Raw genomic sequence first — 57,671 nt, forward strand, 5'->3', positions numbered from 1 at the left:
CCCACTAAGCCGACCACAACCGCCCGAGCGGCTTGACAGCATCATTGAGACTCCTTTCGGGAAACCGCTGCTCGCGGACGCGAGAACGGTGGTAGGGGAAGGGATTTCGGGTGGATTCAGGCGGCGCGGAAGGCGCCGGCGGGGTCGAGCGCCTCGACGCGCCCGCTGCCGATGTCGTACACCCAGCCGTGCAGCGCGAGAGCGTCCCGCGTCAGCGCCCGCGCCACCGCCGGATGGGTGGCGAGGTTGGCCAGCTGCGCCACCACATTGTGGCGAACCAGCGCCGATATCGCTGCGGCACCGGTGATCTCGGGATCGATGCGGGCCTTCGCGGCGTCGGCGTGGGAGAGCCAGTCGGCCACCGCGGGCATCTCCGAGAGGTCCTGGCCCTGTGCCAGCGCGGTCATCGCGCCGCAGCCGCTGTGCCCGCACACCACTATGTCGGTGACGCCGAGCACGCTCACCGCGTACTCGACGCTGGCCACGACGCCGTTCGCCGCACCCCGCGTGTACGGCGGGACGAGATTGCCGGCAGTGCGGATGACGAAGAGTTCTCCCGCCTCCGCGGAGGTGATGAGTTCCGGCACCACCCGGGCGTCGGAGCAGCCGATGAATAGTGCCCCGGGCCGATGGTCGTCGGCGAGCCGGGCGAACAGTCCGGCCTTGGCCGGAAACACCTCGCGCTGGAACCGCCCGAGACCATCCGTGAGGTTCGGCATGGGAACTCCTCTCCGATCGTTTCGGCCCACTTGGACCGGCGAGTTCCACACTGCCTGAACTGGCACTATAGTGTCCAAGTCGTAGTATCGATCAGATCTATTGCCCTCATCTATAGTTGGCCTGTGACACCAGAACTCCGGCACCTGCGCTACCTGCTGGCCGTGGCCGAGCACGGCAACTTCACCCGGGCCGCCGAGGATCTGCACGTCTCGCAGCCGACGCTGTCGCAGCAGATCCGCCAGCTCGAGCGACTGATCGGGGTACCGCTACTGGACCGCACCGGCCGGTCGGTCCGCCTCACCGACGCCGGGGCCGTCTACGCCGAGCACGCGCGCCGAGCACTGCGGGAACTGACCGCCGCCGACCTCGCCGTCCACGACGTGGAGGACCTCACCCGGGGCCGATTGCGGCTCGCGGTGACCCCGACCTTCACCGCCTACCTGGTCGGCCCGCTCATCGCCGAATTCCGTGCGGTACATCCCGGCATCACCCTGCACGTGCTCGAAACCGCCCAGGACGCCATGGAATCCGCGCTGCTCGCCGATGAGATCGACCTCGGTATCGCCTTCGCCGACGCCCCGATCCCCGGCCTCGACACCACCGCGCTGTTCGAGGAGGACCTGAGTCTGGTGGTGGGCGAACACAATCCGCTGACGGGCGAGCAGCAGCCGCTGCCGATCGCCGAGCTCGCCAACCAGGAACTCGCGCTACTCAGCCGCGACTTCGCCACCCGCGGCCACATCGACGACTACCTCGCCACACACGGCGTGACACCCCGGATCGCCGTGGAGGCCAACGCCATTCCCTCGGTCCTCGAGATCGTGCGCCACACCACCCTGGCCACCGTGCTGCCCCCGGCCATCGCGCACGCCCAGCCGGGACTGGGCACCGTCGTCCTGGACCCGCCGATGCCGACGCGAACCGTCGCCCTGCTCCGCCGCGAGCACGCCTATCGTTCCGCCGCCGCCCGCGCCTTCACGCACCTGTCCGGACAGTGGGTCCGAGCCCATCTCCCGCCCCCGCGAATTCCGGAGCGGAAAACCGAAACCCGACCCTGAGCAGCCGATACCCGTTCCACCCCATGGCGACCGCCCGGTCTGCGGCCGAAGGTATTCCGCACCGATCCGATCGCCAGGGAGCCGCCATGAATCCACCGCAGTATCCACCGCTGATCGAGCTGCCGTCCGGACGTTTCCATCCCGGCGGATTCGGCGCGCGGGCGGCGGCGCGGGTACTCGACGCGATTGTCGTCGCCATTCCGGTCGCCATTCTGGCCGCGTTCATCATCGACGGTTCGGCCGCCGACTCCACCTATTCCACCGACGATTCCGCCTCCGGAATCGCCGCAACTCTCCTCATTCTCGCGCTCGCCGTCGCATTGAGCGGACTCTACGAAATCGCTTTCGTGGCAGCGAGTGGCACCACCCTCGGAAAACGAGTCCTCGGATTGCGAGTAGTCAACGCGGACACTTCTTCTCCACCCCGCGACGGCACCGGCACGGGCCCCGCCTTCACCCGCTGGGCCGCCCTCGTCATCCCAGGTTTGCTGACCGCTGGCCTGTGGACCCTGCTGTGCGCCGGTTCCTGCACCCGCAGCGGCCCCGGCCGCCAGGGCTGGCACGACCGAGCCGCCCTCACCTATGTAATCGCCGAACGATAGCGGCCGCACGGCGTTCTATTGACACCTCATTTGCGCCCACACCCCCCGGCACAGTGCGCAATAATCCCGTGGACACCGAGATTTGTTGTCGTGCAGTCGCGCACGCGCAGGGGGCCGGTGACGGGGGGAATCCGGTGGCGGTCAGCTCAATTCGTCCCACGCACCATCGAGGTGGCGCGTGGTCGATTCATCTGTACAGAAAGTGATAGCGCAAGTGCAGGAATCTCAGTTCGCCAATATCGAACGTCCGCCGGTGTTTCCCGTGTGCCTCGTCGTCGATGTCTCGGGGTCGATGTCCGGGCGGCCGATCGACGCGGTGAATCAGGCCTTGCCCGAGATGCAGCGGGCGATCCTCGACGATCCGTCCACCGGTGAGATCGCGCGGATCGCGGTGGTCACCTTCGACACCAATGCCTATCTGGCACTGCCGCTCTCGGACATGCACGAGACCGCGCTGCCGGTGCTCACCACCGGTGGGCTGACCAATTTCCAGGATGCGTTCCGCAAGGCGCGCGAAGCGATCGAGGGCGGGATTCGCGGGCTGGGCACGGGCACCCGGTTCTATCGGCCGGTGGTGTTCTTCCTCAGCGACGGCGGCAATACCGGGCCGGACTGGCAGCCGGAGTGGTACGAGCTGACCCGCCGGGACAACAAGTACGGCGCGGAGATCGTGAGCTTCGGGATGGGCGACGCGGATCGGCACGCCATCAGCCAGGTGTCGACGGGGCACGCGTTCTACGCCGTCGACACCGATCCGGCGAATGCGGTGCGCGACATCCTCAAAACGGTGGTGAACAGCATCCGCTCCACCTCTCGCTCCTTCAGCTCGGCCACCCCGACCCTGGTGGTCCAACCCACCACCGGCCTGACCCCGCTGCCCATGGACGTGGTCAACTGATGGCGAATGTGGGCAAGCGCCTGTTGAATTGGGGCCGATCGACACCCGCCGAGACCGACCCGCTCGAACCCGGCACCGGATACCCGGCGGATCCGGCGGACTACCCGACCGACCCGGTCCATCCTCTGGCACCCGAGGCCGCCTATCCGGTGTCCCCGGCGTACTCCGAAACGGGTTGGGGCCCTGCTGCTCCCGCGAACGACGCCTACTGGGAACCCCGCGCTCCCGGCTACCCGGCCGCGCCTCTCGCACAGCACGCGCCCGAGCCGCGGCACGCTTCCCCGCCCGCCGACCCCTTCTCCCAGCACGACGAATTGCCCACCACCGCACCGGTGATCGGCGATCGGATCGTGGCGCAGCCCCTGCCGAGCCTGGCCGGACTTCCGCACGCCCTGCCCACCCTGCGCGCCGACGGCGGCCGTCTGGGCGACCGCTGGGTGGCGGCGGCGAGCGTCGCCGGGCTGACCCATCAGGCCGAAGGGTCGACGGCGCAGGACGCCTACTGTTTCATGCTCGCCCACGACGGTTCGGCGCTGATCCTGGCCGTCTGCGACGGCCTGGGCCACTACGGGCGCACTTCGCAGGTCGGCGCCGAACTGCTGGCCCGGCTGTGCTGCGCCAGCGCCGCGCGCATCACCCGCAGCGACGCGATCGCCTACGGCACCGAGGTCCTCGCGCACGCGATCGAGCAGGCGAATGCCGAACTGCTGCACATCCAGCAGACCAACCTGCCCGCCTGGACCCCGTCCGAACTGCACAGCACCTTGCTGCTGTGCCGCCTGCCGCTGACCCCGGACGCCGGACCCGCCCTGTTCGCCCGCGCCGGGGACACCGTCGCGTTCCTGCTGCGAGATGCGGTCTACTCCACCGTCTTTCCCCCGGCGAGCGACGCCGGGCCGACCAATATCGTCACCGGCCCCCTCCCGCATCCCAACCCACGTGAGGTGCTCGAACTGACCGCGGCCGAACTCGACACGGGCGCACTGATTCTCGCCACCGACGGCCTGGCCAACGACATCTTCGATTCCCCCGCCACCCGCGACTGGCTGGCCGAGCGCTGGGCGGTCCCGTGCGGCCCGCACCGCATGCTCGACGCCCTGCGCTACCGACGCCAGACCTCCCACGACGACCGCACCGCGGTGGTGGCCTGGCTGCACCCGCTCACCCGTGAGGTGGATGATGCCCTCGATCACCGGTGAATCCGGTGCGGCCTACACGGTCGAGGACGATCCGGTCAACAGCGACGGCGGGCAGTCGGTGCTCTACCGTTGCCGCGACAGCGCCGAGACCGCCCGCATCTACAAGAAGTACAACAAGCCGCTGACCGATCTGGCCGCCATCGGCTGGGTGACCGACGCGGCCCGCCGCGGCCGCGAGGTGGTGCCCGCCGCCGAGGCCGGCCCGGGTCTGGCCGCGACGGCGGAGAGTTCGGTCAACTGGCCGATCGACGTGATACGCCAGGGCAATACGGCCGTCGGTGTGGTGCTGCCGATGATCCCGGCGGAATTCTTGCTGCCGGGCGGCAAGCCGCGCAGCGCCGAGTACCTGTTCATCGCCGCGACCAATCCGCCCGGTGCCGCGGTGCGGGTCGGCGTGCTCGTGCGGGTGTGCGATCTGTTCGCGGTGCTGCACGATCAGCGGCTCGTGCACGGCGACATCTCGCCGAAGAACCTGGTGTGGAGCGATCACGGCCCGCACGCCTATCTGATCGACTGCGACGGCCTGCGCCCGTTCCGCTCCACCGCCCACCGCGGCGTCGCCACCCCCAACTGGCACGATCCGCGGCTCGCGGCGGGCACGATCGTGGCCCACGACGAGTACAGCGACCGCTACGGTCTGGCCCTGCTCATGTACCGGGGCCTGTTCCGCAACCCCGGACTGCCCGTGGTGACGGCGGGAAACACCATGTCCGCCACCGGAATCCCGGACGGTACCGACCCTCGGCTGCGCGCCCTGTTCGATCGCGTCTTCACCGACGCGACCGCCGCCGACGCCCGGCCCACCCCGCAGGAATGGCGTTCCGCGCTCACCGCGGTGTTCTTCAGCGCCGACGGGACCGCTTACCGCAGAAGAGCTCTCGACATTCTGGACCGGCATGCCGAGCGGGTCGCCCCGACCCGCTCGCACCGCACCGCCGCCGCGACCGGCGCCACCGCCACCGTCACGACCTCACCCAGCACGACCCGCACCGTCCTCGCCGCTACCGTCCGTGCCGGCCAGCGCGTCCCCACGGCCCACACGGTCACCGCGCCAACGCAATCCGGCCCGGTTCGCAACACTCCGATCCCGACCGCGCCGCCACCTCGCAACCTCTCCCCCACCGCCGTAGTGCTCTCCGTGGCGCTGGGGATCGTGGTCCTGATCGTGGTCATGGCCGTCGTCGTCACCGGCTCCCACAACACGGCCGCGACCACTCCCACCAGCACCCGGTACCAGACCTCCACCACCGCAACGACATCCGCCGCCACGAGTGCCGCCGCCACGCAGGCACGAGCCGTATCGAATCTGCTCGACCGCTCCGCCACCAGCCGCGGCGTGGTGGCCCAGGCGGTCCAGGACGTGCTGGCCTGCCGCGATGTCGCCGCGCAGGCGGGCGCCATCGGTTCCGCGGAAACGTCCCGGAAAGCCCAGTACGACTCCGCCTTCGACCTGGACGTCTCCGCGCTGCCCGGCGGCACCGGGTTGAAGAACGATCTGCTCGACGCCCTACGCAACTCGTATCTGGCCGACGGCTCGTACGCCAGTTGGGCGTATTCGGTTCCCAGCTCGTGCCGCTCGGCGCCGCAGACCGCCGACTACGGCACCGCCAACGGCTACTCCGCGCAGGCCACCACCGCCAAACGCGCGTTCGTCGCCGAATGGAACCCGGTCGCCGCCGCCTACGGCCTACCCTCCCGGGTCGAGGGCGATATCTGAATCAGGCTCAGCGTCAGCTGATCACGAAGCCGGGCGGTCAGCGCTGGCTGGCGTCCGGGAGGCGGGCGGGTTGGGGGCCGTCGGGGTAGGTGGCGAGTTCGAAGTGCCACCACTCGTTGTCGTACATGCGGCACAGGCCCCAATGGTCGCCGTTGTCCTCGAGCCATTGCGCGCCCTCGCGGGGACCGACATCGATGGCTTGGCCGGTGACGTGGGTGGATTCGTTCGGGGGCAGCACCCAGCGGCGGGCCGCTTCGGGGCTGCCGTAGGTCTGGATTCCGTCCTCCCACAGGGCTTCCTGCTCCGCCCAGGTGCGGTAGCCGGAGGTGATCCACAGCGAGACCCCGGCGGCGTTCGCCGCGGCGGCGGCCGCGTTGTAGGCCGCCGCCAAACCGGGGTCGAGGCCCTCCGTGGTCCCGGCGATGAACGTGGGCATGCCCCGGTGCGCGAGAGGCGAGGTGGCCTGGCCCGGGGCCGACGAAATGCCCTGGGCCGCAGCGGAAGCCGGTCGCAGCCCGCCCAGGCCGACGACCAGCCCGGCACCGGCCGCCAGGGCGGCGAGGGCGGTGCGGCGCGAGCACCGGCAGCCACCCGCCACCGGTGCTTCCTCCGGGCTGTTCATCCGCATCGATCCGCCTCTCGTACTTCGGAATTCCGACGGGTCACGGAATCAGACGCGTTCCTTGGACCGCTCGCGCACGCGCAGCGCGATCGGCTTGGAGGTCTCGGCGAAGAAGTCGTTGCCCTTGTCGTCGACGACGATGAAGGCAGGGAAGTCCTCGACCTCGATCTTCCAGACGGCTTCCATGCCGAGTTCGGGGTATTCCAGGACCTCGACGGACTTGATGCAGTCCAGCGCGAGACGCGCGGCCGGGCCGCCGATCGAGCCGAGGTAGAAGCCGCCGTGCTCCTTGCACGCCTTGGTGACCTGCGCGGAGCGGTTGCCCTTGGCCAGCATGACGTGCGAGCCGCCCGCGGCCTGGAACTGGTCGACGTAGGAGTCCATGCGACCGGCGGTGGTCGGGCCGAAGGAACCCGAGGCGTAGCCGTCGGGGGTCTTGGCCGGGCCCGCGTAGTAGACGGCCATGTCGCGCATGTACTCCGGCATCGGCTCGCCGGCGTCGAGGCGCTCCTTGATCTTGGCGTGCGCGATGTCACGCGCCACCACCAGCGGACCGGTCAGCGACAGCCGGGTCTTCACCGGGTACTTCGAGAGCTCCTCGCGGATCTCCGCCATCGGCCGGTTCAGGTCGATCTTGACGACGTCACCGCCGAGGATCGAGTCGGTCTGCTCCGGAAGGTAGTGCGCCGGTTCACGTTCCAGCTGCTCGAGGAAGACGCCCTCGGGGGTGATCTTGGCCAGCGCCTGGCGGTCCGCCGAGCAGGACACCGCGATGGCGACCGGCAGCGACGCACCGTGGCGCGGCAGGCGGATCACGCGCACGTCGTGGCAGAAGTACTTGCCGCCGAACTGCGCGCCGATGCCGAAGGACTGGGTCAGCTTGAAGACCTGCTCCTCGAGCTCGAGGTCGCGGAAGCCGTGCGCGGCCATCGAACCCTCGGTCGGCATGTTGTCGAGGTAGTGCGCCGAGGCGTACTTGGCCGTCTTCAAAGCGAATTCGGCCGAGGTGCCGCCGATCACGACCGCCAGGTGGTACGGCGGGCAGGCCGCAGTGCCCAGCGAACGGATCTTCTCGTCCAGGAACTCCAGCATGCGATCCGGATTCAGGATCGCCTTGGTCTCCTGGTACAGGAACGACTTGTTGGCCGAGCCGCCACCCTTGGCCATGTAGAGGAACTTGTAGGACGGCTGCGCGGGATCGCCCGGCTGCGAGTACAACTCGACCTGCGCGGGCAGATTGCTGCCGGTGTTCTTCTCGTCCCACATATTGATGGGCGCGAGCTGCGAGTAGCGCAGGTTCAGCTTGGTGTAGGCGTCGAACACACCACGCGAAATCCATTCCGCGTCATCGGCTCCGGTGAGCACGCCCTCGGACTTCTTGCCCATCACGATGGCGGTACCGGTGTCCTGGCACATGGGCAGGATGCCGCCCGCGGAGATATTGACGTTCTTGAGCAGATCCAGCGCCACGAAGCGGTCGTTACCGCTGGACTCCGGATCGTCGATGATCTTGCGCAGCTGCGCGAGATGCGCGGGCCGCAGGTAGTGGCTGATGTCGTGCATCGCCTCCGCGGTCAGCATCCGCAGCACCTCGGGCTCGACCTGCAGGAAGGTCCGCCCACCCGCCTCGAACGTGCTCACACCCTCGGTGGTGAGCAGCCGATACGGCGTCTCGTCCTTACCGATGGGCAGCAAATCCGAGTACAGAAAATCAGGCGCGGTCACGAATCGCACTCCTCGAGCAGGGCTGGGGCTGGTCAGCCGACGGTTCAAGCAGACCGACTGTACCGACCCACTCGCGCGGCCCGATGAGCGGCAGCCGGATCGCCGCGGCGCCGCCGGCCCTGCCCGGGGAAATTTGCGATTGCATTTGCACACACGGAATTCGTTGTGACGGACACCACCGACTGTCAGACTCGGGTGTGTGGCTTATCCGCAAGAGGGTCGGCGAGGCACGCTCGGTCCGAGGGGACAGCATCAAACCGCAAGTAATCCAAGGGCTTTGCAGGCGATCCTCGGCTCCCGATTACGGAGTCTGCGGCGCGCCCGGGGGCTGACGCAGAGCCAGGCGGCCGGGCGGCTCGGACACCACGCCTCCAAGATCAGTCGGCTCGAGACCGGCTGCGGCGGTTGCCGACAGGAGGATCTGCGGGCGCTGCTCGATCTCTACGAGGTGGCCGATGCCGAACAGGGACGGTACCTGACCTGGGCGCGGCGGGCGGGGCACGCATGGTGGCCCGACGACAGCGAGGGCCGCGGGGACAGTTCCTCGCTCGATGCCCTGCTCGACCTCGCACCGGTGCAGCGCATCCGCACCTACGAACAGTCCGTGGTGCCCGAACTGCTGCAGACGCCCGACTATGCCCGCGCGGTCCTGCATCTGGTGCACCCGACCCGGCCCACCGAGGTCATCGAGCGCATGCTCGCGACCCTGCTGCAACGCCAGGCGATCCTGTGGCAGGACAACCCGCCGGTGCTGTGGATGCACGTCGAACTCACCGCGCTGCGCCGCCGCATCGGTGGAGAAGCGGTGTGGGACAACCAGATCGAGCATCTGGAACGGGCCGCCCGGCGCGCCCGCATCACCCTGCAGATCGTCGACGACAGTCTGCACGAACCGGCCCGGCTCGGGCACGGGTTCACCTCGCTGCGCTTCGCCGACCCTCGCCTGCCCGATCTGGTGTGCATCCGCCAGCTGACCGGCGTGGTCTGCCTCGACGACGCGGGTCATACCGACGAGTACCTGCAGGCGCTGGATCGCTTGTCGAGCACCGCAACCCACCGCGGCGAAACCCTCGAGCGGCTCGCGGCCCTGCGGGATTGAACCGAGATGACCGACAGGCCGCCGCGGACGGGTACAGGTTGCACCTTCAACCGGGCGGGTGTTACCTGTGCATGATGCGCTTGCTCGCGGCGGGGAGGAAATAGCATGAGTGCGGAACCCGGGAGTGGAACTGTGGCCGAAACCCGTTGGCTCGACGATGTCGAAATGCGCGCGTGGCTGGGGTACGTGTTCACCCGAGACCTGATTGCCGCTGCCGTCGGGCGGGATTCGCTGCGGGTATCCAATCTGACGTATGTGGAGTACACGGTGCTGGCCCGGCTCGCCGACGCCACCGACCACCGCCGCAGCTTCGCCGAACTCGCCGCCGTGCTGGAGTGGTCGCAGTCGCGGCTGTCGCATCAGATCACCCGGATGGAGAAGCGCGGACTGGTCGCCCGCGAGTCCATTCCCGACGACGCCCGCCGCACCGCCGCCGTCCTCACCGAAAAGGGCGCGCAGGTCCTCGATTCCGCCGCCCCCTCGCATGTCGAGAGTGTGCGTCGTCACATGGTGGATGTGCTGGATCGTGGCCAGCTCACCGCCCTCGCCGACATCTACGACACGCTGCTGGCCCACCATCGAAGACCGGAAACCCGCAACGAGCACACCTCTTGACGAAAAACCGGTCACCAGGGTTTTGTTTGGCGCGCATAGGGTACTGGGTAAGACTAGGCTCGGCAGCGGCTTCCGACGGCGGTCGGCACCGAGCACACGGCCGGTTACCCGGTCGGCGAAGTGAGCATCCCGACCTGGCCTTAGCGAAAGGGGCAGGAGTTTTCATGTCCGACGTGTCCATCGGTCTCTCGGCGGATTCACTGCCCGCGGGTCCCGTCGACAATCTGCTCCCGCAGCTTGTCGAACACCTGCGGCAGAACCGCACCGAATTGCGCGAGGAGTGGGCACGCCGCATTACCGATGCCCAGCTCCTCACCGCCATGACACCCGAGGAAATCTTCTCGGAGGCCACCTCCGTCTACGACAACTACGTCGAGGTGCTCGAGACCGGTAGCGTCGAAGCGCTGCAGGCCTACGCGCGCGATCTGTCCGAGCGCATCATCCCCAGAGGCGTCGAGACCGACGAGGTCGTCGGTATCGTGCTCCTGCTGCGAGACGTGCTGGCCCGCAGCCTCTTCGAGAAGTACCAGTCGGACTTCGAGCTGCTGAAGCTCGTGCTCGACGCCTACGAACCGGCCGCCAACCGCATCGCCAACACGGTGGCCGTGTCCTTCGTGCAGGAGCGCGAGCGCGTCATCCGCCAGCAGCAGGAGGCGATTCGCGAGCTGTCGACGCCTGTTCTGCAGGTGCGTGAGCAGCTGCTGATTCTGCCCATCATCGGTGTGCTGGACTCGCAGCGCGCCCGCCAGCTGACCGAGCAGTTGCTGCGTGCCATTCGCGCCAACCGCGCCAAGGTCGTCGTCATCGATATCACCGGTGTGCCCGCCATCGACTCCACCGTCGCCAACCACCTGGTGCAGACCGTCGACGCGTCCGGCCTGATGGGCGCGAATGTCATCATTACCGGCCTGTCGTCGGAAATCGCGCTTACCCTGGTCACCATCGGACTGGATCTGTCGAAGATGAATGCCGTCGGTGACCTCCAGGGTGGCATCGAAGAAGCGGAGCGTTTGCTCGGCTACGAGGTGTCGCGCGTCACCGATCGCGACGGACGGTAACCAGGGCGGGCAGATGCCGGTACCCATTCTCAAACAAGGCACCTATCTCATTGCGTCGGTGCAGTCAGCACTCACCGACGCCGATACCGAACGCCTGCAAGACGATCTGATGACCTACGTCAGCAGGTATCGGGCCCAGGGCATCATCGTCGATGTCACCGCAATCGACGTAATGGACTCCTTTGCCGCGAGATCGCTGCGTACCATCGCCCACATGACCAAGCTGCGAGGCGCGGAAACGGTCATCGTGGGCCTGCAGCCCGAAGTCGCCTTCGCCATGGTGCAATTGGGACTCACCTTCGAGGGCATGCACACCGCCCTGGACCTCGAAGAGGGACTTTCCTGGCTGGACAAGAAGATCCACAGTCGCAGCCAGAAGGACGGGCGCAGTCAAAAAGACGGTCGTGATCGTGGCCGCTGACGACGTGGTGATCGCGGTGAACGTGTCCAACGACATCGTGACCGCTCGGCAAGCGGGGCTGGAGTTGGCTGCCAAACTCGGCTTCTCGCTCTCCGATCGCACCATGATCGCGACGGCCATTTCCGAAGTGGCGCGCAATATCACGAGTTACGCGGGCACCGGGGAGATCCGCCTCGGCGTGCAGGACCGGGAGGCCCGGCGCTCGATGGTGGTGCAGGCCAAGGACAATGGGCCCGGCATTCCGGACATTCCACGCGCCATGGAGGACGGCTTCTCCACCGGACGCGGTCTGGGCCTGGGCCTTCCGGGCGCGCGTCGGCTGATGGACGGCATGGTCATCGAATCACAACCCGGGCACGGCACCCTCGTCGAAATGTGGAAGTGGGTGCCCACCGGTGCGTGAGGACGGTTTCATCGGCGTGGTCGAGTGGGCCGTCGCCGGGCGCGCACTACCGGGGCAACGAGTTTCAGGCGACCGGTCGGTTGTGCTCGACGCGGGCGGCGGCTCGGTGCTGTTCGCCGTGCTCGATGGGCTGGGTCACGGCGCGGCCGCCGCCGATGCCGCCGATCGGGCCGCGCAGGTGCTCGCCGAGAACCGCGCGGAGCCACTGGATGTGCTGTTGCTGCTGTGCCATCGCGCCATGTCCGATACCCGCGGCGCGGCGGTCTCGCTGGCGCTGTTCGACTCTCGCGACCGCGTGCATTGGCTCGGCGTCGGCAATGTCGAATCCCGCATTGTTGCAGCGGCTCCCGGCAAACCGGCCATTCGCGCCACCGCACTGTTGTCCGGCGGCATCGTCGGCTATCTGCTGCCCCCGAACCTGCAGCCACAGACCGTGCCGGTGCGTCCGGGCGATCTGTTGCTGATGACCACCGACGGCATCACCAGCGCCTTCGTCGACTCCATCGACCTGTCGAAGCCGACCGCGGAGATCACCGCCGACATCCTCGCGCGGCATGCCAAGGACACCGATGACGCGGTCGTGCTGGCCGCCCGCCATCGCGGGCATTCCCATTCCTCCCAACCCATTCCGGTCGTGAAACATGAGTGAGATCCCGGCGTGAGTGCGGTACTGGCCGCTTTCCGCGAGGCATATGCCGGCGCGCTGCGGCTGCATCTGCGCACCCCCACCCAGACCACCCTGGCCGAGGGTTATGAGCTCGGCCGCCGCGCGCTGGTCGAGGGCGTGAGCATTCTCGACCTCACCGAACACCACTTCCGGCTGCTCGAACACGACGGCATCATGCCGACGCCGGACGGCACCGACCGCAGCGAGGCGGCGCTCGAGTTCCTGCTGCAGACCATGGCGGCGCTGGACGTGGCGACCCGCGGCTTCCTCGACGGCACCCGCCGCTACGAGCAACAGCGTTCGCGCGCCGACGATCTCGCCGGGCGCGACGCGTTCCGCACCGCGCTGGTGGAGTCGCTGCAGGACGGATTCTTCGTCGTCGATTCGCAGGGCACGCTGATCGAGGTGAATTCGGCGTTCGGCGCACTCACCGGCTACGGACCCGACGGCATCCCGTACGAGCTCCCCCACCCCTGGACCGTGCCGGAAGCGCCGCGTTATCCGGACCTCGGCACCGATGCGGCAAGCTTCGTCATGCCCATCCGGCACCGCGACGGGCGGCGGCTGTGGCTGGCGGTGTCGACCAGTTCGCTGGTGAAACCCGAGGACGGCGAACGCATTTTCGTCGGCACCCTGCGCGATGTCACCGCCGAGCACGACGCGCAAGCGCGCGATCAGGCGGTGTCGCGGCTGGCGACGGCGGTCGGCGCGGCCACCAGCGTGGTCGAGGTGCTCAGCATCGGGCTCGAGGAACTACGCCGGGCGGTCGGGGCGGAGGCCGCGGTCGTCTCGGTCTGGCCCAACCGGCACACCGGGCCGGAACTGTATGTGTCCGAGGACAATCCGTACACGGGTGCGGGGATCGCACCGCATCACACCCAGCCCATCGTCCGCCCGGATCGAGTGCTCGACGGCGGCGAGTCGCGGCAGGTGCTCGACGCGCGGGCGCGCGCCCTGCTCGATCGCGCCCGGCTGCAACCCGGCCGCACCATGTACGCCATCCCGGAGGGCGTGACGAGTTCGGAGGGCATTGTCGCGCCGCTGGGCGAGAGCGGGGATTCGGCCCTGTGGCTGCGCTTCTCGGCCCCGCGCGTCATCACCCCCGGCGACTGGGCACTGTTCTCGCTGCTGGTCGGGCATCTGAGCCTGGCCGTGCAGCGGGCGCGCAACTTCGATCAGGCCCGCTCCACCTCGCTGACCCTGCAGCGCGCCATGCTCGGCCCGATCGAACTGCCGCCGGGCTTCTCGGTGCACTACGAGCCCGCGCTGCCGCCACTCGAGATCGGCGGCGACTGGTACGACGTGGTGCGGCTCGAGGACGGCACCATCGGCGTGGTCGTCGGCGACTGCGTGGGCCGTGGCCTGTCCGCGGCCGTTGTGATGGGCCAGTTGCGCACCGCCGCACGGGCATTGCTGTTGCGCGGCGCGGGTCCGGCACAGTTGCTCGCCGAGCTCGACACCGTCGCGGCGCGTATCCCGGGGGCCATGTGCACCACCGTGTGCGCGGCGATCCTGGATCCCGTGCGCGGGCTGGTGCGTTACTCCAATGCCGGACACATGCCACCCGTCCTGGCCGCTCCCGGTCGCCGGGGACGGCTGCTCGAGGGTGGTCGAGCGGTTCCGTTGGCCACCTTCGACATTCCACGCCGCCCCGAGGCCACCACCCCGATGGCCCCCGGCTCGACCCTGGTGCTGTTCACCGACGGCCTGGTCGAGCAGCGCGGCGTCGACATCGCCGAGCGGTTCGAGGAGCTCGCCGACGAATTGACCGGTCTGGCCGGGCAATTGCCGCGCGAGGTGGCCGACGCCGTGCTGTCGCGATTGCGCCCGGCGGGCGGCTACGACGACGACGTGGCCATGGTGGTCTATCGGCAACCGCCCGCGACCCTGCGGCTGGACGCGCCCGCCGAAGCCCGTGAGCTGTCGGGCATCCGGCGGGCCCTGCGTTCCTGGCTGACCGCCGCGGCGGTGCCGCACGACACCGCCGTGGATCTGGTCGCGGCCGCGAACGAGGCCTGCAGCAACAGCATCGAGCATGCGTACCTCGACGGGGTGCCCGGCCGGGTCCAGCTCACCGCGGATTGCGGGGTGGACTGCCTCACCATCGAGGTGACCGATACCGGCGCGTGGCGGCCGCTGCCCGCCGATCCCGGGCACCGCGGTCGCGGCATCGCCATGATGCGCGCCCTCACCGACGATCTCGACATCGATCTCTCCGGCCCGGGTACTCGCGTGCGAATGACGGTGCGACTAATGGCCGTTTCATTCTCGGCCGCCGGACGCATGTGAATCCGGGCGCGTTGGCGCTATTGCGACGGGCGTGTCCGAAGATTGCCGAAAGAGTGCGGTAGCTGCGGCTTTCGCGATAACAGAGTTACCGAACCAGTACCGATCTGGCAGACGATGCAGCGCGAACGGACGGATCATGGCAGATTTAACAAACGTGACCAATACATCCGGAGACGGCTACCCCTTCGCCGACACCATGACCACCGCGGTCACCGAGCGCGACGAGGCGACGGTCCTCACCGTGGCCGGTGATGTCGACCTCGCGACGGCCCCCGCACTCGAGAACGCGATCGATTCGACGCTCTCGGGCCGCCCGGCCGCCCTCGTGATCGACCTGTCCGCGGTCAGCTTCCTGGCCTCGGCGGGCATGGCGGTCCTGGTCGGCGCGCACAAACGCGCCGGCGATACGCGCATCGCGGTGGTGGCGGACGGACCCGCCACCAGCCGCCAATTGAAGGTGACCAGTCTGGATCAGGTCTTCGCCTTGCACTCAACCCTCGAGGAAGCTCTCAGCGCCCTGCGCTGAGGACGCTCTGAAAAGCAAGAAGCCGAGTCCGGTTTGCCCGGACTCGGCTTCGCTGCTTCAGGATTCGATCAGACGAGTTCGCGCAGCTGCTCGATGAGCTTGACGCGCTCGGCCGGGGTGGCGGCCATGGGGACCACGTTCAGCGCGGTCACTCCCGCCTCGCGGAACGCGGCGACGCGCTCCTTGACGAAGCCCGCCGAACCGATCAGGCAGACGTCGCGGACCAGGTCGTCCGGCACCGCCTTCGCGGCAGCGTCCTTCTCGCCCTTGAGGTACAGCTCCTGGATGCGATCGGCCTCGGCGCCGTAGCCGTACTTGGTGGCGAGGGTGTGATAGAAGTTCTTGCCCTTCGCGCCCATGCCGCCGATGTAGAGCGCCAGGTGCGGCTTGACCCATTCGCGCAGGCCCTCCACATTGTCGCCGATGGCCAGCGCCGGACCGGCGTAGATCTCGAGGTCGCCGCGGGCCGGATCACGCTTGGCCAGACCGGCTTTCACCGACTCGCCCCAGACGGCGTCGGCCTTCTCCGGCAGGAAGAAGATGGGCTGCCAGCCCTCGGCCAGTTCGGCGGCCAACTCGACGTTCTTCGGGCCCAGCGCGGCGAGCAGCACCGGAATGTTCTCGCGCACCGGGTGATTGATCAGCTTGAGCGGCTTGCCCAGGCCGGTGCCCTGCCCCTCGGGCAGCGGCACCGTGTAGTACTTGCCCTGGTATTCGAGCTTTTCGCGCTTCCACACCTTGCGGCAGATCTCCAGCGCCTCACGGGTGCGGCCGATGGGCGCGTCGTAGGTGAGGCCGTGGAAGCCCTCGATCACCTGCGGGCCCGAGGCGCCCAGGCCGAGGATGAAGCGGCCGTCGGAGACGTAGTCCAGACCGGCGGCGGTCATGGCCGTCAGCGTGGGCGTGCGGGTGTAGAGCTGCAGGATGCCCGAAGCCAGCTGCACCCGTTCGGTCTTCGCGGCCAGGTAGCCGAGTGCACTCACCGCGTCGAACGAGTACGCCTCGGGCACGAACACGATGTCGAGTCCGGCGCGCTCGAGGTCGGCGACCTCGGCGGCGATCTCCTTGAATCCGTCGGTGTAGTTGATCGACAGTCCGATACGCATGACCCGGACAATACCCAACTAATTGCATAGGCCAGCGGGAGGGTTGCCCAGACCGTCCGGGCCCGGATCGCGACCGCCCGCGGGCGGATTGCCGATCGCGGTGTGCGGGCCGGTACGGTAGGCGGCGAATCGCTCGAATTCCCCGTATCGCCAAGGGAGGCCACCCCGCATGACTCAGGACACCACCACCTTCGGTGACTCGACGCTGCGGGGGTACCTGGGTGAACTGGCGGCGAAGGTGCCCGCCCCCGGCGGCGGCGCGGTCGCCGCGCTGCACGCGGCCCAGGGTGCGGCGCTGGTCGCCATGGTCGCGCGCTACACCACCCGCGCCAAGGATGCCGACAATCGCCCGGTGATCGACCGGATCATCGCCGCGGCCGATGTCGCCCGCGAGCGCTCGCTGGCGCTGGCCGATGCCGACGCCGCGGCGTTCACCGCGGTCGGCGCCGCCTACAAGCTGCCCAAGGAGACCGAGGCCGAGCGGGCGGCGCGCGGCGAGGCCATCACCGCCGCGCTGTTGCAGGCCGCCCGGGTGCCCGCGGCCGTGGTCGCCGAGGCCGACGAAATCGTCTCGCTGGCAAGCGAATTGCTGCCGATCGGCAACCCGAACGTGGTCACCGATATCGGTGCGGCCGCCGACTGCGCACGCTCCGCGGCGGCCAGCTCGCAGCTGAATATCGCGATCAATGTGGCTTCGCTCGACGGTGCCGCCGGAGCCGAGTTCGCGCCCGTGCTGAAGCAGATCGAAGAAGTGATCGCGCGCGCCGACGCACTGCACGACGACGTGGTTTCCGCCATCACGCGCTGACGCCTCGAATCAGCCTGTGCTGTACCCCGTTCCGTTATGGAGCGGGGTACAGCCGTTTCCGGCCCGCTACCGGGCGACACGAAGTTCGCATAGCTCCCACGCCGGGACAATGGTCACGAACCGGGAACATTTCCGGATGGGACTGATCATCTGGCCATAAGGTGAGGAACCCAGGCCCACACCCTCTCGAAGGGATGGAACGATGCGGAAAGCTCTTCGCGTGCTGTTCGTCGCAAGCTTCCTCGCGGCGGCGGCCGCACTCGGTTCCGGAGCCGCGGGGGCGGCTCTACTCGCACCGAATCTCCCAGCCGTACAGGCAATCTCACCGGCACCAGGTCAGACCGTCGGCATCGCCGCCCCGGTCACCGTGCAGTTCGCGAAGGCGGTCACCGATCGTGCGCAGGCCGAAGCCATGGTCGATGTCCGCGCCGAGAACTCCCTCGCCGGGCACTTCACGTGGCTCGACGACCGGCAACTGATGTGGCAACCGGCGAATTATCTGCCGGCCAGCGCACCGATCACGGTGTTCGCGGGGCGCCAGCACATCAAGTTCCAGACCAACGGCGGCACGACTGCGGACGCGGACATGTCCGCGCACACCTTCACGGTGTGGATCAACGGCGTAGCCCGCACGATGCCCGCGTCGATGGGCAAGCCCGGACGTGAGACTCCCGTCGGCACGTTCCCGGTGCTCTCGCACGAGCGCTCGGTCACCTTCGACTCGCGCACCATCGGCATCCCGCTGAGCTCCCCCGAGGGCTACCTCATCACCGGTGAATTCGCCGAGCGCCTCACCTGGGGTGGCGTCTACGTCCACTCCGCCCCCTGGTCGGTGGATTCCCAGGGCAACTCCAACGTCAGCCACGGCTGCATCAACCTCGCCCCCGCCGACGCCGAGTGGTACTACGACAACGTCTCCATCGGCGACCCCGTCACCACCCACTGGTGATCCCGCCGTCATCCCGGCGCGTATTTGGCCGGGATGCACACCGATTGGATGGATCCCGGCCAAAAGCATGCCGGGATGACGAGATTCGCTAGCGGGCGGATTCGGCCGCCTGGACCACGTGGCGCATGAGGAGGGCGGTGGTGACGGGGCCTACGCCGCCGGGGACGGGGCTCAGGGCGGCGGCCTTGCCGGACACGGAATCCGCGTTCACGTCGCCGGTGATGTTGCCGTTGTCGTCCTCGTTGGTGCCGACGTCGATGACTACCGCGCCCTCGCGGACGTGCTCGCCGGTGATGAGCCCGGCGCGGCCGACAGCCGCGACCACGACATCGGCAGCAGTCGTGACGGCCGGGAGGTCGGAGGTGCGGGAGTGCGCGATGGTCACGGTCGCGTTCTCGGCCAGCAGTAGCTGAAGCAGGGGCTTGCCCACCACATTCGAGCGGCCGACGACGGTGACGAGGCGGCCTGCGAGCGGAATCTGGTGGAACTTGGCCAGTTCCACGACCGCTTCGGAGGTGGCGGGCGGGAAGCCGGGGAGACCCGAGGCGAGCAGGCCCAGCGACAGCGGGCTGACGCCGTCGACGTCTTTGGCGGCGGCGATGGCGATGCTGACATCGTCGAGGCCGACGCCCTTGGGCAGGGGGGTCTGCAGCATGATGCCGTCGACGGTCGGGTCCGCGGACAGTTCAGTGAGCTTGGCGCGGATCTGCTCGGCGGTGGCGTCGACGCCCAGATCGACGTTGTCGCAGGCGATTCCGAGGCGGTCGGCGGCGCGGTTGAGAGACTTCACGTACCAGGCGCTGGCGGGATCGTCGTTCGCGATGACCAGGGCCAGGCGCGGCGCGGTGCCCTGTTCGGTGAGGGCGGCGGCGCGCGCCTTGGTGTCGGTGTTGAGGGCGGCGGCGAGATCCTTGCCGATGAGCGAAGTCGTATCCACGGGTGCACAGCCTATCGCGCGACCGGAAAGCGATAACCAACCGGACCGGACGGGGCTTACGCGCCGACCGTTCCTCTCCGCATCTCCTCGACACGCCCCCGCGCGCGTTTCCAGCTGTGATCCGGATCAAACCCGCGAAATCAGTTGAGCAAATACCCGACAACGGGGATGGGCAGTCGTATCGTGTCCACATTCGGCTGTGAGCCAATAGCCAGCTAATTGAAGAGATAGCCAGCAAAGCAATGCGTGACACCCTCCGAAAGGTCGACAGCAGTGCAGATCGCCAGGCGTTTCCCCACCTTCCTCGCGGCGGCCGCCGCGGCCCTCACCATTCTCTCCACCGCAACCGCGCACGCCGATCCCGGTGCCCTCTACAACTCCGCGCAGGACAACTTCACCGGCGGCAACGAGGCGGCGGGACTGGCCGACCTGCGCCAATTGCTCAATGAATCACCGGATGACGCGCAGGCGTTGTCGCTGCAGGCGATCTGGTCGGACTACACCGGCGACATCATCACCCGCGAGGTGGCGCTCAACCGGCTCAACGGGATCGACGGGCGGCTCGCGGACGGGACGCGGAATCTGTTCCGCGCCATCGGTGCCGCGGTGGGCACGCTGCCCAATCCGATTCCGGCGATCGCGGGCCCGCAGACCGGTATCGCGGTACTGGGTTACGGCCTGCTGCCGGACGGATCGATGCGACCGGAACTGGTGAACCGGCTCCAGGCCGCGTGGCTGCAGGCGATCGCCTCGCCCATGTCGCCCATCCTGGTGACGGGCGGCAATCCGCAGAACGGCATCACCGAGGCGGCCGCCATGCAGGGCTGGCTGATCGGGCACGGCATCCCGGCCAGCCGCATTCTGGCCGACCACCGCGCCGGATCCACCGTGCAGAACGCCCTGTTCGGCGTCCAGATGCTCAAGGACGCGGGCGCGACCAGCGCGATCGTGGTGACCTCCCCCAACCACATTCGCCGCGCCGTCGCGGACTTCATCGTCGCGGGCATCCCGGTGGTCGGCGCCACCACCTCCCTCGAACAGCTGGTTTCCCAGCTGCCGCCCCCGGCCCGCAACAGCCAGCGCGGCATGTACCTCGACGCCAGCCGCACCCTGCGCCTGCCCGCCGAGCGCTGACCGCTCGGCAGCCCTGACCCGCACGCCCGGACCCTGCCCGAATTGGGCGACCGTCCGGGCGTGCACAATTGTGCGGTGAGCCCCTCCGACACCGACACTCTCGTCGCGCGACTGCGCGCGGCCGGATGCGTGTTCGCCGAGGAGGAGGCCGCCCTGCTGCTGGCCGCCGCCACCGACCCCGCACACCTGGAATCGCTTGTCACGCAGCGCATCGCCGGGTTTCCGCTCGAACACCTGCTGGGGTGGACCGAGTTCCGTGGTCTGCGGGTCGCCGTCGCGCCGGGTGTCTTCGTACCCAGGCAGCGGACCGGATTCCTGGTCGAGGAAGCGATCGTGCTGGGTCGCGTCCGGGCCGCGGGAGCGGGGTCATCGCTGGTCGCCCTCGATATGTGCTGCGGCTGCGGCGCATTGGGGTTGGCGTTGGCGAAAGAGCTGGCGGCCGAAGGGATTCGGGTCGATCTGACGGCTGCCGATATCGAACCCGCGGCCGTGGTGTGTGCGCGGGAGAACCTCGCTGCGGTGAACGGGCGCGTGTTCGAGGGCGATCTGTTCGAGGCGGTGCCCTCGGATCTGCTTGGGCGCGTGGACATTCTGCTGGCGAATACGCCGTACGTTCCATCGGCGGAGATCGCGTGGATGCCACCGGAGGCGCGTGATCATGAGCCGCGGCGTGCGCTCGACGGCGGGGCCGACGGGTTGGATGTGCTGCGGCGGATCGCCGCGGTGGCCGCGGAATGGCTGGCTCCGGGTGGGCATCTGCTCGTCGAGGAGAGCGAGGAGCAGGCCCCCGTCGCGGCGGCGGTGCTGCGCGGGCACGGGTTGTCGGCTCGGATCGTGGAGTGTGAGGAGATGGGTGCGACCGTGGTGATCGGTACGCGGGCATGACAATTCAGGGAGTGCTGTTCGATATCGATGACACGCTCATCGATTACTCGGCGACCGTGCGGATCGGGTTCCTGCGGCATCTCGCGGCGGAGGGAGTCCTCGACCGGTTCGACTCCCCCGACGCGGCCGTCGCGGTGTGGCGGGCGATCGAGGACGAGGAGTATCCGCGGTTCGTGGCCGGGGAACTGTCGTTCACCGAACAACAGCGGGTGCGCACCGAGCGATTCTTCGCGCATATCGACGTCACCGGCGAGGACCCGGTGGCCTGGTTCGGACGGTATGCGGCCCACCGCGATACCGCATGGGCCGCGTTCCCCGATGCCGCGCCGATCCTGCGCAGCCTCGACGGCCGCGTCCGGCTCGGCGTGATATCGAACGCCTCGCTGCCGTACCAGATCCGCAAGTTGCGGGCGGTCGGACTGCTGGACCATTTCGTCGAGACGATCGTGTGCTCCGACGAATTCGGTGCCGCCAAACCCGATCCGTCGATCTTCCTGGCCGGATGCGAGCTGCTCGACCTGGAGCCCGGCCGGGTCGCCTACGTCGGCGACCGGTACGACTGGGACGCGCTGGGGGCCAGAGACGCCGGGCTGCGGTCGTTCTGGCTGGTCCGCGACGATGCCGAAGCCACCGCGGCGGACGGCATCACCGTGATCCGCTCACTGGCGGAACTGGATTCGGCGCTCGGCTGAACTACTGCGCGTCCTTGCGGGCATCTCCCAGTGCCCGGCGCATGCGAAGCAGGTACATGGGACTCGGTGGCACCCAACCCAGTTGGACCGCCTGACCCAGATCGTCGCGGTTGGCCCAGTGCTCGATGAGCTTGCCGTCGGCGATGCGCACCCAGTGCGACTGCGTCACGGCGAACGTCTTGCCGGTCGACGGAAAGGCCTGGTCCGGCTTGGCATCCGCGTCGTACGCCACGAAGGTGCCGGTCTGGCGGGCGTGCATGGTGGTGTGCAGGGCGACCACATCGCCCTCCACGAGTGCCTCGTGCACCTCCCAGCGCATCTCGCTGAAGGCCGAGCGCAGCCACAACGCCGACGCGTAGGCGGCGGCCGGGCCGCGACCGCGGGCCGCCGCCGGTTCGGCCTTGGCCTCCCGGTTCACGGCGTCGGGATGAATGACGGCCTCGAAGTCGGCGAGGTCGCCGTCGGCCATGATCTCGACCGTACGGATGGCGAGTTTGCGAAGGTCATCGGCGGTCATCATGCCTCCAGGGACTTGCGGATCTCGGCTTCGATATCGAGTTGGGCGCGGGCCGCGGTGAGCCCGGCGGTCACGTCGGCGGCGGTGCGTTGGGTGGCGGCCGAAACATACTGTGCCACAGCAGCTTCGATGGTTTCAACACCCTGGGTCGCGGCGGCGCGCTGGGGGTCGCGGGCGGCGGCGGGCAGGGCGGACATCGCGACCAGGCGATCGTCCCACGCCAGCGCGGCCTGTTCGAGTTCGGCGCGCAGCACGATGGTGGTGCCGTCGTCGAGGGTGTTGGCGGTGCGGACCGCGGTCATGGCATCGCGCAGGCGTCGATGCAGGCGCGCCTCCGGATCGTGCGAGCCCGCCCAGGAGGCCGGCGCACGGGTGGGGGTGCCGGGAATCACCTCGTTGGCGGCCGAGGTCGCGGCCTGCTGACGCTTGGACAGCAGCATGACGCCGCCGACCACCGCGGCCAGCAGGATCAGCACTACGAGCACGAAAATCAGCACGGTCGGCTCACTTTCCTCGGTCGATCAATGATGGGTGGTGGTGGGATGCGGTGCCACGGTGGTGTGGCCCGGATGCGCCGGGGCGTGATGCCCGTGCGCGGCGGAGTAGACGCCGACGATCACCGCGATCACGGCGAGCACCGCCAGGATCGCGCCGATGATCTTCACCTTGCTCCACGGGCGATCTCCGGCCACCTGACCGGTGAGGCCGTTGATGTAGACCTGGTAGGGCTGGTTCATGTAAACGACCGTGAGCAGCCAGATCGGCAGCAGCAGATGCTTGTACGCCAGCCAGTTCCACGAGGTGTCAAGCCGGTCGATGCTCTGGCGGTCACCGCCGATATCGGCGCGCACGCTGGACTCGATGGCCGACTCGATGCGCTGCTGCGCCTCCGGGAACGACTCCTCGGCGTCCTTGTCGTAGGTGCGGCACAGGTGCCCCGCCACGAACTCCGGTGAGTAGGAGCGCGCCTGCTCCACCGGCCACGGCTCGAGCGAGCGAATCCGATTGCGCGCCATATTCTCGTTGGCCAGCACCGGCAGGTCGGCGAACTCATTGCTGACCTCGCCCCAGACCGGGGTCCAGCGGGTCCGGGTCTCGTAGACGGGATCGCCGTCCTCGTCGGTGCCGACCCGCACCTGGTAGTCGTCGCCGCGCTGGCCCTGATAGTGGCTGTCGGTGTCCGCGTCGTAGGTGAAGTACGCGGTGTACAGGCTCGAGAACGCGCCGATCTGCCGGTACTTGCGGAACTTCGTCGGCGCGAACCACCGTCCCGAAACCCACTTGTCGACCAGCTCCCGGGCCTGCTTCTCCCCCACCAGGAACGGCACCACACCGTCGACCGGCAGCCGCGCGGGCGCATTGTGCACATCGTCACGCTGAATAGGCGTGGCGCAGTACGGGCACCGAGTAGCGGTGAGACTCCCATTGAATCCGGTGGTGCCACCACAGTTCTGGCACTTCACCTCCCACTCCCCGGTCACCTGCGGCCCACTCGAGGTGGCCTGCAACTCCCGCAGCGCCGCCATCGCGGGGGCAAGCTCGCGGGCCTGCACAGGCACGTCGGGTGCGGTGACCGGCGACCGGTTGCCACAACTGGGGCACAACAGATCCTGTCCTACCGGATCGAACCCCAGCTGTGCACCACACGAAGAACACGGATACGTCCGCGTCAACTCGGTGCTGTGCAGCATCGCCCGGTCCGGCGCGACCGGAACCTGTTGCGGCGCAGCATTGCCCTGTTCCGCCACATCCGGCGCCTGCGTTCCCGGCATGAACACCGGTGCCACCATCACCGGCTGCGGCATTCCGCCCATCGGCGCCTGCATCGGCTGATTCGGCACGTAACCACCGGGCAGCGGCGGCGGAACTGCCTGCCCGCCAACGCCACCCGGCAACGGCGGTGGCACGGGTCCGCGCTGCGGCATCGGCGGCGGCACTGCGCCGGGGAGCGGCGGCGGTCCGGCAGGAGACGCGGCCCCCGGAAGTGGCGGCGGTGCAACGGATCCCGACGGTAACGGCGGGGGCATCTGCTGCCCGGTAGGGAGCGGGGGCGTCCACGGGCGGGGGTCGGCGGTGTGCGGTGCGGCCGGGTCGCCGGTCGGAAGCGGCGGCGGGCCAGGAGGCCGTTGGGGCTGGTTGTCGTTCATCGGGGCTCACTCGGTGCGGCGGACGCGACGGTCGCGCCATTGCGGTGGAAGGGCTTTCGGGGACGCACCGGGGTGTCGGGCGTGCGGTGGAGCGTCGGGTGTGGCCCGTCGGCGGGCAAGGAGTGCCGACGGGTCACGGCCGGACGGGCGGCGCGGGCGCTACTGCGGGGGCAGCGGCGGCGGGGTGCCCGGGAGCGGGGGCGGGGTGGCGAAGAGGCTCGCCAGGGCGGGGACGGTGGCGGCGGGCTGCCAGCCTGCCATGCCTTCGCACCAGACGTTGGTGTCGCGGGTCAGGTTGCCGGCCGAGACGTATTGGCGCAGTTGGTCGATGGGGAACGGGCCGACGGCCTGGCCACCGTTGTCGAAGTGGAACTGCTGCTGGCCGGGCAGCGGCGGCGGGGCGGCCTGCTGCGGGGCGGGGGCGGCCTGCTGCTGCGGCTGGGCGAATCCGCCCTGCATCTGACCGGCCATTTGACCACCGAGCACGACACCCATGCCGGCCTGCATGGCGGCACCCATGCCGCCGCCGGGGTTCTGGGCCGCGGCGAGCATGGCGTCGGCGGCCTGCATCTGCTGGTAGCGGCCCAGGTCCACATTGTTCATGAAGCCGCCGGCCTCGACGCCGCGTGCCACACCGCGGGTCATGGCCTGCTGGATCTCCTCGGGCAGCGAGATCGTCATGGTGACGCCCTCGACCCCGATGCCGAAGCCGGACAGTCGCTGACCGACGAATTCGCGCAGCTTGTCGGACAGTTCGACCTGACGGCCCTGCAGGTCGATGGCGCCGAGCCCGGACGCCATGATCATGTCGGAGAAGCCCAGCGCGACATTGGCGCGCAACTGCTCGCTGAGGGTGTCGGCGTCCACCTCGGCGTTGGTGCCGATCATCTGGCGCAGGAACACCTCGATGTCGGTGACGCGCACATTGGCGGTGCCGTTGGCGCGGATCTGCACCATGCGGAAGTCGGGGTCGCGGACGGTGATCGGCTGCGGTGTGCCCCAACGCATATCGGTGACCGCGCGGGTATTGATGAAATACACCTCGGACCGGAACGGCGAGTTGAACCCATGCCGCCAGCCCTGCAAGGTGGACATGATCGGCATGTTCTCGGTGGTCAGCGTGTAATGGCCGGGCCCGTACTTGTCGGCCAGCTGCCCGCGGTAGACGAAGACGGCCTGCTGCCCCTCCCGGACGATCAGCTCCGCACCGTTCTTGATCTCGTTGTCGTAGCGGGGAAATCGCCACGCCAGCGTGCTGCGAGTGTCGTCCAACCATTCAATGATGTCGACGAATTCGCCGCGGATCATGTCGAACAGGCCCATTGCCTTCTCTTTCCTCCCTCGGGCGCGACGCCCTAACCCGGCCGAAGTATGGCACAGGTTGCTGAACGCGCGCGGTCACCGTCACGTGGCTATCGAGCCAACCACGATCAGTGTTAATGATTCATGAACCAGCATGGCCCACGCGAGCTTTCTCACGCGGGCCATGCTGATTCGCTATCGCCGGGCGGGCGAACAGGGAGGCGGCGAGTACGCCGATCAGCACCGCGGCGGCGGGCAGGTACATCGAATCCGATAGGGCCGAACTGAACGGTTCGATGACCTTCGACGGTAGCGGCCCACCCGGGGCGGCCTGGGCCGCGAGTCCGTGCGCGTGCAGCCGGGCGGTCAGCAAGGCGCTCATGCCCGCGCTGCCGAGCACCGAACCGACCTGTCGCGTCGTGTTGTAGACGCCCGCGGCGGCTCCGGCCTGATGCACCGGCAGGCCGCGGGTGGCGTTGGCGGCCAACGGGGCCCAGATGCAGGCATTGGCCACGCCCATCACCGCGAAGACCACCAGGACGAGCCAGATCGCGGTGTGCGGTGTCATCAACGCGCCGAACCAGAACAGCGTCACCGCCAGCAGTCCGAGACCGAGGGTCGGGAACGCCCGTGGGTGTACGCGGTCGGACCACCGGCCGACGAACACCCCGAGCGCACCGGTGGTGAGCGCCAGCGGCGCGAGCATGAGCCCGGATTCGGTGGTGTCGTAACCGCGTACCACCTGGAGGTAGAAGAACGTGGGCAGCATCATGGCGACGACCGCCGCGCCGGTCGTGCCGATCGCGACACTCGCCATACTGAAGTTGCGGTCCGCGAACAGTGACAGCGGCACCAGCGGCTCACCCTTGGTGATCCCCTCCCAGCCGATGAACAGCGCCAGTACCGCAATCCCTCCGACGATCAGTCCCCATACCCAGGCTGCCCAGTCGTGGCCGTTGCCTTCTTGCAGGCCGAAAACCAGTGCGGTCAGGCCGATTCCGGACAGGACGACGCCGAGAATGTCGAACGTGTGCGGATGTGTCTCGAGGCTCGGCAGCAGCCACGCCGCCAGGCCCAGGCCGAGCACACCGACCGGGACATTGATGTAGAAGATCCACTGCCAGCCGAAGTGGTCGGTGAGCACGCCACCGAGAATGGGCCCGACCAGCATGGCCAGCCCACCGACGCTGCCCCACAGACCCATTGCGGCACCGCGTCTTTCGGGCGGGAACAGGCGCGTGATGACGGCCATGGTCTGCGGCGTCACCAGGGCCGCACCGATGCCCTGCACGGCGCGCGCCGCGATGAGCTCACCGATCGACCCGGCCAGCCCGCACCACAGTGAGGCGGCGGTGAACAGCGCCAGCCCCGCAAGATATACGGGTTTCGGGCCGACACGGTCCCCGAGCCGCCCGGTGATCAACTGCAGCACCGCATAACCCAGCAGATAGGCACTGGTCACCCAGATCACCTGGGACACATCGGTATGCAGTCCGACCATGATCTTCGGGTTGGCCACGGCCACGATGGTCATGTCCAGCAGGATCATGAAGAAACCCACCAGCAGCGCGAACAACGCGTGCCAGGGATTGCGCTCGGATTTCATGACATCCCTCAATCCGCTCGAATGCCCGAGGCGAGGAAGATCGGCACCGCGACGAACAACCGGTCACCGCGCGCCCGCTCGGCCTGCTCATCGAGCCACTCCCCGGGGCCCGCGAGATCCGCGAGGGTCGGCAGGCAGGTGGCGTCGGTCCACACGATGGTGTGCACTGCGACGGTGACATCGGCGAACCCGTTGTCCAGCAGCAGGTTCCGGTACTCGCGGGCTACGCGTGGGCTGCGCACCCGGTCGGCGCGGGCCTGCACCACCGCGCGGGTGACCTCGGGATCATCGGAGTCGATCACGACGGTGTCCCAGTCCTGGCCGACGAGCACCGCGCGGCCGTTGCCGGCCAGCACCCGCCGCGCTTCGACCACGGCCGCTGCCGGTTCGGGGAGCGTATGCAGGACTTTGTCGGCCCGGTATCCGGTGACCGACCCGTCCTCGAGGGGCAAGTGCGCAAGCGTCGCCGACCTGGAACTCGCCCGCGGGCCAGCGCTCGGTCGCGACCTCGATCATGAAGGGCTGCAGGTCGATCCCGATGGCCCGCACCCCGCGAGCGGCCAACTCGCCCACCGCGAGGCCGCTGCCGCAACCCACGTCGACAACGGTCTCACCCAGCCCGCGATAGGTACGTTCGCGCAGTTCACGAACCTGCGGGAGTTCGTCGAAAGCATCAAGAATCGGAAGCAATTTCGCCAAAGGAGTAGTCATGAAGGCAGTCTGCGACTTGAAGCCAACTTGAAGTCAAGAGCCGCCCGTGGGCCACCGCGCAGTTCGGTAATCTGCGGATTGTGCGTATCGACTTGGTGATCGGGTTCGTGCTGGCGGTGACGCCGGTCTGCCTGACGCCGGGTGCGAGTTTCACGCTGGTCACCCAGCGTGTGATCGCGGGGAGTCGGCGGGAGGGGTTGCTCGTCGCGGCGGGTACGGCGACCGGGTTGTGTGTGCATGCGGGGCTCGCGGCGATCGGGTTGTCCGCGTTGGTGATGCGGTCGGCCGAGGCGTTCACCGTTGTTCGGCTCGCGGGTGCGGCGTATCTGGTGTGGCTGGGGCTCTCCGTGCTGCGCGGTAACCGGGGGCGGGCCGAATCGCCGTCGCGGAAGCTGCCCTGGCGCGGGCACAACAGTTACGTCCAAGGGTTGCTCGGGAATGTGTTGAATCCGAAAGCGGCTGCGGTGTATCTGACTTTGGCGCCGCAGTTCCTGGACCCCGGGCGACCGGTGGCCGCGCAGATCGCCGTATTGGCCGTTGCCCATGTTGTCGTGGCGGTCACCTGGTTGACGGTGTGGACGATGACAGTTTCCGCTGCACGGCAGACGATCGCGCTGCCGCGGTTCAAGGTCGTCATGAATCGGGTCACCGGCACCGTGATGATCGCTTTGGGCGTCCGGACCGCCATCGCATAATAAGGTCGGTCTTTACGGTTGCTTTGCATTTCCCCAAGGGGCACTTGGTATTTCGCGCCCGATAGGTGGGGAGTGAGCGGGCGGAGCGCGGACCGTCATCGTATGCTGGCCCCCGCATTGATCGAGATCTACGGGGAGCAGTTGTGCAGGCGAATATCAAGGGCAGCACGATGCCGGTGCTGGAGATGCAGTTGGGGCCGGGGGAAGCGGTGATCACACCGCACGGCGAATTGTCTTGGATGTCGCCGAATGTGACGATGACGCAGACCACCAGTGCCGCCGGCGGCGGCGGATTCATGAACTCGCTCAAGCGGGTCGCGGGCGGCGGCGGCCTGTTCATGACCCAGTACCAGGCCACCAACGGCCCCGGCCTGGTGGCCTTCGCCACCAAGGTGCCCGGCGAGATCGTGCCGGTCGACATTCACCCGCAGCGCAGCGTCCTGGTGCATCGACACGGGTGGCTGGCCAGCACGCCGGGCGTGAATGTGAGTGTCGCGCTGCAGCAGTCGATCCGCAGCGGCCTGTTCGGTGGTGACGGATTCCGGCTGCAGCGCCTCGAGGGCCAGGGCCGCGCCTGGATCGAACTCTCCGGCGAACTCACCCGCTACAACCTGGCCCCCGGCCAGACCATGCTGGTGCACCCCGGTCACGTCGGCATGTTCGACCAGACCGTGCAATTCACCATGACCACGGTCCCCGGCATCCGCAACAAGATCTTCGGCGGCGACGGCTTCCTCCTGGTCGCCCTCACCGGCCCCGGCGAAATCTGCCTGCAGAGCATGCCGCTGCCGAACCTCGCCCACGCCCTCATGCCCTACGTCGGCGCCGAATCCGGCGGCGCCGGAGCCGCAGGCGGAGTGGTCGGCGCCATGCTGCGCGGCTGACCACCTATCCGATCCGGGCCCACCGCAGAAACCTCCGCGTGAGCCCGGACACTTCGGACTGCTGCGCGCAGCGCGCGTGTGCGGCGGTGTTCAGCCGAACTCCGCGGTCATCTTGTCCAGCAGACCGTTGATCTCGGTTTGCGTAAGGTCTTTGATGAGAGGCGATTCGCTGTTCACGACGACGGTTCCGGCGGAGAAGTGGCGGCCACTCTTCACTTTTCCCTTGGCCGTGTTGTTCATGGTGCTGTATTCGAGTTGATACCAGCCGTCCTGGGGCTTGTTCGAGAATTTCGTGGGGGCTTCGGTGACCAGGCCGGGGAGATCGTCCACACGCTCTTCGAGCGTGGCTTTGTCGGTCTTCGCCTTGTAGAAGATTCGGAATCGGGTGACATCGCCGATGTACGCCTTGAGTTTCGGGCCCTTCTTGTGCTCCTGGCGGATACGGCAGGTCTGGGTGCCGTCCGCGAAATACAGGGTGGGAGAACGATCTTCACCCGAGGTCACGTGGGTCAGATGCGCCAGGGTGGCGAGCTGGCGGAGCGACGCCAAACGTGGGTCGGGCGTGCTGGTGCTGCTCTCACTGGTCGTGCTACCGATGCTCGAGCTGCTGCTACTCGTTTTGCTCGACGAGGAATCGGGTTCGGTCATGATATTGCCTCTTCACAGAGAATGCCGGAATTCGAGCATAGGCCCGATAATCCAGTCGCTCGGCCGAGGATTCCTCGATACCAACGAAATTCGGCAACGCCACGATTGAATCGATGCCGCTTCCTGCGAATCAATCCGCCCGGTCCGTGAAAGTTCCGTGGTCCACTGAACCCGGTGGGCGCGCACACCGTGGGGCTGGTGTCATCATCGTCGATCCAAGGATCACCATGCGGATATCCGTCTGCTTGTATGCCGGCGTCATAGCCACCGGGCTCGCTGTCGCCGGTCTGCCCACCACGGCCACGGCGGCGGTTCCGCCCGGCGGCCTGATCACCAGTTTCCTGCGCAATCAGGGCACCTATTGTTCGATCATCTGCCCCCTCGGCGCCCAGACCGCCGACACCGTCGTGACCACGGTCCAGCAGGCGCCGGGCGCACTGTCGGCTGCTCTGCAGGTGGAGGATCCGGCACGGGCGCTCGGTGTCACGGCCGCCTCGATCACGGGGCCCACGAGTGTCGCGGCGCAGCGGGGGATCGTGGCCGACGGCACGCTCGTGGCGCCGCGCGCGCTGAACGCGTTCGAGGTCGGCGTGGTCGGGCTGATGAATGTAGGGCCCACCGCGACAGGTGGGCTGCCCGCGGTCGCGGCAGCAGTCGAGACTGCACGCGAGGACACATACGCCGCGCTCAATGCGCCTATCGTCCCTGACCCGGCACCGCTCGCCGTCCCGCACGATCCAGTGCAGGCCGCGGTTTTGGGGGTAATCGATGCCGGTGCCGCCGTGGCGTTTCCGGCATTCAACACCATGCTGACCGCCGCCGTCCAGGCCCCCGATGCCGCCGCGCGGGAACTCACGGCCACCGGCGATCCCGCGCAAGCGCTCACCGCGGGCGCCGATACGGTGACGGCCGCAGAAGACGCGGCCACCACCATCATCGGCAACGCAGTCACCAACGCGCTCGAGTTGATCGACGCAGCCAACCAGCAATAGCCGTGCGGCAGGGCGCGTCCGGATGATCGGCGATCAGGACAAACCGTAGAATTCGCGGGCTATGTGGAATGTGTGACCGGCGCCTTTGTCGGTGCAGGTGATGCCGTTGGGCATGCTCAGACAGGTCAGAGTGCCGACGGTGGTGGAGTGGTCGAAGTACAGGGTGGGCAGGCCGTCGGCGGCGAGGGCGGGGCCCGCGCAGGAGAAGGCGGGGGTGCCGCCCTCGGTGAGAGCGATGGTGTCGCCCCAGCGGCCTTTATCGCACCAGGCGGGGCGTTGCGGTGAGGTGAAGCTGTGGTCGGCGATATCGCAGACGACGGTGTCGCCGCCGCCGATCGCGGTGGTGAACTGGCAGGTGATATTGCCTGAGGGGGAACGGAATTGGAGTAGCTGGCCGGGTGCGGCCTGCGCGGTGGCGCCTAGGGTCAGGGTGGCGTCGAGGGTCAGGGCCGTGAGGACGGCGGCGCCCGCGACGAGTGTGCGGGTGGTCGTACGGAAGGTCATGGATTCTCCCCGGTCGGTTGTGAGCACCGGGACCCATGGTGGGAGGGGACGGTTTCGATCCGCTTACAGATCGCTTCGATCCGACGGCCCGGCCGCCTCCCGGAACAGATCGAGCATGTCGGACCACGGCAACGGTGCACCCGCCCCGGGATCGAAGGCCCGTTTCACCCGGTCCACCAGGTCGGGACCGGCGAAGCCGACGTAGCGTGCCGGGTCGATGCCGAGCTCGTCGGCGTGCGCGAGGACCGCGGTGTGCAGGCGGTTCGCGATGTCACCGTGTCCGAGCCGCGCGAGCGCGAACGCGCCGGCGAGCACCACGGCCAGTTCCTCGGAGACATTCGGTTGCTGCCGAAAGGCATTCAGGGCGCGCAGCAGGAGGACCAAGGCGCGGCGCAGGACCGGCTCGTCGGCGTCCGGCTCGGCCAGCAGGCACCACGCCAGCAGCAGGTCGGTGATGCCCGCGCCGGAGGTGAATCCGCTGTGCACGCTGATCTCGTGGGCACGGGTCAGGGTGGTGGCCGCCGCGGTGTGCCTGCCGTCCTGGAACTCGACGATCCCCATCCCCCACAGCGCGGCGGCCTGCAGATACGGCGGGGCGTCGCACTGATCGCAGGCCGCGGCGAAGGCCGTCGCGGCCGCCCGCAGCGCGACGCCGTCACCCAAGTCCGCCAACGCATTACAGCGCCGCAGGTGTGCTTCGAGCCGAAGCAATTCGTGATCGGAGTCCGCGAGCAAGGCCATCGCGTCATCGGCATACCCGAGCGCGTCCCGGGCGGCTCCGACGTGCGCGGCGGCCAGCGACAGCCCGATCAGCGCGCGGGCACGATCGGCGGCGGGCGCGGCCGGGCAGGCGGCCAGGGCCGAGCGCAGCAGCCGTATGCCCTCGGTCGCCACACCCGCCGTCACCCATAGGTAGGTCAGCGCACCGGCGCTCCGGAGTGCCTGCAGCGGAGCGTGTTCCAGGTCATGATCGATCGCCACGCGCAGATTCGGCAGTTCGAGTGCCAGCGTGCGCATGGCCTCCGGGAGCCGAGGTCCGGCGAGCAGCGCCACCTGGTCGGCGATCAGCCCGCGCGCCCAATCGGCCTGCGCGGCCCGCGATCCGGCGGGATCGGGATCCAATTCCCGGCAGTAGCGCCGGATCGTCTCCAGCAGCCGATAGCGGGCGCGCCCGGAACTGACATCGGCGGTGAGCACCGAACGATCCACCAGCGCGGCCAGACTCGCGAAAACGGCGGCACCCGTACCGGGATCGCGGACGAATTCGGCGGCGTGCCAGTCGAATCCGCCGTCGAACGGCCACAGCCGCAGCAGCAGCGAGCGATCCACCTCGCTCAACTGATCGATGCTCCAGCCGATCGCCGCCTGCAATGACGGGTGCGGCGAGATCGATCCGCTCGGGGTGGCGCCGAGAATATCGAGCCGCTCCCCCAGTCGTTCGGCGAGATCGGTGAGCCCGATCGAATGCGCCCGTGCCGCAGCCAGTTCGATGGCCAGCGGCAGCCCGTCCAAGACCTCGCAGACCGTGCGCGCGGCCTTCCGGTCGGCGGGGGTCGGCCGCCAGTCGGCGCGGTGTGCGCGGGCCCGATCGAGAAACAGTTCCACCGCGCCGGACTCCTCGCCGTCGAGCGGCAACGGCCGCAACGGCAGCACCCGTTCGCCTTCGATGCCGGTCGGACGGCGACTCGTCGTGAGAATCCGCAGTTGTGGGCATCGCGTCAGCAGCGTCAGAACGAAATCGAGATGCTCCACCAGCTGGTCACAGTTGTCGAGAATCAAGACGGCGGGCCGATCCCCGATCGCCCGCTCCACCGCGGCCGTGGGTTCACCCGTGCCCTGGGTGAGGCCGAGGGCCGCCGCGACGGTGGATACGACGGCACCGGGTTCGTGCACGTCGGCCAGCCGCACCAGCCAGGTGTCGGCCCGGTCGGCCGCGTGCTCGAGAACGAATCGGGTCTTGCCGACCCCGGCCGGTCCGGTGATCGTCACCAGACGCGATTCGCCCAGCAGTGCGGTCAGCAGCTCCGATTCCGCACGGCGGCCGATGAATCGGGTCGACGGCCGCGGCATCGGGGCGGAAGCGACTGCCGGTTCCGCCGTTTCGATCGATACGGGCGCGCGCACCAGCAGCAGACCTGGATCGTGGTCGAGGATGCGCCGTTCCAGCTCCCGCAGTGCCGGGCCCGGTTCGACGCCGAGCTCGTCGACGAACAGGCCGCGTACCCGCCGCAATTCGTCCAGGGCCTGGGCCTGACGGCCGGTGCGATACAGGCCCAGCGCGAGCAACTCCCACCGGCGTTCCCGAAACGGAGTCTCGATGACCGCTTCGCTCAACTCGGCGACCGCCTGCGTGGTGTCGCCGCCGGCCAACCGCGCGGCCTGTAATTCCTCGACGGCCACATCCCGGAGTTCGCCGAGTCGGATCCGCAACCCGGAAACCAGCAGGGTGTCTTCGAGTTCGGCCCACGGCTCACCGCGCCACCGACCGCGCGCGGCGGTCAGTTCGTCCGCCGCCCCGGCCGGATCCCCCGCGGCCAGCAGTCGGAGTCCGGTGTCGACCTGCGCGGCGAACAACTCGTCATCGCACCGGGCGGTGAGTCGATACCCGCGTGCGGTGCGCTCGATCACCGCGCGACCTTCGGGACCGAGGGCGGTGCGCAGCCGATGCACCACGACCCGCATCATGTTCTTCACCTCGTCGGTGAGCTGCGCACCCCACACCAGCTCGGCGAGCACGGAATCGTCGATCGCGCTCCCGGATCCGGTGGCCAGCGCGGCCAGCATGCGCCGCGGCACCGGGCCACCCAACTCGCGGGCGACCCCGTCGACCTCCACCTCGATCGGGCCGAGCACCCGGCACACCATCACGACGCCACGGTAACCGACCCGGGCGTGACCGTCCGGGTCAGGCGTCGCCGCAGGTCCGGGCGCGGGCGAGGGCGGCGAGCACGACGGGCGCGTCCAGCAAGGTGGTGTAGCGGGTGATCTTCCCGTTCCGCAGCGTCACGATGTCGATCTGGCTGCTGCACACCGGGATATCGGTCGGACGGATCGTCCCGGTGAGGGTCCCCACCTGCACGATCCGGCCCCCGGCATCGAAGAGGTGCGCTGTCTGCAACCGCACATCCAGGCAACTGAGCCGCCGCAGGTGGAAGTCGAAGAAGCCATCCGGCCCGTAATAGCTACCGCCCCAGGGCAATCGAGCCGAAAGCCGCATCATGAACTCCGGCGCGAGCACGGGCCGGACCCGGTCGAGCGCACCGGCGGCGAGATCGGCATACCAGTCCGCGACGAGGCGAATGTCGTCGCCGGGCGGCACATCACGATCCGGGTCGGGCCCGAGCCACATCACCGAGGAAACTCCTTCGATCGCGATTTCCGGGGGCGGTGACACCTTGACCGCGCGGTGTTTCACCCGGCTTACAGCCCGCCTCGATGTAAGCCCGCTGTAATGCCCACCCCGCACCGTGTAAGCGAACCAACGACCGAGCACCCAGGAGAATCCTTGTACCGGACCAGTGGCGCCTGCCTCACCCTGCTCGCCGTCACCGTGGCGCTCAGCGCCTGCGGCAGCGACAAGACACCGGCGGCGCAGGGCACGACGACCGGCGGCGCACCCGCCACGACCAGCGCCGCAGCGCCGAGTTCGGCTGCCGCACAGCAGGGTTCGAGCGGCGACGCGTGCACGGAGGTGCAGTACGAGATCGACCTCGCGCACCAGCTGCAGCAGGGCCAGGAGCCCGCCGACGCGCAGGCGGCGATCTTACGGATGCGGGCCTTCACCCCCTCGGCGCCCACGGCGATCCTCACCAACTACGCCCAGGTCGAGACCGTCATCTACGGCCATCTCCAGCACCGCAGGCAGGACCAGATCAACAGCGACGCCATGGGCGCGCTGCTCGACAAACTCACGCAGTGGAAGAGCAGCCACTGCTGACCGGAAGGCATGCGATCATGACCCACACCCATTCGGGGACAAGGGAAGTCGCCGTCCGCTGCATCCAGATGATGGCCGACGGCGACCGCACGGAATTCGACGCGCTCGTGCACCCCGACGCCGTCAATCACGAGGGGAAGGCCGAGCCCGCCGCCGCACGCACGCGCGGCCCGGCCGCCTACTGGGCCAGCGCCCTGTGGCTGCGCAACGCGTTCACCGAGCTGAGCTGGGAGATCCACGAAATCGTCGCAACCGGCGACCTGGTGGTCCTGCACACCACGATGTCCGGCCGCCAGACCGGACCGTTCATCGTCTATGACGACGATGCCCGCCCCGCACAGGCTTTCCCGCCCACCGGCCGCACGTTCGCGGTCACCCAAACCCATTGGTGCCGCGTCGTCGACGGCCTGATGATCGAGCACTGGGCCAACCGCGACGATCTCGGCCAGGCCACCCAATTGGGTTGGGTGCCACCGACCCCGGCCTTCCTGGTGCGGTCACAGCTGGCCCTGCGCCGAGCCCGCCGCGCCACCGCGTCTTCGTGACACGCGCTCCGCATCCGGGCAACTGTCCGGCTCGCCACGGGGAGAGCCTGGGTCGTGGGGTCCCAGGCATCACCACGTCAGTACTGCGAACCGGTGCTCGGCTGCACACCGAGAGGGCCGGTACCGCGCGAACGGTACCGGCCCTCGGGGGATCGAATCGCTACTTGCGGCCGGTGAACTCGTCCATGGAGTGGTAGACGCCCACGGTGTTGAGGTAGAAGTCGCGCACCTTCAACGGCAGCAGACCGGAGATGGCGCGGTTGAGGCGCGAGGTCCAGGGCAGGACCACCAGGGCGGAGCCCTTCTTCATCTCCTCCCAGGAGGTGTCGACGACCTCTTCCTGCTCCAGGATCGGGGTGAACCAGAAACCCTTGGCGCCGTCGAACATTCCGGTGTTGATGTAGGTCGGGCAGACCGTGGTGAACGTGACGTGCGTGTTCCCGGACTGCTCGAGCTCCAGGCGCACCGAATCCGACCAGCCCAGCGCCGCCCACTTGGAGGCCGCGTAGACGCTCATGCGCGGGTTAGCCACCAGACCGGCGGACGAGGCGATATTGAGCACCCGGCCCTCACCGGCGGTGTTGGCCACCATGGCGGGCAGGAACTCGAGCGTGATGTACATGGGGGCGAGCGAATTGATCGCCATCGTCTTGTCGATGTCGGCGCGGTTGGCGGTCTCCCAGAAGTAGCCGTTGCCGCGCACGATGCCCGCATTGTTGACCAGCACGTCGATATCGCCGACCTCGGCGCGCACGGCGGCCGCGGACTCGGCGATGGCGTCGCGATCGGAGACGTCCACCACGTAGTGGTGAATCCGGCTGCCACCCTCGGCGGCCAACTCGGCCGCGGTCTCCTTGAGGGTGGTCTCGTTGATGTCCCACAGCACCACGTCGGACGCGCCCTCGGTGACCGCCCGCTGCGCGAAGGACTTGCCCAGGCCCATGGCGGCGCCCGTGACCAGGACCTTCTTGCCCGCTACCGTTTTCATACCCCTGCCTACCCCTGTCGTCGTTTCGGCGGAATCACTTCTGCCGCAGTGTCTTCATGACGCCCAGGTAGAGCGTCATGGTCTTGGCCCACAGCTGTTCGGACATGCCCGGCAGCGGTGCGATGGGCAGCCCCCGCTGCACCGCGATGGTCTGGGTGTCGATGTATTTCAGCAGGCCCTCGGGACCGTGGCGGCGACCGGTGCCCGAAATGCCGAGCCCGCCCGAGGGTGCGGCGACCGAACCCCACGCGGCGATGAAGCCCTCGTTCACGTTCACCGATCCGGCGCGCACGCGGGCGGCGACCTCGCGGCCGCGGGTGATGTCGCGGCTCCACACGCTGGCGTTGAGGCCGTAGGCGGTGTCGTTGGCCTGGGCGACGGCCTCGTCGTCGCTGTGCACACGGTAGAGCGAGACGACCGGTCCGAAAGTTTCTTCGCGGTAGACCGTCATGCCCTCGCGCACGCCCTCGAGGACGGTGGGCTCGTAGAAGTACGGGCCCAGGTCCGGGCGGGCCTTGCCACCGGCGAGGACGGTCGCGCCCTTGGCCACCGCGTCGTCGACATGCTTGCTGACGGTGTCGATCTGACGCGGGAAGGTCAGCGAGCCGATCTCGTAGCCGAAGTCGAGGGTCTTGCCGAGGCTCAATTCCTTGGTGTGGCCGACGAATTCGGTGACGAACTGGTCATAGACCTTGTCGTGCACATAGATTCGCTCGATCGACTCGCACAGCTGACCGGCCGAGGCGAAGCAGGCCCGCACCGCGATCTTGGCGGCGGCGGAGACATCGGCGTCCTCGAGCACCAGCAGCGGGTTCTTGCCGCCCAGTTCGAGGGAGTAGCCGATGAGCCGCTCGCCCGCCTGCTGGGCGATGGTGCGGCCGGTGGCGCTGGATCCGGTGTAGTCGACATAGTCGGCGCGGGCGATCACCTCGGTGCCCACCACCGCGCCGCGGCCGAGTACGGCCTGCCACAGGCCCTTCGGCAGGCCCGCGCGCTCGGCGACATCGATGGCCCAAAGCAGGGTCAGCGCGGTCTGGTTGTCCGGCCGCCCGATCACGGCGTTGCCCGCCAGCAGTGCGGGCAGCGCATCGGACGCGCCGAGCGCCAGGGGGTAGTTCCACGGGGAAATGACCGCGACCACGCCCTTGGGCCGGTTGCGCACCTCGACCTGGGTGAGCAACGGCATGACGCCGCGCGGCTTGCGGTGCGCCAGAATCGATTTGCCCTCGGCGGCGTAGTAGCGGGTGTTCACCGCGACATCGGACACCTCGTCGAAGGCGTGCACGCGGGACTTGCCGGTCTCGAGCTGGATGATGTCGAGGATGGTGTCCTGCTCGGCCAGCACCAGATCGTGGATGCGCCGCAGCAACGCCGCGCGCTCCCCGACCGGCACCCGCGCCCACTTCTCCTGCGCGGTGCGCGCGGTGGCGAAGGCGGCCTCGATATCGGCAACCGAGGACTGCGGCAGATCGACGATCTTGGCGCCGGTGGCGGGCGCGAACACCTCGACCGAGGGGGCACCGCCCGCGACGGCATGGCCGAGCAGCCGCCCGACCAGGTCGAAATCAAGCGCGTCGGCGGCAGCGAGCTGCGGGGCAGTCGACATTGGTCGCCCTCTCGAGGAGTCGTGTCCGGGTGGATCCCGCTATTAAATGAACATCAGTGTTACGTGAACACTGGTGTTAGATTAATGGATGTGACGCCCACCATGTCAACCCCAGCGAGCCCGGCGGCCCGGCGCGGCCGCCCGCCGCAGACCGAGCAGCAGGCCGACCAGGTGCGCGCCCGCATCGTGCTGGCCACGGCCGAGGTGTTCGCCGAACAGGGTTCACGCGGATTGAACGTCGCCCGCATCATCGAGAAGGCCGGGCTCGCACGGCCGACCTTCTACCGCTACTTCGCCAATGCCACCGAGCCGCTGCACGCACTGCTCACCATCTCCAACGAGGACCTCGTCGGCGGCATCCGCGCAGCCCTGGACCGCACCGAACAGCCGGTCGAGCTGGGCATCAACATGATCGAGGCGTATCTACACTGGGCGGGCGGCCACGGCCAGATGCTGGCTCCCCTCTTCGCCGAACTTCACGACCCCGGCTCCCCGGTTTCCGCCTACCGCGAGCAGGCCATCGAGGACATCCGAATCCTGGTGCGCGCCAAGATCGTCGCCCTGGGCCGCCCGGCCCCCCTCGACCTCGACCTCGATACCGCGCTGCAGACCTGCGAATTCGTCGTCTACCGCATCTCGGCCGCCGCCCCGCACGGCGAACCGGACACCGAGACCATCGACGCCGCCCGCCTGACCATGGTCCGCGGCGTGCTGGCCATGCTCGGCATCCGCGAGGACATCGAATACGCGCTCAGCATCCCCGGCCTGTTCGAGCAGGTCGACGAGGACTGACCCGAAACTAACCGGATCAACCGGTTAGCGATATACGATTCGCCGGATTACGCTCGCCCCATGCCGGAACCCACTCCGCCCCAGGCCTTCTCGACCGTCACCCGCACCATCCTGCAAGACGTGCCGGTGACCCCCGCCAAACTCACCGACCGCATTCAAACCCGCCGCATCTGCATGCCCGCGGGCACCGTGGCCGGACTCCACACCCACAACGGCCCCGTGGTCGGCAGCATCGTCGCCGGCACGGTGGCCTACCGCATCGACGGCGAACCCCAGGTGATCCTCGGCCCCGGCGATGTCTTCTTCGAACCGGAAGTCGCCCGCATCGCCCAATTCGACGCCCTCGACGAAGACGTCATCTTCCTCGGCCACTTCCTCCTCACCTCCGACGAGGAACCGGCGATCGAATTCCCGGTCGACTGAAACGAGGCAACGGCCTGCCCAGTAGGTCGGAGGACGCCCCTTGGAGTCGGGTCTGCACGTGGAGGCGGCAGCCGACTAGCGTGCCGGTTCTAAACCATATTGCGAAAGGTTCCGAACCATGTATTTCATCTCGATGGCGTTGGGGATGTTCGGCCCGCTGCTGGTGCCCACGGGTAGCGCCGACTGTTGGATGGACAGCACCGCTCCGGCCTGCTGGCCCCACTAGATCGAAGCTCGCCGGGCGGGTGGGTGACGTGGTCGCTCACCCGCTTCTCCTTTCTGAGCTGCGGAGAGTTTCCTTTTCGGGTGTGCCGGGGTCTGTATCGGTGGCGGTGCTGGAGGGCAGGGCCGCGCTGAACGGAGGAACGGCGAATGCGTCAGGGAATGAAGTTCGGGGTTTATCTTCCGACCGGGGTCGGGCATCAGTTCGTGGGCGGTAGTGATCCGGTGGCGGGGTACGAGGCCATTGCGGAGTTGGCTCGGACGGCCGAGGAATCCGGGTACGAGACGGTGTGGGTGCCTGATCATTTCGTTCCGTTTCCGCCCGCACCGGACTATATGTTCGAGAGCTGGACGACGCTGACGGCGTTGGCTCGGGATACCAGTCGGATTCGGGTCGGGCAGATGGTGACGGGGAACGGGTATCGCAATCCTGCGCTGCAGGCCAAGATGGCGTCGACGTTGGATGTCATCTCTCGTGGGCGGCTCACCTTCGGTATCGGGGCGGGGTGGTACGAGGATGAATATCGGGCCTACGGTTATGAATTCGAGGATGCGCCGACGCGGTTGCGGCGACTCGATGAGGCCGCGCAGATCATCCGGTCGATGTTCATCGAGCCGACGACGACGTTCGAGGGCAAGTTCTACCAGGTCCGCGAGGCGCTGAATGAGCCGAAAGGGGTGCAGCGGCCGCATATTCCGCTGTTGATCGCGGGGGCCGGGGAGAAGGTGACGTTGAAACTGGTGGCGAAGCACGCCGATGCCTGCAATGTGCAGGTGTCGCCGGACGAGCTGATGCACAAGTACGGGGTGCTCGAGCAGCACTGCGATGCGCTCGGGCGGGACTACGGAACAATCACCCGGACGTCCACCGCCTACTGCATCATTGCCGACACCGATGCCGAAGCACGGGCGCAAGTTCCCCCGTGGGCACCGATGGTCTTTCCGGGTGAACTGGCCGACTATGGACTGATCGGCACGCTCGACACGATCCGGGATCGGATCGCCGCCTACGAGGCCGCCGGTGTGCAGGAACTCCTGATCGGCTTTCACAACGCACTCGACCCGAACGTTATCCGTGACTTCGCCAAAGAATTCATCCGGCCCTGAGCCGACCGCCGTCGACACCGACGAGCGGTTCGTCGCCGATACCGAGCCGTATCGGCGCGAACTGCTGGCGCACTGCTATCGCATGGTCGGTTCGGTGCACGAGGCCGAGGATCTGGTGCAGGAGACCTACATTCGCGCGTGGCGCGGGTATGCGACGTTCGAGGGCAGGTCGTCGGTGCGCACCTGGCTCTACACCATCGCCACCAATGTGTGCACGACCGCGCTGGGCGACCATCGGCGGCGGGTGCTGCCCGCGGGGCTAGGCAGCGCGTACACCGGGCCGGACGCGCCGCCGAATCCCGAATCAGGCGCGGGGATCTCGTGGTTACAGCCGCTGCCGGACGCCTTGATCACGCCCGCCGCCGACGATCCCGAAACCTCCGCGATCGACCGCGAATCGCTGCGGCTCGCACTGGTGGCCAGCCTGCAACACCTGCCCGCCCGGCAACGGGCAATCCTGATGCTGCGGGACGTGCTGGCCTTCACCGCCGCCGAGACGGCCGAAATGCTCGGCACCACACCCGCAGCGGTCAAAACCGGCCTGCGACGCGCCCGCGCCCGGCTCACCGAGCTCGGCGCAGCTCCCGACGAGCTCATCGAACCCACCGACCCCCGCGCCCGCACCCTGCTGGCGGGCTACATCGCCGCGTTCGAGCACTCCGACGCGCACCTGCTCGAACAGGTCCTGCGAGCCGACGCCACCTTGGAGGCGACGCCGTTCAAGAACTGGTACGCCGGCAAGGTGGCATGCATCCGCCAACTCCGCAAATACGTGCTCGGCGCGCCCGGCGACTGGCGCATGTTCCCCACCCTCGCGAATGGCCAACCGGCCGTCGTCACCTACCACCGCGACGCCCACGGCAGGCTGTCCCCTTACGGAGCAGCGGTACTGACGCTCACCGCGACCGGGATCACCAGGGTGGTCGCCTTCCAGGACCCAACACTGGTCGCCGCGTTCGGTTTTCCTTCGACACCGCCGAGCTAGCTCACGAGCGCTTGCGAGCACCAACCAGCAGAAGGATCGCGATCCCGGCGGCTACCGAGCCGAAAATGGTTCCCGCCTTCGCGGCGTTGTGGTTGTTCTTCGTCTCGAACTTCATCATGTCGCTGGAGCTGAGCTCTTGGAAGCCGACATCCTGCGCCCCATGATGCCCTCCCGCATGCGTGATTGACCCTGCCATATCGGTACGGCCACTGCACATTTCGAGGCGGGCTATGACGCTTTCTCGAACCGGATGGCCGGGTCGGTGAGCTTGCCGTAGCGCAGTTTCGGGAGATCGCGCAGGTAGTTCATATGAAGCTTCCACGGCGCGCGGTCACCCTGTTTGGGGAGGATATCGAGGGAGCGCAGGACGTAGCCGGGTTCGAAGTCGAGGAAGGGCGCGGTGCCGACGGCGGGGTCGCGGATCGGGGTGGCGCGGGCGTAGCCGTGTTTGTCCATGTGGCGCAGGAGACGAACGACGTACTCGCACACCAGGTCTGCCTTGAGCGTCCAGGAGGCGTTGGTGTAGCCGATGACGAACGCGAAGTTCGGGACGTCGGACAGCATCATGGCCTTGTAGGACATGGCGTCCGGGAGGTGGATCTCGCAGCCGTCCACAGCGAGGTCGACGCCGCCGAAGGGAATCAGATTCAAACCCGTTGCGGTGATGATGATGTCGGCGTTCAGCTCGCGACCCGACGCCAGCCGCAGCCCGGTCTCGGTGAACGTCTCGATGCGGTCGGTGACCAGGTCGAGCTGATCGCGGCGGATGGCGCGGAACAGATCCCCGTTGGGCGACAAGCACAGTCGCTGATCCCACGGCTTGTAGCTGGGATTGAAGTGCGTGTCGATGTCGTAGCCCTTGGGCAGCCACCGCTCCTGCCAGCCACGGATCCAGGCCCGCATCCGCTTCGGATAGCGTTGCGACAGTTGGTACATCATCGTGCTGAGCCCGACATTCTTGGCGCGCGCCAACGCGTACGCGGTCCGCGCGGGCAGGAGTTTCCGTGCCCGATCGGCAAATCCGTCCCGCGCGGGCATCGAGATGATGTACGACGGCGAGCGCTGCAACATCGTCACGTGCGCACCCTGCTCGACCAATGCGGGACCGAGCGTCACCGCCGTCGCCCCCGACCCGATGATCACCACCCGCTTACCCGCGACATCGACCTCCCCCGGCCAATGCTGCGGATGGATGATCGGTCCCGAAAACTGTTCCATCCCTTGGAAATCCGGCGTATACCCCTCGTCGTACCGGTAGTAGCCCGAGCAACTGAACAGGAAGCCCGCGGTGAAAACCACGGTCTCCCCGTCGTGATCGGCGCTGACCGTCCACCGGTTGTCCACCGACGACCACTCCGCCCGTACCACCTTGTGCCGATACCGAATATGCTCATCGATCCCGTTCTCGGCGGCCGTATCCCGCACATAAGCCAGAATCGACTCCCCCTCGGCAATGGCCTTCTCCCCCAACCAAGGCCGGAACCGATACCCCAGCGTGAACATATCCGAATCCGACCGAATCCCCGGATACCGGAACAGATCCCACGTCCCCCCACTGGCCTCCCGCATCTCCAACACGGCATAGGTCCGCCCCGGAAACGCCCGCTGCACATGATAAGCAGCATCGATCCCGGACAACCCGGCCCCGACAATCAGCACATCCACATGCTCGGACACAGCAGCCATAGCACCAGCCTATCGACTCTTGCAGGGCCGCGACCGCACAGCCGACTACAAACCTGAGACGAATTCGCCCGCAGGCCGAGTCTCAGCTAGCCCGGTGTATCGGATGAACCCGCGATAGGGCCCGCTTGGCCTCCGCGAGGGAAATCAACTGGTCCTCGCCATCAAGTTCGGCGACGGCAGCCTCGGCCCATTCCCTGATGAGCGTCGACACCCCGATATTCCGTTCTTCCGCGAGCTGTTTCAGCTTCGCGTGCAGCTGAAGCGGCAATCGGATCGATGTTGTCACCACGATGTCTTCGCCCGACTCGAGCCTCGGAGGCACCTCATCGACCGGAACCGGCTCGTCGCTGAAAACCAGCCGATCCATGAACGCGGCCGTCTCCTCCGGACTGGACGGAAAGTCCTTCTCGCTCATCCTCGACTCTCCTCTTCCCACCGCTCGAAGATTTTCAGCTCATCGTGGCGCATTTCCCGAGCGCCGACAATCATCCACGTCCACCGATCGACTTGGCGCGTCGCGACGATCAGAGGCCGCCCACTTGCCGTACGCCCCCAGATGCTCAGGACAACGACGTTGCCATCGTTCGCCATTCTTGGCCAACGATGTTCGCCCGCTAGGACTTGGCGGACCTCATACGGCTCGATTCCGAACAGATGTGCCAGTGCCCAGTCCTGCCACTCGAACCCCATTCGGCGATACTATGCCCATATTATCACTGATAGGGGCACTTTACGGTCAGTCGTGGTGGCGGAGGCCGCTGGCTCGGAGGACTCGGCGGGCGATGGCGGCTCGGATGGATTCTTCGGTGCCGAGGATGCGGACGTGGGTGCGGGCTCGGGTGACGGCGGTGTAGAGGAGTTCTCGGGTGAGGAGGGTGGATTCGGGGCCGGGGAGGACGGTGGTGACGGTGTCGTATTGGGAGCCCTGGCTGCGGTGGATGGTCATGGCGTAGACGGTGGTGACCGCCGGGAATTGGGTGGGGTGGACGAGGTAGGGCTCGGTGCCGCGTTGCAGGGCGGCGCGTAGGGTGCCGTCGGGCATGCGGACGATGACGCCGGTGTCGCCGTTGTAGATGCGGGCCTCGTGGTCGTTGGCGGTGACCAGCAGCGGTTGACCCGGATACCAGTGCCCGGCACCGGGATCGGCGCTGATGCCCGCGGCGACCACCCAGCCGGCGGCAAGCCGGTCCCAGCGTTCGACACCGTAGGGGCCCTGGCGGTGGGCGCACAGCAGGCGATGGGATTCGAGGGCGGTGAGCGCGGCGGCCGCGTTCCCGGCCAGTGCCGCGTCGGTGGCGTCGCGGGCGGCGCGCAGCACATCGGCACGCACCGCGGTGATGTCGTCGGGCGTGTGCAGGGACAGTTCGTCGCCGCCGTCGGCGAGCAGCGCCAGCGCGCCGTCGGCGTCCCCGGCGCGGATGGCGACGGCCACCTCGGCGATGCGCCCGCCGAAGCGGCGACCGCGGGTGAGGCGCACGATGCCGCCGCTCAGCCGGTCGCGTTCCCGAACGGACAGGGCGTCGGGGTGCGCGGCGCTGTCGCGCAACTCCCCGCCGAGAATCTTGTCCAGCACCGGATTCGCCTGTCCGGGAACGGGTCCCGCCACCAGGTCGGCGAGGACCGCGCCCGCGTCGACGGAGGCGAGCTGGTCGGGGTCGCCGACCAGGACCAGCCGGGCGTCGGGGCGCACGGCGGGCAGCAGACGGCTCATCATGGTCAGCGACACCATGGAGGTCTCGTCGACCACGATCACGTCGTAGGGCAGCCGGTTGAACTCGTTGTGCTTGAAGCGGCCCGCGCCACCGCGCTGCCAGCCCAGCAGCCGATGCAGTGTCGCGGCGGTCAGTTCGGGCAGGCCGATATCGCCCGCCTGTTCGCGCACCGATTCCTGCATGCGCGCCGCGGCCTTACCGGTCGGGGCGGCCAGCGCGATGCGCAGGGCGGGCGCGCCCGGCACCGCCTGCTGATGCGCCACCAGCAGGGCGAGCACGCGCGCGATGGTGTGGGTCTTACCGGTGCCGGGGCCACCGGCGACCACGGTGGTCCACTGGGTCGCGGCCAGCGCGGCGGCCAGCCTTTGCCGGTCGGGCGGCTCGCCTGGCCCGGCCTGGTCGGGAAACAGTCGATCCAGTTCGCGCCGTACCAGTTCCGCGTCCACCATGGGATGCGAGGCGGCCCGCTCGGTCAGCACCCGGCGGATGGTCTCCTCCTGCCGGTAGTACCGGTCGAGGTAGATCAGCGGACCGGTCTGCGCCCCGCCGGGCGGGTCGATCAGCCGCAGCGGCCGCAGCGGTCCGGCCGGGCTGCCGGTGACCAGCGGGCTGACCCGCAGTGCGGCAATGACGGATTCGACGTCGGGCCAGGGCAGGGTGGCCGGGTCGATGGCCGATTCCTCGGTGCCCTCGGCATCCACGCCGATCTCGTGCATGCGCCGCACTTCCAGGCACACCGATCCGGAGCGCACGGCGCGTACCGCCAGCGCGGTCGCGAATACCGCTGCTTCGGAGCTTTCCCCGCCCAGTCGCGCCAGTCGTAGCGCCACGTGCAGGTCTGCCGCTGACAGAACGCCAGCGTTATTGAACACCTGCAACAGCCCGGTTCCGCGCTGCGCCAATTGAATCGAGGTCATCCGCCCACCACCTTCAGATCACCTGCGAGCAAGGCGGACAGCTCGACGACCAGACCCGTCGGCGGCTGCCAGTCGAAAACACCTGCACCGTCCGGGGTTTCGGGACCGATCATGCCGCGCACGAACAAGTAGCGGATACCGCCCAGATGCTGCTGCGGATCGTAACCGGGCAACCGCCAGCGCAGATACCGGTGCAGGGCAACCGAATACAGGATGGCCTGCAGCGGATAGTGCGAGCGCATCATCTCCGCGCCCATGCGCTCGTAGGTGTAGTGGGCCACGGTGAGGTCGCCGGTGCCCAGTCGGTTGGTCTTGTAGTCGACGACGACGAAACGCGGCCCGGCCGTCCGCAATACGGCGTCGATACTGCCGGTGAGGAAGCCACGCAACGGTGTGTCGTCCAGATGCGCCAACTGATCGGCGTACGGACCGAAAATATCGTCGGCGGGCACGTGGCGACGCCACAGCTCGGCGATGCGCGGCACGGTGACCCGCCCGGCGGTGGGGTCGTCGCCCCCGGCCAGCGGCAGTTCGAAATCGAGCTCGCTCAACCGATCTCGGGTCGCGACCCCCGCCAGCGTCCCGAACCCGATCGGCGTGTGCATGACCGCCAGCAGCGCCGCGGACAACACCTCCGGGTCGGCGTCGAACATCTGCTCGCCGACCGCGTGCAGGCAGCGGGCGCGAATCTCGGCGGCCAGATCGGGGGCGTCGGTGTCCACGTACTCGAGCACCTCGTGCACGAGCGTGCCGAATTCCGCGCCGTAGGGCAGCGAATTCATCAGCGAGGGCGCAGCTCCCGCGAAGGCGTCCAGCTCGTCGGCCAGCACCGTCGGCGTGGCCGGTTCGTCGGCGACGCCGCCCTCGGGCAGATCGCTGGCCGGGAGAGCGTCATGCGCGCCCGCGGTGAGCGCCGAATAGGAGGTGCGCCGCCACGCCTGATCGAGAGTGCGGTCGAAGCGTGCGGCGGCCAACGGCTCGCTGGCGGTGGCGGTGTCGTCCACTGGCAGCCGGGCGCGGGTGATCTCCCGCACGGGTTCGATCGCGATCACGCCGGGTTCGGCGGCCGCGGCCCATTCCCGAATGCGTTCCAGCGCCACCGAATCCGCGGGCACCGGCACCTTGTCGGCAACGGCCGGGCTGCCGGGTTCGCGGCCCAGCAGCATGCGGTGCAGGGGCGCGGTCTGGGTGTCGAAGGCGGGCGCCCACCAGGCCACCACCTGCGCACCCGCGCGGGTCAGTCCCACATACAGCAGGCGCAGCTCTTCGGCCTGCTCCTCGTCCTCGGCGCGCTTGCGGCGGCCGTTGTAGCCCGGGGCGTCCGGACCACCGACATCGAGCACCCGCCGCCCTTGCTCGTCGTGGAACAGCAGGGTCGGCGGATTGCGCATCTTGCCGGTATCCCACGCGAAAGGCAGGTACACGATGGGGAATTCGAGACCCTTGCTGGCGTGCACGGTGGCGATCTGCACCGCCTCGGCATCGCGATCCAGGCGACGGCTGCGGCCGGCCACACTGCCCGACGCCGGGTCGCGCACCCGGTCGGCGAGCCAGCGGGTGAGCGCCGAGAGGCCCATGCCTTCCCGCAGCGCGGTCTCGTCGAGCAGCTGGGCGATCTGCCGCAGGTCGGTGAGCTGTCGTTCGCCGCCTTCGAGGGCGAGCAGGCGCGGGGCGAGTTTCGTTTCGGCGCTGAGGCGTTCGGCGACAGCGGCGAACCCGGACCGGGCGAACAGTCGCCCGCAATCACGCAGGTCCGCGCTGAGGCGGCCCACCAGATCCGCTCCCCCGGCATCGATTTCGGCCGCACTCAATCCCAGCAGCGGTGTTCCGGCGGCCAACCGCACCCGGTCGGCGCGATGCGGTTGCTCCAAAGCGTGCAGCACCCACAGCCAGTCGGTGGCCGCGGGCGTGCCGAACACGCTCGCGCCGCCCGCCAGCACCGCGGCGACACCGGCCGCCTCGAGTTCCTTGCGCACCAGATCGAGCTGCTTGTTGTAGCGCACCAGGACCGCGATATCGCCGGGGCCGATGGGCCTTTCCGCCGGTGTCCCCGCGTCGATGCGCAGCCCGGAGCCGAGCAGGCCGACGATATCGGCGACCACGTCGATGGCGACGCGTTCCCGCTGGCGGCCCACGGTCGGATATCCGGATCGGTTGAGCGGTCCCGCGCCACTGCGCGGCAGGCACCGCAGCCGCAACGGCGTCACCAGTTCCGGCGACCCCGACAGTCGCGAGAACGGCCGGGTCGCCGCTACCCGGTGCACGGTGATCTCCTTGTGCCCCAACGCCGCACCGCCCTGGAGATGCTCCAAAGCGGTCAACAGTCCCCCATCGCTGCGCCGGTTGGTGGTGAGTTCGCGTTTACCGTCGGCGTGCGCGACCGCGTCCAGATAGCTCAGCACCTCGGCCCCGCGGAAGGCATAGATCGCCTGCTTCGGGTCGCCGACCAGCACCAGCGTCGCGTGCCCGTGGAAGGCGCGGCGCAGGATGTCCCACTGCAGCGGATCGGTGTCCTGGAATTCGTCGACCAGCGCCACCCGGTAGCGGTCGCGGATCCGCCCGCAAGCCAGCGCCCCGTGCTCGGGATCGGCCAGCACCCCGTGCAACAGCACCAGCAGGTCGTCGAAGTCCCGCAAGCCCGAAAGCCGTTTGCGCCGTGCGGTTTCCACCCGCGCGGCGGCGGCGAAGGCGACCCGCTCGGCGGCCGGATCCTCGTCGGACTCGGCCTCGGGCTGCAGCAGCGCGTGGGGATCGCCGACCGCTGCGGCGGCCAGCTTTTGCGCGTCCGCGGCCGGGAAGGGCGCACCACCACGCGCGTACCGGCTCAGGTACAGATCGTCGGCGACCGTGGACACGACGTCCTCGATCCCCTCGACCAGCCGCACCCCCGGATCCTGCTCGCCCGCCAGCCCCAGCTCGTCGAGCATCCGCTGACAGAAACTGTGTGTCGTCGCGATGGTCCCCGCGTCGAAGTCCGACAGCGCGACCAGCAACCGCTCCCGCCGCGCCGCGATCTCCCCTGGATTCCCCTGCGCCAGATGCCGAATCAGCTCATCACCGGACGCGAGCGCCCGCTCCGGATCCCCCAGCGCCGTCGCCACTCCCACGAACCGATCCCGGGTCCGCTCCCGCAACTCCTGCGTCGCCGCCCGACTGAACGTCACCAGCAACAACTGCGAGATATCGATCCCGCCCTCGGCCACGAACCGCACCGCCAACCCGACGATGGCATACGTCTTCCCGGTCCCCGCGCTCGCCTCGAGCACGGTCGTCCCGCTCGGCAGCGGCCCGGTCAACTCGAACCGATTCCCCGAATCCTCGGGCCCCACAACCGAACCGGCGACATCCGCGTCGCCTCCGGACCGGCGGGTCGACCCGAGCAAGGCATCACCGGCCACCACCCCGGAATCCCACAATCCCTCGCCGACGACCTCCGCGTCGGGCACGTCACCCGGACGATCCGCGCTCGAATCTCCGCCCCCGACTGCCGTATCGGCGGCAGAAGCCGTTGCGCCGGAGTCGAACAGGTCGGGGGTCTCGGGCTCCGGCGGCGTGCTTTCGCGGCGGCGGCGTGGCTCGCCCACCGGGCCTTCGGTGCTGCGCCGGGTGCGCGTTGCCGGGCGGGGGGCCAGGTCGGGATCGGTCAGGGAGAACAGGTCGTCCGTCATGCGCGCGCACCATCGGCGTCCGGGCACAGCCGGGTTCCGCGGGCGAGGGATGCAGCCACGGGGAGAAGGCGTGCTGGAGTGCGGGACAGGATGTTCCTCCTCGGGGCGGTCACGGCTGGCCTTGATTCTCGTTGGTGAGCAAGGGATTCCAGAGGCGGCGCGCCAGTTCGCCGAATCGGGTGGGCTCGGGGTCGGCGCCGGGCGGGGCGGGAGCGGCAGTCGCGGTGAGCTGGTCGAAACGGGGCGACGGGCCCAGGATGTGCCGGAAATAGCGGTCGGTGTGTTCACCGAAGCGGTCGTCGAAATCCTGTTCGGCGGCGTGCAGGGCGTCCTCGGTGGTCGCACCCGCCAGGCGGCGTTCGGCATACGTGGCCGAGGCCGACGGAGCAATGGGCAGCGGCTCGGACAGGCCCTCGTCACGCAGCAGCACCAAATCGCGCAGGATGCCGCGCGCCAGCGGCGCGGTCGGCGAGGTGAGCGTGGACTGCCACGCGGGCCGGTGATGCTTACCGCGGCCGATGGTGATCGCCCGCCAGGACTGATGGGTTCCGGTGGCGGCCAGCGCGAGCAGCCGAATCCACGCCGCCATCCGATGTTTCGGAGCCAGCCGCGAGAACGTGGTGCGCAGCAGCGCGTCATCGTGAACATCCGGAACAGTGCCGGTGAGGCGGCGGCCGTCCCCTAGATCCACGGCGATGTCGATGGTGCGCGCCGGAATCTCGTGCAATGGCCGCGCCACCCGCACCAACTGATCGACCGTGCCCTCCACCTCGTCGAGCACGGCCGCGCCCATGGTGAACGGCGGCAGCGTGCCGCGCCGCCATTCCGCGGCGCGCAACACATTCGGGTCCGCACCGGTCAGCCGCGCCGAGAGCATGCGCTCGCCCATGTTCCATTTGGTCAGGCCGTCGAGTTCGATGGGGAGGCGATCGGCGATCTCCTCCTCTTCCTCGGGCACCCGAATGCCCAGGCGCTGCCACAGGAATGCGCGCACCGGATGTTCGGCGAAGGACACCAGATCCGCGAGTTCGACATCCCCACGCTCGGTGCCCGGCAGGGGCGTGGGCAGGAACAGCGGGCGCGGCGCGGGCGCCCGCCCCGCCGCCAACGCACCCGCCAGCGCGACGGTGTCGAAGCTGAACGGATCGTCGATGCAGAAATTGCGACGATCGAACGGCTGCAACGGATGTCGCCGCACCACCCGCTCCAGCGCGGCCGCGCCGACGTGCGCGCGCACGGTGTCGAGCAGTTCGGCCAGCGGAATCGCGGGCGGGCGATGCGCCCCGGAGACCGGATCAGAACCGGTGTGCAGCAGGATCAGTCGCTCACCGGCGGCCATGATGGCATCCAGCAGCAACTGCCGGTCCTCGCTGCGCGGATCGCGGTCACCGGGCAGTCGATGTCGCGCCAAAGCATCGTCACCGTCGACACCGCCGGTGCGCGGGAACACCTCGTCGTCGAGCCCCAGCAACACCACCACCCGGTGCGGCACCGAACGCATCGGCACCATGGTGCACACGGTCAGTTCCCCGGTGCGGAAGTTGGCACGCGAGGGCCGCCCGGCCAGCCGCGCATTCAACAGTGCGCCGATATCGCTGAGCCGCAGCGGAATCCGACCGGCCGGTTCCAGCGCGGCGGCAAGCTCCCGCCGCGCCTGCACACCGATCCAGCCCTGATTCGCGGGCATCTCCGTCAGCAGATCCAACGCCCGCCCCAGCACCGCCGACCAATCGGCCGCCGGCCGCGCCGAACCTGCCGGTTCGTCGAGCGTGGACCCGCGCAGATCCCGCAGGCACACCGCCAACCGGTCCACGAATTCCGCGAACCGCCCCGACAGATCGATGTCATTGCTGTCCACATCGTCGAGCGGCAGCACCAGATCCAGCCAGTCCTCGCTGGATTCACCCGCCGCCACCCCGAGCAAAATCCGGTCCACCGCCGCATTGAGCGTGTTCTGCGCGAAATCCCCGAGCCCGAACGCCTGCCGCTGCCGCTGCCCGATGCCCCAGCGCGCCCCGGTCTCGGTGGCCCATTCGCGCAGCCGCTCGATGTCATCGTCGTCGAAGCCGCAGCGCAAGCGAACCGGTTCGGCCGCACACAGATCCAGCGCCTCGGTCACGGTGACGCGGCCGTCGGCCAGCTCGAGCAGGGTGCCGATCACATCCAGCAGCGGATTGACCGCCCGCTGCGCCCGGTCGGCCAGCCGCACCCGCAACCCGTGCGCGGGATGCCCGGCCTCGGCGGGCGAATGCGGCGACGCGGGCGCCGCCCACTGACTGAACGCGGCACGCACCAACGGCCCGTAACTCTCCACGTCCGGGCACAGCACGATGACATCGCGCGGCTCCAGCGTCGGGTCGGCGGCGAACGCGCCCAGCAGCGCATCACGCAACACCTCGACCTGCCGGGCAGGGCCGTGGCAGGAATGCACCGCGATCGTCCCATCGGCCAGGCTCGGCTCCGGCATGAGCGACCAGCGATCCTGCCGGATCGCGGCCTGCAGTTCCGACAGCAGCGTCCGCGCGGCCGGGGCCGGAGCCTCCGGGCGCGGGTGATAGGTGTCGATGTGGTCGTAGCCCGCCAGCCGCTGCTGCAGTTCCCGCACATCCCGACCCAGCGCCGCCAGCAACGGATGCCGCACGCGCACACCGGCATTCGGGATCACCTCGGCGTCCGCGAGCTTGGTCCACAGCGCCGGGCTGGGATGCACCAGCCACAGGTGCACACCCCGCCCCGACGACAACGCCGAGAGCACCTCGAGCTGATCGGTGCTCAGCCGCGTCACCCCGAACAGCGAAATCCGTTCCGGCAGCGACACGATCGACGGTTCCGCGCGCAACCGCGCGCATGCCGTGGCCAGCCGCTCGGCCCGACTGGGCACCCCGACCACCCCGCGCACCCGCCGCCACAGCAGCGGCTGCCACAGCAGATCCGGCGGCAGCGCATGCCCCGCCCCGTCGGTGTCGTGGCCGGCGGCCCATTCGTTCACCATGGCGGGGCGCTGCGCGCCGTAGCTGTCGAACAGCGCCGCGATCCGCGCCGCGGTCGCATACCGCCGCCCGACCCGATGCCCGCTCGGATCGCCATTGCCCAGATGCCGGGCCAGCACCGCGGCCCACGGCTCGGTCAGCACGTCGTCCAGGACCGGCAGCAGCGTCCACACCAACCGCTCCGGCGACCACGGATCCTGTTCCGGATCCACGCCCGTCGCCTCCGCCAGCACCGCACCCACCAGTGCCGCCGGGTCCGCGAAATCGATATTGGCCGCGATGCCGTCGGTGCTCGATCCCGGGCCACCGGCACCGGATCCCGTGTCGCCGCAGCCGAGTACGGTGGCCAGGCGTTGTTCGAGCCAGCGCTCGATGCCCTTGGCGGGGACCGCGACCACTTCCGGGGTGAACGGATCGCCGAGTGGATCGGCGAGCAGCTCGGCCAGCGCGTCGGCGAGCGTGTCCGCGCGTTCGGCCCGGTGAATGTGCACGAGCTGTGTTTATACAGTTGGCGAACGACATGCAAACACCACCCCTCCCGGCTCGCCGGGTGACCCCTGCCACACGCGGGGGATTTGCTCGGGCGCGTCACCGGGAAATTCAGGTGTGGTATGCGACAGTGCCTTTCGGGGAGGTTCGAAGTTTGATCGGAAAGGCTGGTTCACATCGATGTCTGCGTCGGTGATTCCCCTGGTGCCCAGAACCGGATTCACGGTGCGCCGGGTGGGAGACCGTTGGGAGCTCGTCAACTCCCGGCATTACGGCCGCGGCGTCGTTCTCCAGTCCTGGCCGCGCGATCGGCACACCGAGGCATTCGAGCACTGCTACCGCCTCAATGGCCGCAGTATCGAAGAGCTACAGGCGGCTTTCCACTGAGAAGCGCGAAAATCGGTGCGACAGTGTCGATTCGATAACAGAAGCGCCGACGTCCTGCAAGACGTGCGTATAGGGCATATCACCCTCTATTGTCTTCCCTCGTGCGTTCCCCCAAGGCCCGGCGCGTGGCCTCCTCCGCTTGTGTCCTCGCTGCCGCGGCCCTGATTCCGGCCGCGCCCGCGTTCGTTCCCGTGGCCGGTGCCGTCCCGGTGCACACCCAGGGCCCGGTTTCCGGATTCGACGCCGACATGAGCAATCGCATTGCCGCGGTCGACAATTACCTCGCCACCCGTCCCGGCGTGACCGGTTATGTGATGCGCGATCGGGTCACCGGCGGGATGTACCGAAACGGCAACGCCGACACGAACTTCTGGACCGCCTCCACCATCAAGCTGGCAATCGCGGAGGATCTGCTGAACCGCGCCCGCGTCGGCGCCATCCAGCTCGGCCCCGACGACCGCGCGCTGATGGAGTCGATGCTGGCAACCTCGAACGACAATGCCGCCGACATCCTCTGGAACAAGTACGCCGGGATCGACCGGATGTCGTTCAACAACGCCTTCCGCGCGAACGGCATGACCGGTCTGGTCCCGCTACCCCCGACCACCAATATCGAGCAGGTCAAGCTGTTCCCGGACTGGGGTTTCCAGCAGTGCTCCCCCGCCGACCTGGATCGGCTGATGGACGACGTGCTCACCCGCATGCACCCCGACGACCGCGCCTACCTGCTCGACCGCATGCGCCACGTGGACACCAACCAGCACTGGGGTGTGTGGGGCGCGGGTGCGGCCATGAACCCAGGTCTGAAGAACGGCTGGTCCGACGAGCAGGGCGGCTGGGTCGTCAATTCGGTCGGCTTCGCGGGTCCCGGTGAGCGCTACACCCTCGCCATCATGACCGAGCAGGGCGATCAGGGCGGCTACACCGACGGCGCCGAAACCACCACGCACGTGGCGCAATTGCTCTTCCAGGGCCGCTGACTTCGGCTGCCAGGGGTCATTGACACGGCCCGCCCGCGAATCCTCGGGGACCGACCGCCGATCTTGTATCTTTTAGAGAGTTGTCTAAAAGGTCTGTTTTCGGTCGGTCCTGATTGGGCTGCGCTACTCACACTGCACTACCGTTGTGCGTGAGTTGTCGTAATTCACCGTCTGGCGAGGAGCAGGAACTAGATGAACGCCGAGAAATCCGTCGCGCAGCGCCATCGGGTGGTAGTGATCGGGTCCGGGTTCGGTGGACTGTTCGCCTGCAAGCACCTGCGCAAGGCCGATGTCGACATCACGCTGATCTCCAAGACCTCCACGCACCTGTTCCAGCCGCTGCTCTACCAGGTCGCGACCGGCATCCTGTCCGTCGGTGAGATCGCCCCCGCCACCCGCATCGTGCTGCGCAAGCAGCAGAACACCCGGGTCATCATGGGCGACGTCACCGACATCGACGTCGAGGGCGGCACCGTCACCTCGCGGCTGCTCAACCAGGACTACGTCACCCCGTTCGACAGCCTGATCGTGGCCGCGGGCGCGCAGCAGTCCTACTTCGGCAACGACCACTTCGCCACCTACGCCCCCGGCATGAAGACCATCGACGACGCGCTCGAACTGCGCGCGCGCATCCTGGGCTCCTTCGAAGAGGCCGAACTGGCCACCGATCAGGAGACCCGCGACCGCTTCATGACCTTCTGCGTCGTCGGCGCGGGCCCCACCGGCGTCGAATTGGCCGGGCAGATCGCCGAACTCGCCGACCGCACCCTGGACGGCACCTTCCGCAATATCGACACCCGCGACGCGCGCGTCATCCTCATCGAGGGCGCGGGCGCGGTGCTCGCCCCCATGGGCCCCAAGCTCGGCGGCAAGGCCAAGGCGCGGCTCGAGAAGATGGGCGTGGAGATCCAGCTCAACGCCATCGTCACCAATGTCGACGCGCGCGGCGTCACCGTGAAGGACCCCGATGGCACCGAGCGGCGCATCGAATCCGCATGCAAGGTGTGGTCGGCCGGTGTGCAGGCCAGCGGGCTGGGCAAGATCCTGGCCGACAAGTCCAAGGGCACCGAGACCGACCGGGCCGGCCGCGTCATCGTCGAACCCGACCTCACCATCAAGGGCTACCCGAACGTCTTCGTGGTCGGCGACCTGATGTCGGTGCCGGGCGTGCCTGGGCAGGCGCAGGGCGCGATCCAGGGCGGCACCTACGCGGCCAAGGCCATCAAGGCCGAGACCGAGGGCAAGCAGAAGGTCGAAGACCGCAAGCCGTTCAAGTACTTCGACAAGGGCTCGATGGCCACGGTGTCGCGGTTCAACGCGGTCTGCCAGGTCGGCAAGCTGGAGTTCAGCGGGTTCTTCGCCTGGCTGGCCTGGCTGGGCCTGCACCTGTGGTACCTGGTCGGCTTCCGCAGCCGTTTCGTCACGGTGCTGGAGTGGATGGTCTCGTTCCTGGGCCGCCACCGCGGTCAGATGGCCGCCACCGAGCAGTGGGTGTTCGCGCGGCTGGCCCTGGAGGCGCTCGACGATCCCGACGAGGCGCGCCGCCTCGCCACCCAGATCGGCACCGAATCCGCTTCGGGCAACGGCAAATCCGTGGCGAATGATAAACCGGGCGAGTCCACGGCGCAGCGCGCGGGCTGACCGCACACATTCCGTACGGTCTCGATAGCGCCCTGACCGGGCGGCGAAGTCCCGACCAATCCGGCACACCGGCCGGATCCGAATGTTCGACATCCGTTGACATTCGGGAGAGAGGTCATTCATGGGCAAACGCCAACCGGTCGATTTGGTACGCGAGACGAGCACGGTGCGACGACGCCTGGGTTCACTGGCGGTCGCGGGCGCGCTGCCGCTGGTCGCCGCCCTGGCGACCGCGGGAACCAGTGCCGCGGAACCGGTTTCGTCCGACGAGAACCAACCGGCCGTGGTCGACAACCAGCCGGCCGCCACCCCACCCGGTGGCACCGACGCCGGTCAGGGCATGGTGGTCGACACCCCGTTCGGCAAGTTCGCGGTGCCGATGCCGCAGGCCATGGCCGACAAGGCCCACACCTACCTCGACGCCACGGCCGCCGAGGTACAGCCCGCGGACGCCACCGAC

General features: G+C 68.4%; 53 protein-coding genes and 1 pseudogene (1 of these 54 running past the window's edge). 31 read left to right on the forward strand and 23 right to left on the reverse strand.

Annotation, left to right across the window (positions count from 1 at the left end; all coding sequences use genetic code 11):
- Positions 1–116: 116 nt before the first annotated feature.
- Positions 117–719, reverse strand: a complete 603-nt coding sequence (locus tag ACYVN4_RS18585) for a carbonic anhydrase (protein WP_460722777.1) — start codon at positions 717–719, stop codon at positions 117–119.
- A gap of 123 nt (positions 720–842) precedes the next feature.
- Here ACYVN4_RS18585 and cynR point away from each other — a divergent pair, with 123 nt between their 5' ends.
- The 5 genes from cynR to ACYVN4_RS18610 all read left to right on the forward strand — a co-directional run bounded on the left by cynR (position 843) and on the right by ACYVN4_RS18610 (position 6,194).
- Entirely contained in the window at positions 843–1,778 is a 936-nt protein-coding gene (gene cynR, locus ACYVN4_RS18590; protein WP_460722779.1) for a transcriptional regulator CynR, read from the forward strand.
- Between the two features lie 86 nt (positions 1,779–1,864).
- Positions 1,865–2,380: an RDD family protein gene (locus ACYVN4_RS18595; RefSeq protein ID WP_460722781.1), complete on the forward strand. Its 516-nt coding sequence runs from the start codon at positions 1,865–1,867 to the stop codon at positions 2,378–2,380.
- A gap of 214 nt (positions 2,381–2,594) precedes the next feature.
- Positions 2,595–3,278 (forward strand): vWA domain-containing protein, encoded by a 684-nt coding sequence (locus tag ACYVN4_RS18600; protein ID WP_460722783.1) that lies wholly within the window; start codon positions 2,595–2,597, stop codon positions 3,276–3,278.
- Positions 3,278–4,477: a protein phosphatase 2C domain-containing protein gene (locus ACYVN4_RS18605; RefSeq protein ID WP_460722785.1), complete on the forward strand. Its 1,200-nt coding sequence runs from the start codon at positions 3,278–3,280 to the stop codon at positions 4,475–4,477. The genes ACYVN4_RS18600 and ACYVN4_RS18605 overlap by 1 nt, the downstream gene beginning before the upstream one ends.
- On the forward strand, positions 4,458–6,194 hold the full coding sequence (locus ACYVN4_RS18610; protein ID WP_460722787.1) for a hypothetical protein: 1,737 nt from the start codon (positions 4,458–4,460) through the stop codon (positions 6,192–6,194). Before ACYVN4_RS18605 ends, ACYVN4_RS18610 begins: the two co-directional genes overlap by 20 nt.
- 37 nt (positions 6,195–6,231) lie before the next feature.
- Here the strand turns inward: ACYVN4_RS18610 and ACYVN4_RS18615 are convergent, their stop codons facing one another.
- Positions 6,232–6,816, reverse strand: a complete 585-nt coding sequence (locus ACYVN4_RS18615) for a M15 family metallopeptidase (protein WP_460724033.1) — start codon at positions 6,814–6,816, stop codon at positions 6,232–6,234.
- A 48-nt stretch (positions 6,817–6,864) separates the two neighbouring features.
- Complete coding sequence (locus ACYVN4_RS18620) at positions 6,865–8,541, reverse strand: fumarate hydratase (protein WP_460722789.1); 1,677 nt, start codon at positions 8,539–8,541, stop codon at positions 6,865–6,867.
- A 277-nt stretch (positions 8,542–8,818) separates the two neighbouring features.
- Here ACYVN4_RS18620 and ACYVN4_RS18625 point away from each other — a divergent pair, with 277 nt between their 5' ends.
- The 8 genes from ACYVN4_RS18625 to ACYVN4_RS18660 all read left to right on the forward strand — a co-directional run bounded on the left by ACYVN4_RS18625 (position 8,819) and on the right by ACYVN4_RS18660 (position 15,619).
- Entirely contained in the window at positions 8,819–9,640 is an 822-nt protein-coding gene (locus ACYVN4_RS18625; protein ID WP_460722791.1) for a helix-turn-helix domain-containing protein, read from the forward strand.
- 105 nt (positions 9,641–9,745) lie between these two features.
- The gene (locus tag ACYVN4_RS18630; RefSeq protein WP_460722793.1) at positions 9,746–10,255 is read left to right on the forward strand and encodes a MarR family winged helix-turn-helix transcriptional regulator; all 510 of its coding nucleotides are present in this window, start codon (positions 9,746–9,748) and stop codon (positions 10,253–10,255) included.
- A gap of 164 nt (positions 10,256–10,419) precedes the next feature.
- Entirely contained in the window at positions 10,420–11,313 is an 894-nt protein-coding gene (locus ACYVN4_RS18635; protein WP_033085408.1) for an STAS domain-containing protein, read from the forward strand.
- A gap of 13 nt (positions 11,314–11,326) precedes the next feature.
- A complete protein-coding gene (locus tag ACYVN4_RS18640; RefSeq protein ID WP_460722796.1) occupies positions 11,327–11,734 on the forward strand; it encodes an STAS domain-containing protein in 408 nt (135 codons plus the stop codon).
- Positions 11,724–12,137, forward strand: a complete 414-nt coding sequence (locus tag ACYVN4_RS18645) for an ATP-binding protein (protein WP_460722798.1) — start codon at positions 11,724–11,726, stop codon at positions 12,135–12,137. Before ACYVN4_RS18640 ends, ACYVN4_RS18645 begins: the two co-directional genes overlap by 11 nt.
- Positions 12,130–12,786 carry a SpoIIE family protein phosphatase gene (locus tag ACYVN4_RS18650; protein ID WP_460722800.1) on the forward strand — a complete coding sequence of 219 codons (657 nt, stop codon included), beginning with the start codon at positions 12,130–12,132 and terminating at the stop codon, positions 12,784–12,786. Before ACYVN4_RS18645 ends, ACYVN4_RS18650 begins: the two co-directional genes overlap by 8 nt.
- Before the next feature lie 9 nt (positions 12,787–12,795).
- Positions 12,796–15,093 (forward strand): SpoIIE family protein phosphatase, encoded by a 2,298-nt coding sequence (locus tag ACYVN4_RS18655; protein ID WP_460722802.1) that lies wholly within the window; start codon positions 12,796–12,798, stop codon positions 15,091–15,093.
- 196 nt (positions 15,094–15,289) lie between these two features.
- Complete coding sequence (locus ACYVN4_RS18660) at positions 15,290–15,619, forward strand: STAS domain-containing protein (protein ID WP_460724034.1); 330 nt, start codon at positions 15,290–15,292, stop codon at positions 15,617–15,619.
- A gap of 68 nt (positions 15,620–15,687) precedes the next feature.
- Here ACYVN4_RS18660 and ACYVN4_RS18665 read toward each other — a convergent pair whose 3' ends face one another.
- Entirely contained in the window at positions 15,688–16,725 is a 1,038-nt protein-coding gene (locus ACYVN4_RS18665) for an LLM class F420-dependent oxidoreductase (protein WP_460722804.1), read from the reverse strand.
- 169 nt (positions 16,726–16,894) lie between these two features.
- Here ACYVN4_RS18665 and ACYVN4_RS18670 point away from each other — a divergent pair, with 169 nt between their 5' ends.
- Complete coding sequence (locus ACYVN4_RS18670) at positions 16,895–17,533, forward strand: cyclodeaminase/cyclohydrolase family protein (protein ID WP_460722806.1); 639 nt, start codon at positions 16,895–16,897, stop codon at positions 17,531–17,533.
- 202 nt (positions 17,534–17,735) lie between these two features.
- The gene (locus tag ACYVN4_RS18675) at positions 17,736–18,482 is read left to right on the forward strand and encodes a L,D-transpeptidase (RefSeq protein WP_460722808.1); all 747 of its coding nucleotides are present in this window, start codon (positions 17,736–17,738) and stop codon (positions 18,480–18,482) included.
- Between the two features lie 88 nt (positions 18,483–18,570).
- On the opposite strand, the gene ACYVN4_RS18680 is transcribed toward ACYVN4_RS18675, so the two are convergent.
- On the reverse strand, positions 18,571–19,419 hold the full coding sequence (locus tag ACYVN4_RS18680) for a bifunctional 5,10-methylenetetrahydrofolate dehydrogenase/5,10-methenyltetrahydrofolate cyclohydrolase (protein ID WP_460722810.1): 849 nt from the start codon (positions 19,417–19,419) through the stop codon (positions 18,571–18,573).
- A gap of 273 nt (positions 19,420–19,692) precedes the next feature.
- Between ACYVN4_RS18680 and ACYVN4_RS18685 the strand changes: the two genes are divergently transcribed.
- From ACYVN4_RS18685 to ACYVN4_RS18695, 3 genes are all read left to right on the forward strand, one after another.
- Positions 19,693–20,553 (forward strand): YdcF family protein, encoded by an 861-nt coding sequence (locus tag ACYVN4_RS18685; protein WP_460722812.1) that lies wholly within the window; start codon positions 19,693–19,695, stop codon positions 20,551–20,553.
- A gap of 75 nt (positions 20,554–20,628) precedes the next feature.
- Positions 20,629–21,438 carry a putative protein N(5)-glutamine methyltransferase gene (locus ACYVN4_RS18690; protein ID WP_460722815.1) on the forward strand — a complete coding sequence of 270 codons (810 nt, stop codon included), beginning with the start codon at positions 20,629–20,631 and terminating at the stop codon, positions 21,436–21,438.
- Positions 21,435–22,130 (forward strand): HAD family hydrolase, encoded by a 696-nt coding sequence (locus tag ACYVN4_RS18695; protein WP_460722817.1) that lies wholly within the window; start codon positions 21,435–21,437, stop codon positions 22,128–22,130. The genes ACYVN4_RS18690 and ACYVN4_RS18695 overlap by 4 nt, the downstream gene beginning before the upstream one ends.
- A 1-nt stretch (position 22,131) precedes the next feature.
- Here ACYVN4_RS18695 and ACYVN4_RS18700 read toward each other — a convergent pair whose 3' ends face one another.
- The 7 genes and pseudogenes from ACYVN4_RS18700 to ACYVN4_RS18730 all read right to left on the reverse strand — a co-directional run.
- Positions 22,132–22,647: an ester cyclase gene (locus ACYVN4_RS18700; protein WP_460722819.1), complete on the reverse strand. Its 516-nt coding sequence runs from the start codon at positions 22,645–22,647 to the stop codon at positions 22,132–22,134.
- Positions 22,647–23,144, reverse strand: coding sequence for a hypothetical protein (locus ACYVN4_RS18705; RefSeq protein ID WP_460722820.1), 498 nt, complete (start codon positions 23,142–23,144; stop codon positions 22,647–22,649). The genes ACYVN4_RS18700 and ACYVN4_RS18705 overlap by 1 nt, the downstream gene beginning before the upstream one ends.
- Before the next feature lie 24 nt (positions 23,145–23,168).
- A complete protein-coding gene (locus tag ACYVN4_RS18710) occupies positions 23,169–24,473 on the reverse strand; it encodes a TFIIB-type zinc ribbon-containing protein (RefSeq protein ID WP_460722821.1) in 1,305 nt (434 codons plus the stop codon).
- Positions 24,474–24,953: 480 nt separating this feature from the next.
- A complete protein-coding gene (locus ACYVN4_RS18715; protein WP_460722822.1) occupies positions 24,954–26,117 on the reverse strand; it encodes an SPFH domain-containing protein in 1,164 nt (387 codons plus the stop codon).
- 121 nt (positions 26,118–26,238) lie between these two features.
- Entirely contained in the window at positions 26,239–27,702 is a 1,464-nt protein-coding gene (locus tag ACYVN4_RS18720; protein ID WP_460722823.1) for a DHA2 family efflux MFS transporter permease subunit, read from the reverse strand.
- Between the two features lie 8 nt (positions 27,703–27,710).
- Positions 27,711–28,154, reverse strand: coding sequence for a methyltransferase domain-containing protein (locus ACYVN4_RS18725; RefSeq protein WP_460722824.1), 444 nt, complete (start codon positions 28,152–28,154; stop codon positions 27,711–27,713).
- Between the two features lie 55 nt (positions 28,155–28,209).
- Positions 28,210–28,413: pseudogene (locus ACYVN4_RS18730) on the reverse strand (methyltransferase domain-containing protein); the annotation flags it as partial.
- A gap of 80 nt (positions 28,414–28,493) precedes the next feature.
- Here ACYVN4_RS18730 and ACYVN4_RS18735 point away from each other — a divergent pair.
- The gene (locus tag ACYVN4_RS18735) at positions 28,494–29,108 is read left to right on the forward strand and encodes a LysE family translocator (protein WP_460722825.1); all 615 of its coding nucleotides are present in this window, start codon (positions 28,494–28,496) and stop codon (positions 29,106–29,108) included.
- Positions 29,109–29,251: 143 nt separating this feature from the next.
- Positions 29,252–29,992 (forward strand): TIGR00266 family protein, encoded by a 741-nt coding sequence (locus ACYVN4_RS18740; protein ID WP_460722826.1) that lies wholly within the window; start codon positions 29,252–29,254, stop codon positions 29,990–29,992.
- A gap of 90 nt (positions 29,993–30,082) precedes the next feature.
- Here the strand turns inward: ACYVN4_RS18740 and ACYVN4_RS18745 are convergent, their stop codons facing one another.
- Positions 30,083–30,640 (reverse strand): hypothetical protein, encoded by a 558-nt coding sequence (locus tag ACYVN4_RS18745; RefSeq protein WP_460722827.1) that lies wholly within the window; start codon positions 30,638–30,640, stop codon positions 30,083–30,085.
- 227 nt (positions 30,641–30,867) lie between these two features.
- Between ACYVN4_RS18745 and ACYVN4_RS18750 the strand changes: the two genes are divergently transcribed.
- The gene (locus ACYVN4_RS18750; protein WP_460722829.1) at positions 30,868–31,632 is read left to right on the forward strand and encodes a hypothetical protein; all 765 of its coding nucleotides are present in this window, start codon (positions 30,868–30,870) and stop codon (positions 31,630–31,632) included.
- A gap of 33 nt (positions 31,633–31,665) precedes the next feature.
- Here the strand turns inward: ACYVN4_RS18750 and ACYVN4_RS18755 are convergent, their stop codons facing one another.
- The 3 genes from ACYVN4_RS18755 to ACYVN4_RS18765 form a co-directional block, all read right to left on the reverse strand.
- Positions 31,666–32,136 carry a DUF6636 domain-containing protein gene (locus ACYVN4_RS18755; RefSeq protein ID WP_460722830.1) on the reverse strand — a complete coding sequence of 157 codons (471 nt, stop codon included), beginning with the start codon at positions 32,134–32,136 and terminating at the stop codon, positions 31,666–31,668.
- Between the two features lie 63 nt (positions 32,137–32,199).
- A complete protein-coding gene (locus ACYVN4_RS18760) occupies positions 32,200–35,001 on the reverse strand; it encodes a BTAD domain-containing putative transcriptional regulator (protein ID WP_460724035.1) in 2,802 nt (933 codons plus the stop codon).
- 40 nt (positions 35,002–35,041) lie between these two features.
- Positions 35,042–35,485 (reverse strand): nuclear transport factor 2 family protein, encoded by a 444-nt coding sequence (locus ACYVN4_RS18765; RefSeq protein WP_460724036.1) that lies wholly within the window; start codon positions 35,483–35,485, stop codon positions 35,042–35,044.
- Between the two features lie 156 nt (positions 35,486–35,641).
- Here ACYVN4_RS18765 and ACYVN4_RS18770 point away from each other — a divergent pair, with 156 nt between their 5' ends.
- Both ACYVN4_RS18770 and ACYVN4_RS18775 read left to right on the forward strand, forming a co-directional pair.
- Positions 35,642–36,073 carry a hypothetical protein gene (locus ACYVN4_RS18770; RefSeq protein WP_460722832.1) on the forward strand — a complete coding sequence of 144 codons (432 nt, stop codon included), beginning with the start codon at positions 35,642–35,644 and terminating at the stop codon, positions 36,071–36,073.
- Complete coding sequence (locus ACYVN4_RS18775) at positions 36,052–36,618, forward strand: ester cyclase (RefSeq protein WP_460722834.1); 567 nt, start codon at positions 36,052–36,054, stop codon at positions 36,616–36,618. Before ACYVN4_RS18770 ends, ACYVN4_RS18775 begins: the two co-directional genes overlap by 22 nt.
- A 160-nt stretch (positions 36,619–36,778) precedes the next feature.
- On the opposite strand, the gene ACYVN4_RS18780 is transcribed toward ACYVN4_RS18775, so the two are convergent.
- Both ACYVN4_RS18780 and ACYVN4_RS18785 read right to left on the reverse strand, forming a co-directional pair.
- Entirely contained in the window at positions 36,779–37,606 is an 828-nt protein-coding gene (locus ACYVN4_RS18780) for an SDR family oxidoreductase (protein WP_460722836.1), read from the reverse strand.
- 34 nt (positions 37,607–37,640) lie between these two features.
- Positions 37,641–39,212 (reverse strand): succinic semialdehyde dehydrogenase, encoded by a 1,572-nt coding sequence (locus ACYVN4_RS18785; RefSeq protein WP_460722838.1) that lies wholly within the window; start codon positions 39,210–39,212, stop codon positions 37,641–37,643.
- A 102-nt stretch (positions 39,213–39,314) separates the two neighbouring features.
- Here ACYVN4_RS18785 and ACYVN4_RS18790 point away from each other — a divergent pair, with 102 nt between their 5' ends.
- The 4 genes from ACYVN4_RS18790 to ACYVN4_RS18805 all read left to right on the forward strand — a co-directional run bounded on the left by ACYVN4_RS18790 (position 39,315) and on the right by ACYVN4_RS18805 (position 42,741).
- Positions 39,315–40,004, forward strand: coding sequence for a TetR/AcrR family transcriptional regulator (locus tag ACYVN4_RS18790; RefSeq protein ID WP_460722840.1), 690 nt, complete (start codon positions 39,315–39,317; stop codon positions 40,002–40,004).
- A gap of 60 nt (positions 40,005–40,064) precedes the next feature.
- Positions 40,065–40,427 carry a cupin domain-containing protein gene (locus ACYVN4_RS18795; RefSeq protein ID WP_460722842.1) on the forward strand — a complete coding sequence of 121 codons (363 nt, stop codon included), beginning with the start codon at positions 40,065–40,067 and terminating at the stop codon, positions 40,425–40,427.
- 372 nt (positions 40,428–40,799) lie between these two features.
- Positions 40,800–41,756: an LLM class F420-dependent oxidoreductase gene (locus ACYVN4_RS18800; protein ID WP_460722844.1), complete on the forward strand. Its 957-nt coding sequence runs from the start codon at positions 40,800–40,802 to the stop codon at positions 41,754–41,756.
- Positions 41,725–42,741, forward strand: coding sequence for a sigma-70 family RNA polymerase sigma factor (locus tag ACYVN4_RS18805; protein WP_460722845.1), 1,017 nt, complete (start codon positions 41,725–41,727; stop codon positions 42,739–42,741). The genes ACYVN4_RS18800 and ACYVN4_RS18805 overlap by 32 nt, the downstream gene beginning before the upstream one ends.
- A gap of 228 nt (positions 42,742–42,969) precedes the next feature.
- Here ACYVN4_RS18805 and ACYVN4_RS18810 read toward each other — a convergent pair whose 3' ends face one another.
- From ACYVN4_RS18810 to recC, 5 genes are all read right to left on the reverse strand, one after another.
- On the reverse strand, positions 42,970–44,427 hold the full coding sequence (locus tag ACYVN4_RS18810; RefSeq protein WP_460722847.1) for a flavin-containing monooxygenase: 1,458 nt from the start codon (positions 44,425–44,427) through the stop codon (positions 42,970–42,972).
- 82 nt (positions 44,428–44,509) lie between these two features.
- A complete protein-coding gene (locus ACYVN4_RS18815) occupies positions 44,510–44,842 on the reverse strand; it encodes a ribbon-helix-helix protein, CopG family (RefSeq protein WP_460722849.1) in 333 nt (110 codons plus the stop codon).
- 321 nt (positions 44,843–45,163) lie between these two features.
- Positions 45,164–47,056 (reverse strand): exodeoxyribonuclease V subunit alpha, encoded by a 1,893-nt coding sequence (gene recD, locus ACYVN4_RS18820; protein ID WP_460722851.1) that lies wholly within the window; start codon positions 47,054–47,056, stop codon positions 45,164–45,166.
- A complete protein-coding gene (locus ACYVN4_RS18825; RefSeq protein WP_460722853.1) occupies positions 47,053–50,724 on the reverse strand; it encodes a UvrD-helicase domain-containing protein in 3,672 nt (1,223 codons plus the stop codon). Before ACYVN4_RS18825 ends, recD begins: the two co-directional genes overlap by 4 nt.
- 109 nt (positions 50,725–50,833) lie before the next feature.
- Positions 50,834–54,205 (reverse strand): exodeoxyribonuclease V subunit gamma, encoded by a 3,372-nt coding sequence (gene recC, locus ACYVN4_RS18830; RefSeq protein WP_460722855.1) that lies wholly within the window; start codon positions 54,203–54,205, stop codon positions 50,834–50,836.
- 178 nt (positions 54,206–54,383) lie between these two features.
- Here recC and ACYVN4_RS18835 point away from each other — a divergent pair, with 178 nt between their 5' ends.
- From ACYVN4_RS18835 to ACYVN4_RS18850, 4 genes are all read left to right on the forward strand, one after another.
- On the forward strand, positions 54,384–54,590 hold the full coding sequence (locus ACYVN4_RS18835; protein ID WP_460722857.1) for a hypothetical protein: 207 nt from the start codon (positions 54,384–54,386) through the stop codon (positions 54,588–54,590).
- Between the two features lie 89 nt (positions 54,591–54,679).
- Entirely contained in the window at positions 54,680–55,570 is an 891-nt protein-coding gene (locus ACYVN4_RS18840; protein ID WP_460722859.1) for a serine hydrolase, read from the forward strand.
- 192 nt (positions 55,571–55,762) lie between these two features.
- Positions 55,763–57,211, forward strand: coding sequence for an NAD(P)/FAD-dependent oxidoreductase (locus ACYVN4_RS18845; protein WP_460722861.1), 1,449 nt, complete (start codon positions 55,763–55,765; stop codon positions 57,209–57,211).
- 121 nt (positions 57,212–57,332) lie between these two features.
- Positions 57,333–57,671 carry the beginning of a hypothetical protein gene (locus ACYVN4_RS18850; RefSeq protein WP_460722863.1) on the forward strand. 684 nt of this gene lie beyond the right edge of the window, so the window shows 339 of its 1,023 coding nt (coding positions 1–339); the start codon lies at positions 57,333–57,335; its stop codon lies off the right edge, out of view.

Source organism: Nocardia heshunensis (genome assembly GCF_054782115.1).

Coding starts and splice junctions, on each gene's coding strand:
- ACYVN4_RS18585 (WP_460722777.1), bottom strand. CDS start 719: ATGCCGAACCTCACGGATGGTCTCGGGCGGTTCCAGCGCGAGGTGTTT.
- ACYVN4_RS18595 (WP_460722781.1), top strand. CDS start 1,865: ATGAATCCACCGCAGTATCCACCGCTGATCGAGCTGCCGTCCGGACGT.
- ACYVN4_RS18605 (WP_460722785.1), top strand. CDS start 3,278: ATGGCGAATGTGGGCAAGCGCCTGTTGAATTGGGGCCGATCGACACCC.
- ACYVN4_RS18610 (WP_460722787.1), top strand. CDS start 4,458: ATGCCCTCGATCACCGGTGAATCCGGTGCGGCCTACACGGTCGAGGAC.
- ACYVN4_RS18615 (WP_460724033.1), bottom strand. CDS start 6,816: ATGAACAGCCCGGAGGAAGCACCGGTGGCGGGTGGCTGCCGGTGCTCG.
- ACYVN4_RS18630 (WP_460722793.1), top strand. CDS start 9,746: ATGAGTGCGGAACCCGGGAGTGGAACTGTGGCCGAAACCCGTTGGCTC.
- ACYVN4_RS18635 (WP_033085408.1), top strand. CDS start 10,420: ATGTCCGACGTGTCCATCGGTCTCTCGGCGGATTCACTGCCCGCGGGT.
- ACYVN4_RS18640 (WP_460722796.1), top strand. CDS start 11,327: ATGCCGGTACCCATTCTCAAACAAGGCACCTATCTCATTGCGTCGGTG.
- ACYVN4_RS18660 (WP_460724034.1), top strand. CDS start 15,290: ATGACCACCGCGGTCACCGAGCGCGACGAGGCGACGGTCCTCACCGTG.
- ACYVN4_RS18665 (WP_460722804.1), bottom strand. CDS start 16,725: ATGCGTATCGGACTGTCGATCAACTACACCGACGGATTCAAGGAGATC.
- ACYVN4_RS18670 (WP_460722806.1), top strand. CDS start 16,895: ATGACTCAGGACACCACCACCTTCGGTGACTCGACGCTGCGGGGGTAC.
- ACYVN4_RS18675 (WP_460722808.1), top strand. CDS start 17,736: ATGCGGAAAGCTCTTCGCGTGCTGTTCGTCGCAAGCTTCCTCGCGGCG.
- ACYVN4_RS18695 (WP_460722817.1), top strand. CDS start 21,435: ATGACAATTCAGGGAGTGCTGTTCGATATCGATGACACGCTCATCGAT.
- ACYVN4_RS18700 (WP_460722819.1), bottom strand. CDS start 22,647: ATGACCGCCGATGACCTTCGCAAACTCGCCATCCGTACGGTCGAGATC.
- ACYVN4_RS18710 (WP_460722821.1), bottom strand. CDS start 24,473: ATGCAGGCGCCGATGGGCGGAATGCCGCAGCCGGTGATGGTGGCACCG.
- ACYVN4_RS18715 (WP_460722822.1), bottom strand. CDS start 26,117: ATGGGCCTGTTCGACATGATCCGCGGCGAATTCGTCGACATCATTGAA.
- ACYVN4_RS18720 (WP_460722823.1), bottom strand. CDS start 27,702: ATGAAATCCGAGCGCAATCCCTGGCACGCGTTGTTCGCGCTGCTGGTG.
- ACYVN4_RS18745 (WP_460722827.1), bottom strand. CDS start 30,640: ATGACCGAACCCGATTCCTCGTCGAGCAAAACGAGTAGCAGCAGCTCG.
- ACYVN4_RS18750 (WP_460722829.1), top strand. CDS start 30,868: ATGCGGATATCCGTCTGCTTGTATGCCGGCGTCATAGCCACCGGGCTC.
- ACYVN4_RS18755 (WP_460722830.1), bottom strand. CDS start 32,136: ATGACCTTCCGTACGACCACCCGCACACTCGTCGCGGGCGCCGCCGTC.
- ACYVN4_RS18760 (WP_460724035.1), bottom strand. CDS start 35,001: ATGGTGTGCCGGGTGCTCGGCCCGATCGAGGTGGAGGTCGACGGGGTC.
- ACYVN4_RS18765 (WP_460724036.1), bottom strand. CDS start 35,485: ATGTGGCTCGGGCCCGACCCGGATCGTGATGTGCCGCCCGGCGACGAC.
- ACYVN4_RS18780 (WP_460722836.1), bottom strand. CDS start 37,606: ATGAAAACGGTAGCGGGCAAGAAGGTCCTGGTCACGGGCGCCGCCATG.
- ACYVN4_RS18785 (WP_460722838.1), bottom strand. CDS start 39,212: ATGTCGACTGCCCCGCAGCTCGCTGCCGCCGACGCGCTTGATTTCGAC.
- ACYVN4_RS18790 (WP_460722840.1), top strand. CDS start 39,315: ATGTCAACCCCAGCGAGCCCGGCGGCCCGGCGCGGCCGCCCGCCGCAG.
- ACYVN4_RS18795 (WP_460722842.1), top strand. CDS start 40,065: ATGCCGGAACCCACTCCGCCCCAGGCCTTCTCGACCGTCACCCGCACC.
- ACYVN4_RS18800 (WP_460722844.1), top strand. CDS start 40,800: ATGCGTCAGGGAATGAAGTTCGGGGTTTATCTTCCGACCGGGGTCGGG.
- ACYVN4_RS18810 (WP_460722847.1), bottom strand. CDS start 44,427: ATGGCTGCTGTGTCCGAGCATGTGGATGTGCTGATTGTCGGGGCCGGG.
- ACYVN4_RS18815 (WP_460722849.1), bottom strand. CDS start 44,842: ATGAGCGAGAAGGACTTTCCGTCCAGTCCGGAGGAGACGGCCGCGTTC.
- recD (WP_460722851.1), bottom strand. CDS start 47,056: ATGACCTCGATTCAATTGGCGCAGCGCGGAACCGGGCTGTTGCAGGTG.
- ACYVN4_RS18825 (WP_460722853.1), bottom strand. CDS start 50,724: ATGACGGACGACCTGTTCTCCCTGACCGATCCCGACCTGGCCCCCCGC.
- ACYVN4_RS18835 (WP_460722857.1), top strand. CDS start 54,384: ATGTCTGCGTCGGTGATTCCCCTGGTGCCCAGAACCGGATTCACGGTG.
- ACYVN4_RS18845 (WP_460722861.1), top strand. CDS start 55,763: ATGAACGCCGAGAAATCCGTCGCGCAGCGCCATCGGGTGGTAGTGATC.